We start from the raw sequence: 54957 nt of genomic DNA on the forward strand, positions 1-54957 counted from the left end.
CATACTTGAGTTGACCATCGTGTTCCTCCAATCAGGTTGGTAGAGCTTCCTGAAAGGATGACGCGGTGGTCATCGCCTTTTCAAGGGACTACGCGCGCCCTCGTACACCACGTGCCCGGACACTAACCACGCCAGCTGCTGGCTTCCCAGTTGGCGAGGCCCGCGTCGAGTACGAAGGCGAGGGCTACGCGGCGATCATGGGTTGGGTCCAAATCATTACGAGCAGTGCAGCTCCCGATGACGCCCGCGGTGACTACCTGTCGACCAGCCGCCTATGTTCTCTGGCTCAGGCATTCCTTTCGCCTACTTTGGGCCCCGACCAGCTTTCTTCGATGCGCCGTCCATGTCGTCGAGAGACGGTCACGTCCAGTGGCAGGCTGACTGCTTCCTTTGCTTTTGTCCAGGTGCCGTGATCCGCCCCATTGTTGCCGCGGTGCTCGGCTTTGGCTGGGGGTTTGAACTGCACGATGGCGGGATACGGCTTCGTGACCCGGCCCAGCTTGGACCATCGGCCTGGGATCAACATCTAGAGCTGCTCCGACGGGATTGTCCGGCCTGGACGGTGCTGGAAGGCTTCCAGGTCGACGAGCCGCCGAACACAACATGTTGATATGGCGTCTGTTGCAGCGGGACTCAGACTCAACGGTCGGCTTCGAGATGGCCCTGCCCTGCACGGATCAGGAAGTCTCAAGATACGAGCCAGCAGGCAACCCTCCCCGACTTGGCGATGTCAGGTCGAAAGGCCGGGTTCATCCCGGCCGGTACACGACGTGCGGCACCGAAGCCATACGCCGGGTTCACCAGGACCAGTCGGCTCTGCCTCCCTGGAGGTTCAGCAGAAACCTGGTGGGGATCTGGAAGGGGAGGCCCGCCTCCCCTTGCCCGTTAGAGCGGGATGTTGCCGTGGCGGCGAGGTGAGCGGGGGCGCTCCTTCCGCAGCGCCAGGCGCAGCGCCCGGATCAGCTCGGGGCGCGTCTGGCGGGGCTCGATGACTGCATCGACGTAGCCGCGCTCGGCAGCGACGTAGGGGTTGGCGAACTGCTCTGAGTAATCGCTGACCAGCTGCGCCCGGCGGGCCGCCGGATCAGCCGCCGACTCCAACTGGCGGCGGAAGATGACGTTCACAGCTCCCTCCGGTCCCATCACCGCCACCTCGGCGGTGGGCCAGGCGACATTGTAGTCGGCCCTGATGTGCTTGGAGCACATGACGCAGTAGGCGCCGCCGTACGCCTTGCGCGTGATCACCGTGAGCTTGGGGACCGTCGCCTCGCTGAAGGCATAGAGCAGCTTGGCGCCGTGGCGGATGATGCCGCCGTGTTCCTGGCGCACGCCGGGCAGAAAGCCCGGCACGTCTTCGAAGACGACCAGCGGCAGGTTGAAGGCGTCGCAGAAGCGGACAAAGCGCGCCGCCTTGACCGAGCCGTCGATGTCCAGCGCCCCGGCCATGACCTTCGACTGGTTGGCCACGACGCCGACCGGATAGCCGTCCAGGCGGCCGAAGCCGACAACCATGTTCATGGCGTGGAAGGGCTGCACCTCGAGAAAGTCGCCCTGGTCCACGACCCGGGTGATCACCTCCTTGCAGTCGTAGGCCTCTTTCGGGTTGTCAGGGATAAGGGTTCGCAGGGCGGGATCAGCACGGTCCCAGGGATCGTCAGCCGCCGCCCGGGGCGGCGCCTCGTCGCAGTTCTGGGGCAGGAAGGAGAGCAGCCGGCGCACCTGGCTCAGGCACTCGTCCTCGCTCTGGGCCAGGAAGTGCGCCACGCCTGAGATGGCGTTGTGGACCTCGGCACCGCCCAGCTCGTCGAAGTCGACCACCTCGCCGGTCGTGACCCGGATCACCTCTGGCCCGGTGATGAACATGTAGCCGACGCCGTGGACCATGAAGTTGAAGTCGGTCATGGCTGGCGAGTACACGGCGCCGCCGGTGCAGGGCCCGAGGATCAGGCTCAGCTGCGGGATGACGCCGCTCGATTGCACGTTGCGCCAGAAGATCTCGGCGTAGCCGGCGAGCGAGACGACGCCCTCCTGGATGCGCGCGCCGCCCGAGTCGTTGATACCGATGATCGGCACCCGGTTCCGGTAGGCGAGGTCCATCACCTTGCAGACCTTCTCGGCGAACACCTCGCCCAGCGAACCGCCGAACACAGCCGCATCGTGGCTGAAGAGCAGCACCTCACGGCCGCCGACGCTGGCGAGCCCGGTGACGACACCGTCGCCCGGCGGTCGCCGCTCGCCCAGACCCAGGCTCTGCGAGCGGTGACGAGCAAAGAGATCGAGTTCCTCGAACGAGTTCCGATCGACCAGGCGCTGAATGCGCTCGCGGGCTGTCAGCTTGCCCTTGGCGTGCTGCCGCCGAAAGGCGTCGGCGTCCCCGTGCCCTGCCTCGTACTTTCGCTGCCGGAGGAGGTTGATGCGATCAACCGGCGGTTTGGACTCCCGGGCCATCAGCTGACGTCCGGCGGCTGGTACTCGCCGAAGACGTGGCGGAGGCGGTCGCAGCACTCGCCGACGGTGGCGTAAACGGCCAGCGCCTCCTTCAGCGGATAGAGGAGATTCTCGCTGCCCCTGGCGGCCGCTTCCAAGCGGGCCAAGCAGCGCTCCACCTGCGCCGAGTCGCGTTCAGAGCGAACGCAGCGGAGCGATTCGATCTGGTCGGCCTGGTGCTGCGGGCCTATCTTCGTGATCTCCGTCGCGTCCAGCTCGTCGCCGCTCTTGGCAAACCGATTGACTCCCACCACAACGCGTTCACCGCTCTCGATGCGCTGTTGGAAGCGGTAGGCGGATTCGGCGATCCGGCGCTGTACCCAGCCGCTCTCGATTGCCGCCACCGAGCCCCCCCTCTCATCGATGTCGGCCAGCAGCGAATGCGCCTCGGCCTCGATCTGGTCGGTCAGTGACTCCACGTAGTAGGAGCCGCCCAACGGATCCACCACCTTCGGCACGCCCGTCTCGTGGGCGATCACCTGCTGAGTGCGCAGCGCCAGCTCGGCGGCGGCCTGAGAGGGCAGCCCCAGGGCCTCGTCGTAGCTGTTGGTGTGCAGCGACTGGGTCCCCCCCAACACGGCGCTCAGCGCCTCGAGCGAAGTCCGAACGACATTGTTGAGAGGCTGCTGGGCGGTCAGCGTGACACCGCCCGTCTGAGTGTGAAAGCGCAGCGCCCAGGAGCGCGGATCCCGGGCCCCGAAGCGATCCTTCATGATCCGGGCCCACATGCGGCGGGCCGCCCTGAACTTGGCTGCCTCCTCGAAGAAGTCCATGTGGCAGGCGAAGAAGAACGACAGCCGAGGGGCGAAGCTGTCCACGTCAAGTCCAGCCGCGACGGCTGCCTCGGCATAGGCGATGCCATCCGCCAGCGTGAAGGCCACCTCCTCGGCGGCTGTCGCCCCCGCTTCCCGCATGTGATAGCCCGAGATCGAGATGGTGTTCCAGTTGGGCAGCTCCCGCCGGCAGTAGGCGAAGAGGTCGGTGGTCAGCCGCATCGATGCCTGCGGTGGATAGATGTAGGTGCCGCGGGCGGCGTACTCCTTCAGGATGTCGTTTTGCACTGTGCCGGTGATCCGCTCCGGCGGGCAGCCCTGGCTCTCCGCCACCAGCTGATAGAGCAGCAGCAGCAGGGCGGCGGTGGCGTTGATGGTCATGGAGGTGGAGATCCGCTCCAGCGGCAGTCCCTCCAGCAGCACCTCCATGTCGCGCAGGCTGTCGATGGCGACTCCGACCTTGCCCACCTCGCCGTGCGCCATGACGTGGTCGGAGTCGTAGCCGATCTGCGTGGGTAGATCAAAGGCGACCGAAAGGCCTGTCTGGCCCTGCTCGAGCAGGAAGCGGTAGCGCCGGTTCGATTCAGCTGCCGAGCCGAAGCCGGCGTATTGACGCATCGTCCAATGGCGGCCGCGATACATGTCTTGCCGGATGCCGCGGGTGAACGGATAGTCGCCTGGCGGCGGCAGCTGTGCTGTCCAGTCGCTGGCGTCGTACACGGGCTGGAGCGGCAGCCCGCTATCGTTCAGCAGCTGTCGCTGGTCTGAATCAGCCGGCATCCTGCTCGAGCTCCGTCAGCACGCCATGCGTGCTGCGGGGGTGGAGAAAGCCGATCTTCGTCTTGCCATCACCACCTCGGCGCGGTCCCTGGTCGATGGTTTCCAGGCCGTTGGCCCTGGCCTCCCTCAACGCCTTATCGACATCCGCGACCTTGTAGGCGATGTGATGCATGCCCTCACCATGCTTGTCGATGAACCTGGCCACCGGGGAATCTTCGCCCAGCGGCTGCATCAGCTCGATCTCCACCTCGCCGATCTTGAATGCGGCAGCTTCCATCCTGTCCTGCTCCGCCACCCAGCGGTGGGTCACCTTGACTCCGAAGACCTGCTCGTAGAGCTGGATGGCCTCGTCCAGGTCCCTGACCGCCAGCCCGAGATGAGAGATCGACTTGATCATCGCTTTACCTTGCTTGGATAGGAGTACCAGCCTTGATTGGTCTTGCGGCCCAGCTCGCCCGCCGCGACCTTGGCGGCCAGCTGCTCAGAGGGCTTGTAGCGGGGATCGCCAGTTGTCTCGTACATGTGCTGGCGCGCGCAGTAGGTGACGTCGAGGCCTGTCAGATCGCCCAGCCGGAAGGGCCCGAGCGGCCACCTCAAGCCCATCTCGACGGCTGTGTCGATGTCCTCAACGCTGGCCACGCCCAGGTCCAGCAGGCGGTAGGCCTCCTGGGTCGCCATGTGCAGGATGCGGTTCACCACGAAGCCGGCGATCTCCCTTCTGACCAGCACCGGCGTGCGGCCGATGTCGCGCACGAACCGCGTGGCGCGCTGAATGGTTTCGTCCGAGGTTTGCGGCCCCTTGACCACCTCGACCAGGTCCATGACCAACGGCGGATAGAAGAAATGCAGGTTGCAGCAGCGCTCGGGCCGGCAGGCCGGCGAGATCAGCTGGGAGATGCCCATGGTGGATGAGTTGCTGGCCAGGATGGCCTCAGGTTTGCTGAAGGCGGCCAGCCGGCCGAAGATCTCCCGCTTGGCCCCCAGCTTCTCGGTCACAGCCTCCAGCACGATGTCAGCCCCTGATGCAGCCTGAGCCAGGTCAGTGGTTGTGCTGACGCGCTCCCAGGCAGCCGCCATGGCGGCCGGGTCCAGCCGGCCCTTGGCCACCCGCCGCTCGAGGAGCTGACGGTTGGAGCGCCGGGCGCGCTCGAGCTGGTCCTCTGAGATGTCCTGCAGGGCGACCGAAAGCCCGAAAAGTGCCGCCTGCTGCGCGATCTGCGCGCCCATCGAGCCCGCCCCGACGACGGCGAGGCGCGGCCCCCCTCGCTGGCTCATTGTGGGCGGCTCAGCTGCCGTCCGGCCACACGACGTCGACTCGGGTGGTGGCCTCGGTCAGCTGTTGGGAAGCCTTCGTGTAACGAACGATGGTGGCCAGATCCCCCTTTAGCTTGATCTTGCCCGAGAGCATGCCGCGCGTGGCGTCGAGCTTCTTCTGGGCGACTTCCTTCCAGCGCGAATAGCTGGAGGTGAGGACGAAGTCGCAGGCGCGAGCGTCGTCAGCGGTCCCGATCCGGACCTCCCGCGCCTCACCGTCAAAGAGGTCCATGACTATGCCGCGAGCCTCGGGAAAGTTCTTCTGTGGCTCCGCCTCGACCACCAGTCCGACAGTCCACTTCCAACCTTTGGCCGCCTTTCGGTAGCCCTCGCTGCCGTTCACCTCGGCCTTGAATTGAGCCGCCCAGTCGGGCGAGAAAACCTCCACCGCCATCTAAACGCTGCCTCCTTCTTGGATTCGTGAATCCGACCTTAGCCTCTCAGCGGCAGCGTAACGCCGTACCGGCGTCTGCAAGTGTCCCTGGAACCAGCCGGTGATGCGGCGCAACCGCTCAACTCTGCGATCCGGCCGACCGGCACGGGAGAGGTCATGCGACTCCCCCGGGAATCGGACCAGCTCCACCCGCTTGCCCAGCAAGCGCAGGGCGCCGAACATCTCGTCAGCCTGGGAGATTGGGCAGCGCAGGTCCATCTCGCCGTGCAGCAGGAGCAGCGGCGTTTGAATGTCATTCACGCTCCGGATGGGCGAGCGCTGCCAGAGCGGTTCCGGATCCGGCCAGGGCGGAGACCCCACCTCCTGTTGGTGCCAAGCGACAATCTCACTCTGAGCGTAGTCACTGACCAGATTGCAGATGGACCGCATGGCGACGGCCGCCCCAAAACGGGGCGTCTGGCCGATCAGCCAGTTGGTCATGTAGCCCCCGTACGAGCCGCCCGCGACCCCCAGCCGATTGCTATCCAAGTCCGGCTCGGATTCCAGCGCTAGGTCCACGGCCGCCATGAGATCCAGCGCGTCGCGGCCGGCCCAGTCCCCGACCACCGCCCGCTTGAAAGCCTCGCCGTAGCCGTCCGAGCCGCGCGGGTTGAGGTAAAGAACCGCCAGCCCGGCTCCGGCCAGGACTTGGAACTCTTGGAAGAACGACCAGCCGTACTGGGCGTGCGGTCCGCCGTGGATCTGGAGAACGAGCGGACAGGGCTGAGCGGTACCTTCCGGTGGCTGAAGCAGCCAACCCTCGAGGTCCCAGCCGTCCTGGGCTTCGAAGGCCAGCTGCTTCGGCTCGGCGAGCCAGCGTTCCCTGAGCCACGGGTTGCAATCGGTCAAGCGCCGCTCCGCGCCGCCTCTGGCCAGGCTCAGCTCGCCAGGTGACAGGGGATCCATGGCGCACAGCGCTAGCAGGTCTTCGCCGCTGCTGTCGAACTCGTAAACCGCTCGCTCGGAGCCGGCGGCCTCCCGCTGCACCTGGCCGTTCAGATCGACCGACCAGATCTCTGCGCAGCCGGGGCCGCTGGCAATGAAGCGCAGCCGGTCGGCCGCCAAAGACCAGATCAGGCGCGCGTCGTGGCCGGCGCGCATGTCGCTCAGCACGCCGCCGTCGCAGGCCCTGTCGAACTCGGCGGTGAGACAGCGCGGCTCGCCCCCCTCTGCCGGCGCCACCCAGACCCTCTCATGGCGGCCGGCGCCCTCGCCGAGCGGGGCGAGAAAGGCGATCAGGGCGCCGTCAGGCGACCAGGCGCAGGTGGAGGCCTTCATGCCTCCCACCAGCTGTCGCCGGCTGCCGTCGAGCCCCACCCGATAGAGGTGCGCCTCCCGCCCCAGATCGGCCTCCGGCTCAGCGTTGCCCGTGCAGGCCAGAGCCCGTCCGTCCGGCGACCAGTCGAAGCTCTCCACCGACCAGTGGCCGCCGGTCAGCTGTTCCGGCGCGGCCTCCGGCTTCGCCGCGATGACGAAGAGATGGACGTAGCGGCCGTCGTTGAACCCGTGGCCGTCGTGCTTGTCGTCCAGCCTCCGGATCACCCTGGCCACCGGCGGCCGCGGCTCCTCCGGCGCTGGCCGCGAGTCGGGCACCACAGCGCCGGGATCCTCAAGGACAGGCGCCAGAAACGCCAGCCGGCTGCCGTCGGGTGACCAGCGTGCCTGCCGCACACCAAAGGGAAGATCCGTCAGCCGCTGCGAAGGGCCGCCGGTCAGGTCCGCGAGATAGAGCTGGTCAAGCCTGTCGCGCCGGCCCGAAAAGCACAGCCGGGAGCCGTCAGGACTCCACTCGGGAAAGCGGTCGCGCCCGCCGGAGCCGGCGAGTGTCAGCTCCGAGCCGCTGTCAAGATTGCGAACGAGTACGGAGCCTTGATAGTCCTGCTGGTCCGCGTCCGCCCAGCTGAGCTGATAGGCGACCCGGCTGCCCACAGCGTCCAGGCGGGGATGATCGATCCAGCGAAAGTGATAGAGGTCTTCGGGCCAGAGAGGTTCTGCAGGCATGTAGCCACTAGCGTGCGGTAAACGGGGGCAGGGCCGTTCTTTTCGTCGACCGTCGGAGGGGCCAGCCGACCTGCGGCTGGGCGGTTGCGGCGCTGGTCGCCTAGATTCTTGCTCCATGAGGTCCGGCCGGACAATTGTCTTCTGGCGAGGCGCCGCGGCCGGCGCGCTGGCCGGTCTGGCGGCCGTGGCCCTGATGGAGCTGCTCGCCTTGGGCGTGGGCCTGAAGACGGTGCCGGACCTCCTCCAAGGCCCGCTGCTGGGCCTGCTGCCCGGCGCTGTATTCGGTTTTCTCATCGACACCCTGCAGCACCTGGGCAAGGTGCTGGAAGAGGCCGGGCTGCTTGTGGCGATGGTGCTGGCGCTGGCGGCGCTGGGGGCGGCGGCTGCGTCAGCGGAGGCGCACCTACCGCGGTGGCGGCCGGGTCTTGTGGCGGCGGCGGCAGGCTGGCTGGCGCTCACCGCGCTCAGTTTGGCCGACGCGAACGGCGGCGGTTTGACTGTCTTGGCGGCCATCAACTCGGCCGCCTGGGCGCTGGTCATGGCAGCTTGGTACTGGCTCTGGCACCGGCTGCTGCAGCCCCGTGAAGGCCTCGACGAAGTGGACCTGGGGCGACGCCGAGTGGCCCTGCTTTTCCCCGCCGGATTGGCAGTGCTCAGTCTCGCCGTGATCTGCGGCCTGCGAGTGCCCGAGTGGCTGCACGCGCTTGCCGGGGGCGACGCTCCGCCGGGGCCGGTTCCCGCCCTCACCCCTGTAACTGACTTCTACCGGGTCTCGAAGAATCTGCGGGACCCGGTTGTCGTCGAGTCAGGCTGGTCTCTGCGCCTGTTCGGCCAGGTCGGTCGGGAGCTGAAGCTTGATCTGGCCCACCTGAGAGCCGTGCCGCAGAGCCCAGAGGTGGTGACCATGGAGTGCGTCAGCAACCTGGTGGGCGGCAACCTGATGAGCACCGGCCGCTTCACAGGCATCCCGCTGCGCGACCTGCTGACCATGGCCGAACCCAAGGCAGGCGCCCGCTCTGTCACCTACCGAGCTGAGGACGGCTTCAGCGAGAGTCTGCCGCTCAACCTGGTGCTGGCCGACCCCAGGATTCTGATCGCCCTGCAGCTCAACGACCAGCCTCTGCCGGTCGAGCACGGCTTTCCGGCCCGGGTCCTGATCCCCGGCCGCTACGGCATGAAGGGGCCCAAATGGCTCAAGGAGATCGAGCTCACCAGCACGCCCCAGGGCGGCTACTGGGAGGAGCAGGGCTGGGACCGCGAGGCCATAGTCAAGACCACCGCCCGCTTCGACGTGCCCCTGCTCGGCTCCTCCCTGCTCAGCCCTGTGCAGCTGGCTGGAGTCGCCTTCGCCGGGGTGCGGGGCGTGCACGCGGTGGAGTGGAGTGCGGATGGGGGCCGCAGCTGGCATCCGGCCGAGCTGGAAGCGCCGCTCTCCGAGCTGACCTGGACCCGCTGGCGGGCCACCTGGCGGCCGGCCCAAGAAGGGGCCTACACGCTGGTGGTGCGGGCGCGGGACGGTTCCGGAGAGGTGCAGACCAGCCAGGAGGCTCCCAGCTTCCCCAATGGCGCCTCCGGCTACCACCGCCTCCAGGTGCGCGCCCGCCCAGTCGGCTGAGGTCGGTTACCTTAGCGGCGGAAGGGCCGGTAGAGGGTGAGGCCCGCCTTCACGCTGTCGCGGATCAGGCGCAGGCCCCCCTCTTTGCGGACCATCTTGCTGATGCGGCGCTGCTTCTCCCACTTGGAGACGCCGTCGACCCGGAAGAACTCATCCAGCGCACTGTCCATGATGCCTGGGTACCTGCCGAGCAGACGCGGGTTGTGCTCGAGCAAAGGCACCGCCTTGTCGTACTTGCGCATGTCGGCCATGATCCAGCTCTGGTCGAGCTTGCCCTTGTACTCGCGCAGCGAGGACGCGCTGAACTCGCCCTTCTCCTTGGCGTGAATGATTGTCTCGCCGGCCAGCCGGCCTGACTCCATCGCCAGGTTCGAGCCCTCTCGGTGCACTGGATTTGAGAGCATGGCGGCATCCCCGCAGACGACGTAACCGTCACCGTAGAGCTTGGGAATGGCGCGATGGCCGCCCTCCGGGATCATTTTGGCCAGGAACTCGACAGTCTCGCCTCCGGCCAGGAGAGGTCGGATCGCCGGGTGCGACTTGAAGTGCTCCAGGACCGCATTTGGCGCGCGCTCGGCCAGTTCCGCCCGGCTCAGCCGGGTGTCGCTCATCTCGCTCAGGAGGGCTCCCCCGCCGACGCTCAGGGTGTCCCGGTTGGTGTAGATGAACATGAAGCCGGAGAGGCCGCGGGTGGCGTCGCCGTAGCACTCGATGGAAGCTCCTTCGCCGGGTTCGCAGTTGAAGCGCGATTCGATCAACCCGGGATCGAGGCTGATCACCTCCTTCACAGCCATGGCCACCTGATTCGCCCGCAGCGGCTTCTTCAGGCCGGCGCGCTCCAGCAGCTTGCTGCCCAGCCCGACGCCCTCGCAAACCACTGTCACGTCGGCCCGCAGCTCCTCCGTCGCGGTCTTCACCCCGACCACGCGGCCGTTCTCGACCACCAGCTGTTCAACCACCGTCTCGGGCAACAGGAAAGCGCCGGCCTCCTCCGCCTGGGCGGCGAACCAGGCGTCGAAGCGGGCCCTCAAGACCGAGAAGGAGTGCGGGTGGGCGCGGTTGCGAAGGTTCTTGTAGCCGACCAGTCGGATGGCGGCCTCCTCGGTCATCAGCCAGCGCTGCTCTTCGATGATGGGCCGCTCCAGCGGTGCTTGTTGCCACCTCTCGCCGACCACTGCCTCCAGGAAGTGCGTGTAGAGAATGCCGCCCATGACGTTCTTAGAACCCGGTTTGGCGCCCTTCTCGATCAGAGCCACCTGGAGACCGGCTTTGGCCATGGTGATCGCTGCCGCGATACCGGCGGGGCCGGCGCCCACCACTATGGCGTCAAGCTTCTCCTCCTCACTCATCGAGCCACATCGTAGGGAACCGATCACCACTCACAGTTGCCCAGGGCGGGCTAGAGTCGCGGTGGCATGAAGCTGGTGGGACTGACCGGCGGAATCGGCACGGGCAAGAGCGCAGCCGCCGAGCTGCTGGTTCGTCGGGGTCTGCCCGTCATCGACGCCGATGAGGCCGCCCGCGCCGTCCAGGCAGCCGGCAGCGAGGGGTTGGCGGAGCTCGTCAAAGAGTTCGGCAGCGAGATCTTGACAGAGACTGGAGACTTGGACCGCCAGCGGCTGGCTGCCTTGGCTTTTGGCGATCCCGACCGGCTGGCGCGGCTCAATGCCATAGTCCACCCTCGGGTCCGGGCCTGGATGGCTGAGCGGCAGCGCGAGCTGGCCGACCGTGGCGAGCCGATGGTTGTGCAGTCCATCCCCTTGCTCTACGAGGCGCGAGGAGCCGAGGGGTTCAGCGCCGTCATGGTGGTCTACGCGCCGCGTGCCGCTCAACTCCAGCGCCTGGTCGAGCAGCGCGGCATGGCTCCGGCCGACGCTGAGGCGCGCATAGCTGCCCAGCTGCCGATCGAGGAGAAGCGACGGTTGACGCCCTACGTCATCGACAACTCGGGCCCGCTGGACCGGCTGCCGGCCGAGGTCGACAGGGTCTGGTCGCAGGTCGCTGCCGGCCTGGCCTAGCCGAGCCCAGGGCCCCCGACACCGCCTGTCGCGCCGCTGCCGAGCCCTACCTCTGCCAGCACCTCAGCGGTGTGCTCCCCCAATCGGGGCGCCGGCCGCCGAGGCGACCGGGCAGGCCACTGGACGCCTGACCTGACTTGAGACAGCTCCAGCACCGGCTCGCAGCAGACGTCCTCACCGGCCAGCCGTTGGGCCCACTCATCGCGTCCTCTGGCTCCGAAGATGGCCTGCAGCTCCTGCCGCAGTGCCGCCTGGTCGGGCTGGAACTGCCGCCGTGTCAAATCAGGGCGGCCGAGCGCCCGGCAGAGGTTGGCCCAGAACTTCGGCTCCAGCGCCGCCAGGGAGAGAAAGCCACCGTCGCGGCAGGCGTAGACGTCATAACAGGCATAGCGGCCGCTCAGCTGAGGCGCCAGCTCGCTGGGCGCCGCGGCCTGCTCGGCCGCCGTCAGCTCCAGCCAGCGGTGCGCCGTCCGGGCCAGGCTCACGTCCAGGTGCCTACCGGCGCCGCCCCGGGCAACGTCGTAGAGGGCGACCGCGATGTGGAAGGCGGCCATCTGCGCGCCGCCCAGATCCGCCACCTGCACACTGAGCGGATGAGGTTCTCCGCCCCGCGGCCGGTTCAGGGCCAGGACCCCGGCCAGGGCCACGTAGTTGAGGTCGTGCCCGGCCCGGGCCGCCAACTTGCCGGTTTGCCCGTAACCCGTGAGCGAGCATAGGATCAGCCGAGGATTGGCTGCCCTCAGTACCGGCCAGCCCAACCCCAGGCGCTCGAGGGTTCCTGGCCGGTTCCCCTCCAGCAACACGTCGCTGTGAGCGGCCAGACGCAGCAGGGCCTCGCGCCCGGCTTCCGCTTTCAGGTCCAGCACGGCGCTGCGCTTGCCGGCAGAGATCGCGTCGAAGAGCACGCTCTGGCCGTCGACGACCGGCGGATAGCGGCGGAGAGGGTCACCTTCTGGGGCCTCCAGCTTCGTCACCTCGGCGCCCTGCTCAGCGAGGAGCAGGCTGCAGAAGCCGCCGGGCAGGAGGCGGGTCAGATCCAGCACGCGCACCCCGGCCAGGCTCACAGCGACATTGTCAGCCTCCTGTGTACTTGGCAGCTTCACGCCATTCATGCATTAATCAGCCATGGCCACCCACTTTCCGTTGCCTTCGCTGACGCTGCGGGTGCCGGCGCCGTTCTCGGGCGTCGAGGAGTTGGGCTTCTCCGCCCGCTATCCCGAGCAGGGACTGTTCTCTCCGCTGCGGGATGTCCCGCTCTGGATCGAAGGGCCTGCCCGGCCCATGGCGAGGTTGATGCACAGACTGCACATGCTGGCGGCGACATCGGCGGCGGATCATGGCTGGCGGGACCCGGTCGCCCTCAGCGACGAGGTGGTGATCATCGCCTTCCACGGGAGCGCCCCTGCCGCCGAGGACGGAGCGCTGGTCAGGCCGGAGCCAGACTACCTGCTCAACCTGGTGCGGCCTGTGGTCTTCCCCTTCCTCCGGGACTGCGCGGAGGTGGCCCACCTGCGCCTCAGCGAGTCGATCGAGGTTGGCGTGCTCCACTCCGACGCCACGCTCGCGGAGCTCACGCTGCGGCTGGCAGACATCACCAGCAGCAACGGTGAGGACCTCCTGGTGGCCTGAAACGACGCTGCAGTGGATCCCAAGAGCTCGCGAGCTGCCTAGTCCGGAGCCGCCGGACCGTTCAATAGGCTGACCGCGGCCTGCCACCACCTGTCATCGCCGTCCTCTTTTCGCAGCAGCCAGTGTTCGGCACCCCAGAGCACCACTGTCTCAAATCGCAGCTGCGCCAAGCGGCGGGCCAAGACAGGCAGGCGCCCCGGGTCGTGGCCGGCCTCACCCCAGGGCTCGGCCTGCGCCTCGATCACCCACGCCCGGCGGCCGGCCCGCTGGACGCGCCGCCGAAGCCAGGCCGCCTCCCAGGGCCAGGTGGGTCGGGCCCGGCTGCCCGGCATATCTGTGTAAACGTCGAGCCCCAGCACGTCACCAGGCAGCAGCAGCGGCAGCAGCTGCGCTTGGGCACTCCGCCAGCGTGATGGCCGGGACGCCCACTCGCTGCGCAGAGTGAAGTGGCGAAAGCAGTTCAGCACGACCGGCCGGGAGTCTAGCTCGCGCACGATCGCCAGCTCAGCTCTGAGCAGCCCGAGCTCGACCAGGGCGTTCTCCGGCCCTGAGCGGTTGCGCGGCTCGTTCTCGACCTGCCACGCCGCCACCGCCGGATGAGTGCGATGACGGCGCACCGACTGCGCCACGAATTCGAGCACCGCTTCCTGCTCGCGCCCGTCTGGGACATAGAACTCGGGCCAGCGCATGCCCTTCATGCCGACCGTGAGCAGCACCCGGGCCCCGGCGGCGGCTGCCGCATCCAGGTACACCTCCAGCTCTGAGCGGCCGCCTGCCACCTCATCCCAGAAGCAGCTCAGTCGGAAGCCACGAAAGCCTGCTGTCAGGAGGGCTTGGAAAGCGGCCGGCGCGTCAAGCCCCACGTGGGCGGCGTGGCGCGGGCTGAAGTTGACGCCCCACTGCGGTAACAGCCCGGCGTCGGGCGGCCGGCCGCTCAGCGGGGCGAATCCTGGCTGCTGGGCGGCTCATCCGCGACGGCGTCAGCTGCGGGAGCGTTCAGGCCCCGGTGGCGCGCCAGCTCGGCCGCCGCTTCGAACTCCGCCGAACTCAGTTGAAGCTCGCGCAGGAACGGGTCCTCGGCGCCGATCCGGCCTCCGGGCGAGCGGCCTGCGAGGAGCCTCTCCAGACCGTCGGCATGCGTCTGGACCGCCGCCAGCTCAGCTCGAGCTCTCACCAGTTCCACCTGCACGGCTCCTTCGTCCCCGGCCAGGGCTGCGCCTGCCTGTCCCGCCCGAGCCCGCGCCTGGGCCGAGCCGAGCCGAGCGCGGAGTAGGTGCAGGTCGGTCCGGAATCGATCGATCTCAGCATCGAGGCGCCGGCCGGCCTGGCGGAGGCGCTCTTCGTCGTCCGCCAGCTGTCCAGCTTCGGCCCGCACGCGAGCAGCCTGCTGAGCGATGGTCACTCGCCGCGAGGCGGCCTCTCCCAAGTGGTCGGCATCCGGGTCGGCAACGAGGTGGGAGCGGGGCCGCGTCCCCTCCCGGGCCACCTCGGCGTCCAGGTGGCGGCCGTGCATCTCGAGTCGAGTCCGGGCAGCGACCACCTCGGCCACCGCCTGGCGGATCTGCTGGCGCAGCTCCAGCTGCGCCTCGCAGATACTGTCGAGCGCTGCCAGCGGATCGGGCGCCTTGCCTTCAGGCTCGCCGGCGAAGAGGGAGCGGAGGAAGCCGCCGGCCATCAGTTGAACCTCAACCAGTGTCGCGGGACACTAACGGCGGGGCGGCTCTTCGGGTGGCGGTTGGACACCCTGGCCGTTGCTCGGCGACGATTCGCCGCCAGGTTCAGACCTGCCCCCGCTGAGCAGGTTGCGCGCCAGCTTCAGGCCGGTGGCGCCCTGGCTCAACGCCTGCGCCAGCGTGTCTGAGATGCCCTGCGCGCCGTTCAGCACGATCAGCTGGTCGATGTCCCCGAACGGCTTCGCCGCCGCTTCCACGATGGCAGGCCATTTCTCGGCCAGCTGCTGGCCGATGACCGCATCCTGGTTGCTGGCCAGAGCGTCCGCCCGGGCCTTGATCGCGTCGGCCTCAGCCATGCCTCGGGCCTTGATCGCATCGCCTTCGGCCAAGCCCTTGGCCCGCGTCGCATCCGCCTCGGCGATGCCCAGCATCCGGGTCTGCTCCGAATTGGCACCCGCCTGCAGCTTCACCCGCTCAGCCTCCGCGCCTGCCTGGAGCTTGACCTTGCTGGCATCGGCCGCGGCCTGCAGCTCCACTTCGCGGGCTCGGCCCTGGGCCTGGGCGATGTGCGACTCTCGTTCCGCTCCCGCCAGCGTCACCTGCTCGTAGGCCCTGGCGTCGGCCGGCTTGCGTACCTGCACCTGGAGCTGCTGCTCGACCCGCTGCGCCTCCAGCTCGGCGACCTTCGTCTCCTCGACCACCACCTTCTGCCGGGCAGTCGCATCGGAGAGCGGGCCCGCCTGACGGGCCTGGGCGGAAACCTGGTCCACCTCGGCCTGGTAGCCTGCCTGCTTCATCTGTGCGTCGCGCCGAGCCTGGGCTTTGATCGCCTCCGCCTCCTGCTCCTTTTCGGTCGCGTCTCGGTCGGCCTGGGCTTTGGCGATGCGAGCTTCTCGGGCCACCGCCCACGCGTGCGGCTGGGCAAGGTTCTCGATGTAGCCGGTGGGGTCGATGATCTCCTGCACCTGCGTCGAATCGACAATCAGACCCAGCTTTTCCATCTCCGTCCCGACATGCTCGCGGGCGAGGCCGGTCAGCTTCTCCCGGTCCCGGATCATGTCTTCGACTGTCATGTTGCCCACGATCGCGCGCAGGTGGCCGGCGAACAGGTTGTGAACCTTCTGGTCCATCTGGTTCTGCTGGTCCAGGAAGCGCCGCGCCGCGTTCGCGATTGAAACCATGTCGTCGCCGACCTTGTAGATGACCACACCGCGGATCTTGAGCGGGATGCCCTGGTGCGTCACACAGTCGATCTGCAGCTCGGTCTCATGCAGATCGAGCGAGAGCCGGCGCACTGCCTGCACGCCCGGCACCACCAGCGTGCCCTTGCCCGTGACTATCTTGAAACCAAGGTTCTGTTCCGATCCGCCTCCGTGGCGGAGACCTGAGATGATCAGTGCCTCATTCGGCTCGGCCACCCGCCACATGAGCCGGAACAGGATGAAGAGCAGGATCAGGGCCACTACTACTGCGCCGACGACGAGACCGACGACCGAACCGATGAAAAACTGCACTAGCTTCCTCCTTGCCCCTCTAGACCGGGCTGACGATCACCGTGCGTGGGGGCAGATGCTCAACTATGACCACGCGGCTGCCCCGGGCGATGATCTGGTCCGGCTCAGCCGGGTACGCGTTGAACGCTTCGCTGCCACCGCGAACTTCGATCATGACCTCGCCCAGGCGGCCGGGCCCGACGGTGCCGGTCACCCGACCGACCTTCCCGATCACCCGCTGATCCGCCATTCTCGCCATCATCATCCTGTAAAGACAACGCCGGAGAAGGAGCTTCGGGTCTAGGGAGTTGGCGAGGCGCTGGGTCGAGCCGAGGCTGCCGGTGAGGCAGCCACCGGTGGCGAAGCCGAGGCCGTGACGCTTGGCGTGGGCGCCGGAGCCGAGCCGGCGCCTGATTGATTGCCGAAGTAGAGCGCCAGCGGCACCACTATGAGGCCGATCAGAACTGTCACCACAAAAGTGACAGCGCCCCATTCGCGAATGAGGAAAGAGCGGTTCAAAGCACGCCGACTCTAGGCAACCAGAGTCTGCGCCAGGCTAGTCGTCGTCGCGCGCTTCCTCTTCCTCGCGGCCCTTGCGCTGGTTCAGCAAGCGCAGGAAGTCCTGAGCTCGGGCCAGCGCCTTCCAGCGCTCGGGAAAGAAGTCCTGGGCCAGAACATTCCGCTCAGGGAGCTGATAGACAGAGACGCACCACTTGTTGAGCGTGCGCTCGACCTCCACTTCGAAATCCTTCTCAGCCGTCTCGAAGCGCACGGTCCGGTCGTCGTCGGGTCGTCTTCGTCCTGAAACTGCCATGTCATCGATCCAGCGAGCGGCCCCCACGGAGCCCGGGCGTAAGCCGGAGTATACGAGCGGCCCTCGCCGGCTAGGCTCGGACTTCGGCGCTGCTGACCAGCTCCCGGATGACTGCCAGCATCTCCTCGCGAAGGTCGTCGCGCTGGAGCGCCAGGGCGAGGTTGGACTTCAGATATCCGGCGATGGTCCCGGTGTCGTAGTACTCACCTTCAAACTCCACAGCGACGACGCGGCCGCCGGCGATTGTGCTCTTGATCGCGTCGGTGAGCTGAATCTCCCTGCCGGCGCCCGGATCGGTCGAGTCGAGCGCGGTCAGGACCTCAGGTGTCAGCACATAGCGGCCGAAAATCGCGAGGTCGCTCGGCGCCTCCTTCAGCGGCGGCTTCTCGACAGTGTCGAGCACCTCGTGGAGCCGGCCGTTCCTGGCGCCGGTGGCGACGATGCCATAGCGGCTGACTTCGTCAGGAGCGACCCGGCGGACCGCCAAAACCGTGGCGCCGGTCTCGACGTGCGCGTCGATGAGCTGCTTCAGAACTGGCACCGTGCCCAAGATGACGTCATCGGCCAAAAGCACAGCGCACGCCTCGCCCTCGACGAGGCGGCGAGCAGTCCACACGGCATGACCAAGGCCCAACGGCTGCCGCTGCTGCACGTAGTTGAGGTCCACCCGGTCGCTCAGCGCGTCGACCTCCGCCAGAATCTGGAGCAGATCAGCCCGGTCGCGCTCTCGCAAATAGAACTCGAGATCCAACGAGCGATCGAAGTGATCCACTATCGCCCGCTTGCCACCCCCGGTGACCATGATCACCTGCTCGATGCCTGACGCGATCGCCTCCTCCACGCCGTACTGGATGGTCGGTTTGTCGACCAGCGGCAGCATCTCCTTGGGCTGGGCTTTGGTGATGGGGAGGAAGCGGGTACCAAGCCCGGCGGCCGGGAAGATGGCGCGGCGAACACGTCTTTGCGGCATTCCTGACACGACTGTACGTGCCGGCAGGCTGCAGCCTGCCGGCTCAGCCGCTCTTTGCGGGGCCGCCCCGCCTGCGCTGAGCCAGTCGCAGAGCCTGCGCCTTGAGTCCGGGATTGTCGACCACCACCCGCGGACCGCGCAGCTTGCGCTCCCTGTTCGCCACCCGCGAGCTCTCTCGCTCGACGGCAGCCAGGCTGCGCTCTCGATCGTTCATGATCCCGATGCTAGTCCGCTCGGTAGAACCGGTCGCAGGCGGTCCAAGCGATTAGCTGCTGTTGGAGCGCACGAACTCCAGCGCTTCGCGCGTCAGGGCGTCCCAGTCCTGGCTCGAGGAGTCCCGCAGCGCCAACCACTCCTTCAGCGGCCGGCCGCCTCGAGGATCGAAGCGGTCGCCGTCCCCGGACGCGATCAACTCCTTCACCCGCCGCCCTGGGAGCTTGACCACGAACTGGCCGCTGGAGGAGAGCATCGCAAAGATCCTGCCACCCACCCTGAGTGAGGATGCACCGAAGCCTCTGCCCTCCTGGCTCACTCCAGGTTGAATCAGGTAGGCCTTGACCAGTTCTGCGTATCGCTCATCTGATGTCATGGCTGGCAGCCCCGATGTTAGCCGCCCGTCCCTAGCGCCTACCTAAGATTGGGGCGACATGGAAGTGGGCACGGAGGCTGGAATCCGGCCCGAGTTGGTCGAAGAAGCCGCCCGCTCCCTCAACCCGTACCTTCCAGCCACTCCCCTTCAGCAGTCGCGCGCGCTCACAGTGAAAGCCGGTTGTCAGGTCTTCCTCAAGATCGAGTCGATCCAACCAACCCGCTCCTTCAAGGTGAGGGGAGCCCTCAACAAGCTCATCCGGATGAGCGCCGCCGACCGGCGGGCCGGCGTCATCACGGCTTCCGCGGGCAACCACGGCCAGGGCGTCGCCTACGCCGCCGCCGCGTTCGGGATTGCTGCCACCGTCTTCGTACCCGAGAACGCGAATTTGCTCAAGGTCGAATCGATGAAGAGGCTCGGCGCTCGGGTCGTCCCGGCCGGCCGCAGCTACCAGGAGGCGTACCAGGAGGCGACAAGAGCTCAGGCGGCAAGCGGAGCCACTCTGGTGCACGCCTTCGACGACCCTCAAGTCATCGCTGGTCAGGGGACGGTCGGAGTGGAGATTGGGGAACAGCTGCCGGAGACAGACACAGTGCTGGTGCCGGTGGGTGGTGGTGGCCTGCTGGCCGGCATCGCGCTCTACCTGAAGGCCAGGCGGCCTGCGGTCCGCCTGATAGGTGTGGAACCTCAGGGCGCCGATGGCCTCACCCGCTCTCTGGCCGCGGGCCAGCAGGTGGTCCTGGACCGGGTGCAGACGATGGCCGACGGCCTGGCTGCCAGCGGGCCCGGGCGGCTCAACTTCGAACTCTTGAAGAACCGGGTGGACGAGATGATCCGGGTCGGTGAGGATGAGATGCTTCGCGCCATCCGGCTTCTGTTCGAGTGGGAGCACCTCCTGGCGGAGCCGTCGGGCGCCGCGTCTTTGGCAGCGCTGCTCTATCGCTACACGGCTGAGCCCGACGAGCGGGTGGTCCTGGTGCTCTCCGGCGGCAACGTCACCGAAGAGGTGATGATGCGGGCGCTGCGCAGCCGCTGATGCGCCGCACGCTATACGCTATCGGCTCAGGGTGGATGTGTCCGAATGGAGGTGGTTCAGGTGAAGGCGTATGTGCTGATCAACGCTTCGCCCGGGCGGGCGATAGACGTCGCTGAGCGGATCAAGGGCCAGGAAGGCGTGGTCGGCGCCGATGCGATCACCGGTGAATATGACGTCATAGCCGTCTGCGAGGCGCCTGACGTCAATCAGGTGGGCCGGGTCATAGTGGAGAAGATCCAGAAGGTCGAGGGCGTCTTCAAGACGATCACGTGCCTCGTGGTCAAGTAAGCCAGCCCGAGGACGCCTGAGCCTGGCCGACGGTTAGAACCGCAGCAGTTGCTGCCGTCAGATTGAAGGCTCTTGTCCTCGGCTCCAGCGCGGGCGCCACCAGCGACGGCGGGGCTTTCGCTCGCGGCGGCGGCCGAACCGCCCCAGGATGCCACCCCTCACCCGGTCCAGCACATCGCTCACCCGGCGGTTCAGGCTCCACCAGCGGGGCGGATCCGGCCAGATGGGCGGTCCGATCGAGACTGTCACGCGCCGAAAGGGCCGCAGCCTCTCCAGCCCGCTTACCGCCACCGGGCAGATCGGAACACCGGCCTGAAGAGAGAAGTGGGCGATGCCCGACTTGAGCGGCCTGAGATCGGACCCCCGCGAGTAGCCGCCCTCTGGGAACATGAGAACTGGACCGCGCCGATCCAGGATCTGATAGACGGTCTCCAGGCCTCGCTGATCGAGTTCGCCGTTCTGTGGCTGGATTGGGAAGACGCCGATCCGAGTCACTAACCAGCGCTTCCAGCCGCGGTTGAAGACGGTGTCGCGTCGGGCCATTGTGTAGACCATCGGCACCGGTCTCAGGCTGGCGATGATGAAGGCCGAGTCGTACCAAGCCTGGTGGTTGGCGGCGATCAGGTAGGGCGGCGCCGGCAGGTTCTTCAGCCCCTCCACGCGAAGCCGGAAGAAGAGGCGGATCACGAGCCTGACCAGCCAGAACAGCATCACATAGAACCGGGCGGGGCGCAGCGGGTCTGGATGCACTGAAGGGTCGAGCCAGAGCAGCGCCGCCGCCCGCGCCTGCGGTCCCCGATAGATCTCGGGGAGCCGGGCGTCAGCCACGCAAGAGTTCGATCAGCGCCTGGTTGAACTCCGCCGGCCGCTCTGCCTGCGGCGTGTGGCCGGCACCCACGATCACCCGCAAAGACGAGCCCGGAAGCAGGCTGTGCGCCCGCCTCGCCAACTGGACCGGGAAGAGCGGGTCGAGCTCACCCCAGAGCAGACCGACCGACACTGCCGACTTCGCCAGCCGCTCAGTCTGGTCGGTCCCCAGGAAGGCTTGGGGCCGGGCCAGAGAGCGGACGGTTGCCAAATACGCGCGGTGGTATCCCTGGGCGGCGTGCAGCTCCCGGAGGTCAGCGAAGTAATCCTCCTCGAATCGTTCTCCCTCCGCCGCCAGGGAGCGCCCCGCGTAGCGGCCGGAGAAGCTGCGCAGCGTGCCTGGAGGCAGCCGGTGCAGGCCCAGCCGGATGGCGCCCAGCACCGCCTCACCCAGCCGCGGCACAGCCACCAGCGGGTAGTACGGCTTGGGCGCCGCGCGGCCCACACCGAGTGCGTTGACCAGCACCAGGCGGCGGATTCGTTCAGGCTGCCGCAGCGCCAGCTCGATGGCGACGCGACCCCCCAAAGACGCGCCCACCAGATCCACCCGGCTAAGCCGCAGGGCGTCCAGGTAGGCCTCCAGCGCGTCGGCAAAGAGAGGCACTCCATAGACGATGTCCGGTTTGGCAGAACGGCCGAACCCAGGCAGGTCGGGCGCCAGGACGCGCCGTCGCCGGGCCAGTTCCGTCAGATTGTGACGCCACTCGATGTAACCGGCCGAGCCGAGGCCGTGAACGAGGACCAGGGGTGCGCCCGAACCAGCGCTGGTGTGGTGGAGCCGGTATTCCCCCGCCTCCACGAAGCCAGAGCGCAGGGGAGGCTGCGGCGGGCTCGTGGGTGCCTCGTCGGCGCCCGGGTTGGGCAATTCGTCTTGCGAGCGGCGGGCACGCGGCATCGGTTTGAGCTTAGGCGGTCAACATCGCGGCGAGGGCTGCTCGGGATCTGGCGGCGGCAGCCCGACGATCTCCTGACCGGCTGTGAAGCGCCGGCCGCGGAAGCTGACCTCGCCGGCGCCGAGCGCACGCCAGAGACCCGCGTGATGAACGGCGGCAGTCCGGCTGTCGAGCCGCAGCAGCTCCAGCTCTGACGCGCCACCCAGCACCTGCCAGCGGTGGCCGAACTGATCGTGGTGCGGAATGACGGCGAGCCCCCGCAGGAGACCGAGTGCCGGGATGGCTTTGCGCTCCAGGTGCCGCGGCCAGCGGGCCATCACCAGCGTGCTGGCGCCGAAGGCCATCGCGCCGGCTGAGGAGCCCGCCAGCCCCGCTCCCCCTCGCCAGGCCGTCAGGATCGCCGCCCAGACGGGCGAGCCGGCCAGCGCCTTGACGGCGTAGCCTGGGTCGCCCCCAAGCAGATAGATGGCGCCGGCGGCAGCGGCCATGGCGGCCAGCTCCGCGGATCTGGCGTCCGCCGGCCGCCGCACGGGCAGCTCCCTGGCCTCCGCGCCCAGGCCGGCAAACCAGCTTCGGCCCAGCGTCAGCAGGGCCGGCAGGTCCTGGCGCACGGCAGCTGTGGGCACCAGGAAGATAGGCCGACCGGCGGCCGCGGCGACCAGGCTGCGGTCCTGAGCTTCGTTGCCTGGCTGCAGCTCATCGCCGCCGTTGACGAGCAGCGGGCCACACATCAGCACTTACTATGGACGGGTGTCTGCGCCGCCCCTGCGGGTGCGGATCGCGCCCAGCCCCACCGGTTACGTCCACCTGGGTACCGCGCGCACCGCTCTCTTCAACCTCCTTTTCGCGCGTCAGCGCGGCGGTTCCCTCGTGCTGCGCCTGGATGACACCGACCTGGAGCGCAACCGGCCTGAGTACGAGGCGGCGGTCTATGAAGGTCTCCACTGGCTGAACCTCAGCTGGGACGAGGGACCGGACCTGGGCGGCGCCCGCGGGCCCTACCGGCAGAGCGAAAGGCTCGATACCTACAAGCAGGCTGCCGCTCAGCTGCTGGAGGCAAAGAGCGCCTACCGCTGCTACTGCACCCGTGAGGAGCTGCAGGCCGAGCGGAAGGTAGCGGAGCGGCAGAAGGTGCCCTATCGCTACTCCCGCCGCTGCCTCCAGGACCCGCCCGCCGACTACCGCAGCCGTGATTTCACAGTCCGGCTCCAGGTGCCGGACATCGGCTTCACCAGCTTCAGCGACCTGATCCGGGGCGAGGTGCAGTTCGAGAACGCTCTTCTGGGTGACCCGGTGATAGTCAAGTCGAACGGCTACCCGACCTACAACTTCGCCAGCCCTGTGGATGACGCGCTGATGGAGGTGACACACATCCTGCGCGGTGACGAGCATCTCTCCAACACCCCCATCCAGCTACTGGTTGCTGACGCCCTGGGCAGGCCCCGCCCGCAGGCGTTCGCGCACCTGCCCGTCATAACCGGCAAGGATCGCAAGAAGCTGAGCAAGCGCCTTCACCCGGAAACGCGGCTCAGCTATTTCCAGCAGCGCGGCTACCTGCCCGAGGCGATGCTGAACTACCTGGCACTGCTGGGCTGGAATCCCGGCACCGAGCAGGAGGTGTTCTCGCTGGCCGAGCTGACCGGGGTGTTCGACCTCAGCCGCGTTCAACATGCGGCCGCCATGTTCGACTGGGAGAAGCTGGACTGGCTGAACGGCCACTACATCCGCTCGCTCAGCGATGCGGAGCTCGCCCAACGGCTGCGCGCCTATCTGCCCAACCTGTCCGAGACAGTGGTCCGGCAGGCGGCGCCCGCGCTGAAGGATAGGCTGGCCCGGTTGGGGCAGGCCGAGGAGCTCCTCGGCTATCTGACTCAGCCCCCCGCTCGGACGGAGCTGACAGCTGACCAGGAGCGCATGGTCGCGAAGGCGGCATCGGCGCTGAGCGAGCTCAACGACTGGACGCCAGCGAGCATCGAGCTGGCCCTCGAGGCAGTGCGGCAGGCGCACGAGTGGAGCCGCGGCAGGTTCTTTTCACCCATCCGCTGGTGCGTCGCCGGCAAGGTTTCGCCGCCGCTTCACCACACGCTGGCGCTGCTGGGCAAGGAGGAGGCGCTGCGCCGCCTGCGGGGAGTGCCGGCATGACGCCGAGCGCCTACTTCGCCACGATTGTGATCGACCTCAACCCCAACGTGGCCCGCCTCGGGCCGCTGCTCATCACCTGGCACGGCGTGTTCAGCGTCATAGGCATCATCGCGGCGGCGCGCGTCGGCCAGTACCTGCTGGCCGGCGAAGGCATCAGCGGCGAGCAGGTCTACGACATGGCTGTCTGGATGGTCGTGGCCGGCATCATCGGCGCCCGCCTCCTCTACGTCTGGGAGAACTACCAGTTGTTCGTCGGCGCCTGGCAGAAGGTCGTCTTCCTGAACGAGGGCGGCATCAGCCAGTGGGGCGGCATCTTTGGCGGCCTCCTGGGCGGCCTGGCCTGGTCGCTCCGGCACGGAATCGACTACCGCCAGATCCTGGACGCTGTGGGTCCCGCCAACGCGCTCGGCTTTGCCATCGGCAGGATCGGCGACGTGATCAACGGCGAGCACCACGCCATCTCATCAAACCTGCCCTTCGCAGTCGAGTACGTAAACCCCGAGACACTCGGTCAGCCCGGCCGCTCGGTCCACCTGGAGGTCGGCTACGAGCTGCTTTGGAACCTGCTCGTATTCGCTGGCGCTCTCCTGACTTACCGGCGGCTCAAGCTGCGCCTGCCGACCGGGGTGGTCGGGCTGCTCTGGCTGGCCCTCTACTCGTTCGGCCGCTTCTGTCTGAGCTTCCTGCGCGAGGACTCTCTGCTCTACGGCCTGCGCCAGGCGCAGTGGGCGTCACTGGCGATGATCCTGGCGGCCGCAGTCCTGAGCGCTGTCTGGCTGGCCTGGGAGAAACGCAGTCGCTCGGACACCGAGCTGCCGACGGCGCCGACCGCCCCTCAGGGCTAGTGCACCACTAGCGCCTCCCGCCGGCGGCAGCCCGAGCCCGAGCCTGGCGGAGCACTGGCGGCGGCTTCAGGAAGCGACCGGCGAACCAGGCCCCGCCGCCCACCAGGGGTCGAACGGCCGCGGCAGCCAGCCGCGGCCGGCGCATGCCGTAGAGCTGCAGGGCGCCCTCCGGCAGGATCGAGATGGCCGCCTGGCCGGCGACCGCCCAGACGGGACGCAGAAAGACGGGCAGCGGCGGATGCAGCACCGTGTCCACGGCCTCGCGCGCCGGCCGGGTGACCTGCAGAAGGTGCGCGGAGGAGTCGAGGAAGGCCAGGTTGGCCGCTTCACTGGCAGGCACCGCACCGGCTTTCAGGCCCACCAGTTCCGCCTGTCTGACCATCTCAGCCACATAGCCATCGGCCTCGCCTGCTGACAGGGGGCGGACGAACCGCCGGTAGGCGGCCAGGAAGCTTGCCACCAGCGTCCCGTGAATCCAGAGCAGAAGCGTTGGGTCGTCCGCCGCGTAGGGCAGACCTGTCACCTTGTCCACACCGTGGATGGGCACGTGCACTGCCCGCACCCGGGCGCCCAACGCCTGGGCCTGTTTGGTGGTGCCAAAGATGGTGGTCATGACGTAGTTGCTGGTTCGGTCGTAGCGGCCCCAGACGTCCTTCCGGTAGTCACTGTGATCGGCCACGGCCGCTATCGCCAGCGGGTGCAGAGCCTGCCACATGAGTGCCGAGAGGCCGCCGACCAGCAGGGCCGGCTCAGAGTGCAGCCGCCAGGCTGCCGAGCCGGGGCCGAACAGACCCAGGTCGGGACCTGGGCTGGTGCGAGAGGGCGGCGGGTTGCTCATCTACTCCAGCATGAACCCGGCCCGCTCCGGACCCTCGGGATCGTGTTTGAAGTAAACGTGGACGACGCTGCCGCCGGCCGCCAGAGCCCGCAGCTCGCGTCGCCAGCGCTCCAGGGCGGGGCGCTCGTAGGAGCGCCGGAGACGGACATAGGCGAATTGCCCGGTCTCGGTCATCGGCGCCAGCGGCCACTCCTCGGCGTCAGTTCGGCAGAGGGCAGCACCGTGCCGCCGAAGGCAGTCGTAGACCGGCGCACAGAACCAGGACTCGTGCCGGAACTCCACAGCCGCCGGCCGGGCGAAGGCGGTAAGCAGTCGTTCCAGCAGCTGCTCGTCACGCTGGCGCCCCGGGGGCCACTGGACGAGCGTGGGGCCGAGCCTGTCGCCGAGTGCGCCCAACCGCTCGCCCAGCGTCGCCGCCAGTCCCGCCTTGTCGAAGGCTGCCGCCGAGTAGGTCAGGCCGCGGCTTGCCTTGCAGCAGAAGCGGAAGTCTTGATGCACCTGGCCCGCCCAGCCGGCCAGGGTGGTCACCGGGGGCAGCTGATAGAAGGTGCCGTTCAGCTCCACGCCGTTCAGCCGCTCGGCGTAGTAGGCGAGCATGCGCCGGGCGGCGAGCTTGGTCGGATAAAAACCGCCCTTCCAGCTCGGATACGCGAAGCCGGAGGTGCCGGCGTAGAGCGAGGTCAGACTTCCTTCGGCTGCAGCAGCTCACGCTCGACCCGGGCTCTGAGCTGGCCGCAGGCGGCGTCCCCCTCCCGCCCGCGCGTGTCGCGCAGCGTTACGTTCAGGCCCTGGGCGCGGATCTGAGCTGCGAACCGGCGGAGCGCCGGTGGCTCCGGCTCCTTGTAGGGCGTGTCGTCGACGGGGTTGAAGGGGATGAGGTTGACGTGCGCAAGGCGGCCCCGAAGCAGGTTGCCCAGCTCCAGCGCATCGCGCTCCGAGTCGTTCACGCCGGCCAGCACCACCCACTCGTAGCTCACGCGACGACCTGTTTTTTGACCGAAGCGGTCAGCCGCAGCCACGACAGCGGCCAGCGGGTACTTGCGGTTGATGGGTACCAGGTCATCGCGCAGGTCGTCGCGAGCCGCATGGAGCGAGATCGCCAGCGTCACGGGCAGCCCCTCGTCCGCCAAGCGCTCGATCCGCGGCACGAGCCCGGCGGTTGAGACTGTGATCCGGCGAGGGCTGATGCCGAGACCGCCCGGCTCGACCAGGCGGCGCACCGCGGCCAGCACAGCTTCATAGTTCGCCATGGGCTCTCCCATGCCCATGAAAACTATGTGGGAGAGTCGCCTGTCCTCTTCACGCAGGAGCCTGGCGGCGTCCACGCCCTGATCGACGATCTCATGGCTGCGCAGGTTGCGGCCGAAGGGACCCTGCCCGGTGGCGCAGAACGGACAGCCGATGGGACAGCCAACCTGCGAGGAGATGCAGAGGGTGCTCCGGCGCTCGTAGCGCATCACCACCGCCTCCACCGTGTACCCGTCCTCCAATCGATAGAGCAGCTTGGTGGTGGAGGCTTGATCGGCCTCAGTGCGCCGGATCTCCTCCAAGGAGTGGCTGCGGAAGTCCTCCGCCAGTTGCCGACGAAGCTCGCTCGGCAGCTCGCTCATGGCCTCGATCGCCACTCCGCGCCAAAGGTCCTGCCGGATCTGCCGAGCGCGATAGAACGGCTGGTCCCGGGCAGCCAGCCATTTGCTGAGCTCGTCGTCGGTCAGTCCGCTGAGAGCCGGCTTCGCCGCCAGTGAGATCACGCCGCTACGATACTGGCCGGTGCGCCGCCTCTTTCTGATCCTTGCGCCCCTGCTCCTGCTGGCCGCCGCCACGCCCGGCCAACGTCCCGCGGAGCGGCAGCCGCTGCCGGCGCCCAGCCCGGCCCCCGACGTGGACCACGGCGATGACATTCCCGAGTGGCTGCCCTATCTGGCAGCGCCGGCGAGTGGTCCGCGCCCCGCCTTCAACTGGCCTGTGCGGGGATCCATCTCGCAACCCTTTGGCTGCACTGGATTGGCTGCCGAGCGGGGCACTGCTGATTGCCCGACCGGCTTTCACCAGGGCATTGACATAGCGCAGCCTCAGGGCACGCCCGTCGCGGCCGCAGCCGACGGTATCGCCTACGCCTTCCCCAACCGGGGCCGGTACGGCATCCACATCATCATTCAGCACCCTGGCGGCTATGCCACCGCCTACGGCCACCTATCGCAGGCGGCCGTCGGCTGGGGAGCGCCGGTCCGGGCAGGCCAGCAGATCGGGCTGGTCGGCACCACCGGCAACTCGACTGGTCCCCACCTCCACTTCGAGATCCGCTTCGCGGGCAGAGCGTTGGACCCGGCGCCCCTCCTCGCCGGCCCCCAGCCGGACCCGGCGGTCCTACCTGCCGGCTGGCCGGGCGCCCCGGTCGACGACTGGCGCGGAATTCGCTGACCGCGCAGTTCCCGCTCGGGTCAGACCTGGACGTCGTTTTCGGCGGGTTTCGGCGGCTGATACCTGCGCGCCTGTTCGGGCCGGCCGCGCCAGCGCCATTCCTCCGGCAGCATGGCCTCGAGGAGGTCGTCATAGCTGACCACACCTAGGATGCCGCCCTGCTCATCGACCACCGGCAGTGAAGACAGGTTGTAGTCGGCCATCTGGACAGCCACCGAGGGCAGGTCGGCATCGGCGTAGACGGCAATCGGGTCGGAGGGAGAGAGATCGAGAAGAGTCGCTGACACTTCAGCGCAGAGCAGCTCCGCCAGACCAACAGCTCCTGACAAACGACCGTCGACCAGGGTGTAGAGCGTGGTCAGGGTGGCGGGCACGTCCTCCAACTCACGGAGCCGGCGGATGCTTTGCTCCACCGTCAGTGCAGAGGGCAGAGCAATGAATTCGTTGCTCATCAGGCCGCCCGCGGTTTCCGGGTTGTAGCCGAGCAGCTTGCGAACCTTGGCCTGCTGCTCGGGAGGCAGCAGCTCGAGCACAGGTCGGCGCTGCTCCTGGTCCAGCTCCATCAGCATGTCGGTCGCGGCGTCGGGGTCCATGTTGGCGAGGATGGTTGCCACCTCCTCCCGGCTCCGGCCCTTGATGAACTCCAGCTGATGCTCCTCGTCCAGCTCCTCGAAAACGTCAGCTTCGAGCTCGTGGTCGTGCTGGACCGCGTCCAGGATCTCCTCGCCCTCATCATGCGAGGCCTCTTCCACGATGTCAGCGATATCAGCCGGCCTGAGTTTGGCCAGGCGGGAGGAGGGGCCCACCTGAGCCGACGGCACGTGACTCACCAGCGGCTCCACGCGTGCCCAGTCGATCTCGCTCTGCTGGACCCTGCCCAGCCCGAACGCGGCCAGGAGTCGGGAGGGAGGTGAGGGCACTATGCCGACCACCCGCCAGGAACCCTGCTCACCTTCCAGCACAAGGTCCTTGACCCGCACCAGGCGAGCCGCATCGACATCGATGACCGAGTGACCCTGGACATCGCCCTCCAGCAGGACTTCTCCGGGCCGCCGTTCGAAGGGACGGCTGTCGACGCTCTCGGTGCGCAGCCTGCAGCCGTTGGCGGAGAGCTCGCTCAGATCCCGCGCGGAAACGAAGACGTCCTTGCCGTCCCGGTGGACGAGCACGCCAGTAACCGTGGGCAGGCCGCCATCGACCAGCTTCACCACACCGTCGACAATCTTGCCCACCTCGCTCCCTGACGCGGTCAGCAGGGGCTGATCGTTCAGCTTCGAGAAGTGCAGCCGGGCCAAAGTGATTTACCTCCTAGTGTCCCACTAGCCTAACTATGAGCGCCAGCCGCCAGCTGGATGCTTTTCACCACCAACAACAGCGCGGCGATGACCAGGTACGCACGCAGAGCGGACATGCCGAACCGCCGCATCGGCGACCAGGTCGGCCGATCCAGCAGCGCCAGGGGCGGCATGGTCCAGCCCTGCTGCCTCTGACGCCGAGCTGCGGTCCGGTCAGTCCTGGGTCCTCTGCCCCTCACCGCCAGGAAGGCGCCGAGGCTGAGCAATGCAGCCAGCACCAGTGCCGCCATCACCTCGGCCAGGCTCTTGACGTCAACCCCGGGGAACAGCGTGGTCACAGTCAGGATCCCAGACAGCGTCAGCAGCACTGTGATGATGACCGCCGCGATCGCGTTCAGCCAGGCCGGGTTCACCCACGGCCCGAGCACGGCCCGGTCGTTGCAGAGGAGGAGCAGAAAAACGCTGGCGCTCGGCAAGAGAAGCCCGGCCAGGGCCTGTACAGCCGTGGTGATCAGCCCGAGCGGCGCGTGGGGTATCAGCACGATGGCGGCGGCGCCAACGACAAGAGCCGCGAAGCTGGCGTAGAAGCCCCGCGCCTCTCGAAAATTCCAGTGCAGCGAGTGTCGCACGCCGAAGGTATCCCCGGCGGCGTAGGAGGTGGCCAGCGCCACAGCCGACGCACCGATCAGTGACGCGTTGAGGAGCACAATGGCAAACATTGCGCCCGCGGGTTTGCCCAAGACCCGGCTGAGACTGTGCCCGGTCTGACCGGCGTCAGTGAAGTGGCCGAAGTCACCTGAGCCCCCGAACGCTGCCGCGCAAGTCACGACGAGCGCTGCCGCACCGATGACCGTGATGACTGAGCCCAGGACTGTGTCCGCCCGCTCGTAGGAGATCCAGCGCGGTGTGATGCGCTTGTCGACAATGTTCGACTGCTGGAAGAACAGCTGCCAGGGGGCCACCGTCGTGCCGACAATGGCGATCACCAGCAGGACGGAGTCGCCGGTCAGTCCGCCCTGAATCCCCGGCACCACGAAGTCGTGCAGGACCGGACCGATCTGCGGGTGGCTGATCACTACCAGCGGGATCACCAGGAAATTGGCAGCGACGAAGACGAAGAGCACTCGCTCCCACCTGCGGAAGCTGCCGGATGCGGTCACGACGATGAGCGCCAGGCCGGCGAGTGGAACCGATATATAAGGGCTCAGGCCGAAGTGCTCCAGTGCCAGGCTGACACCTATGAACTCGGTTACCAGGGTCAGAAAGTTGAGCAGAAAGAGATCTCCGACTGCGAAAATCCCCCACCACCTGCCGAAGCGCTCAAAAATCATCTTGCCGTGACCCATTCCGGTCACGGCGCCCAGCCGCACCACCATCTCCTGGTTCACAATCAGGACCGGGATCAGCAGCAGCAGCTCCCACAAAAGGCTGGTGCCGTAGTTTTGGCCGGCCTGAGCGTAGGTGGCGACCCCCCCGGCGTCGTTGTCACCGACCATGACTATGATGCCGGGACCGATGACCGCCAGGAGGACGAGCAATCGCTGGCGCAGCGAGCGAGGCGGCCCTGAACCGAGCCTGATAGTCCCCAGCGCACCTGTGATGTCGCCGACGTGAGCCGGATCCAGGACGGCCCGCGAAGTACTTATCGGATCAATGCCGCCGCGGGGCTCGACCGAAGATCCGCGCTGGTTGCTCATCTAACACCTCCTTTTGGTTGAGTGCGTTTTCCTCTGCCCCGCACTCCGACCGGAGATGAGCTAGCTGCTGCGAGCGCTTCCCAGACGGGGCACAGGGACGTCTTTCAAGTTCCGTTGGTCGGGACTCATACGCCTCCTGTCAACGCCCCTCATTGCTGAACCTCCGAGCGGGATGGCGCCTTGGGCAGGCTCAGGGCGGCGAGGCCGCCGTATGCACCCCACTCGTTTTAGCTCTTGGCGCCGCACGGCTTAGATTCGTCAGCCCGGCCCCCCTTGGCCGGAGCACCTGGCCTGATCTGGCGCGTCCCTCGACGTTTTAGATCAGGTGCCTTTTTTCCGTGTGGTTGCCTCGCCTAACGAGGTGCAGCAAACTGCTGAATCAGGATATCACTGGCCCCGGGTTCACTCGGCGACCCTGTGCCTCAACCCGTCCGGCTGTAGAGGCCGTTGGCCTCGCTCGCCCGGCCTTCCTGGATCAGCTTCCGCAGGTGTGCCTGCAGCGTCATCTCGGCTGCCGGCCGCAGTGCTGAGCCGGCCTCCAGCTCGGCATAGACGCGGTCGGCCAGCCCGCCCAGATCGGTGGGACCGGCGGCCAGGGCGCTGAGCACCTGGAACTCGCGTTGCAGGCGATGCTGCCTGTATTCGGCGATCTTGGCGGCCGGATCCTCGATCGGATCCCAATGACCCGGAAAGATGAGGCGCGGTTTCAGCTCGGCGACCAGGTCCAGCGAGCGAAGGGACTGGGCGACGTCGCCTTCCGGATAGGTGACCATCGAGCTGCCGCGACCCAGGATGAGATCGCCGCTGAACAGCACTCTGTCCTCAGCCAGCCAGAAGGCGAGGTGGTCAGCGGCGTGGCCGGGCGTATGCAGCGCGATCACGCTCAGCCGACCGCTGCGCACCACCTCCCCGTGCTGCAGTTCGGGGAAGCGCAAGACGCGGGCATGGTGGGCCGCGGCGAGCCGCTCGGCACCCTCCAGGTGATCCGCGTGTGAGTGCGTCACCAGCACGGCTCCCAGCGCCTGCTGGCCCAGCGCCGCAACTATGCGCCGGCGGTGCGCAGATGAGTCCGGGCCGGGGTCTATCACCAGCTTGACGGGCTCGTCGCCCACCACCCAGGTGTTGGTGCCGGGACCGGTGTAGGGGCCGGCGTTGCCGGCCAGGACCCGGCGCACTGTGGTCATCAGGCGTGCCCGCGCAGGAAGAGCTCTAAGGCTGCGGTCGGCTGCGCGAGATGGCGACGACTATGAGGATCGCCAGCACGATGGCGAGGCCGAGCGGCAGGAGCGGCACGCCGATGGGCACTTTCTCATCCCCTCCGCTCGGCGCTGACGTCCTGGCGCAGCAGCGAGTAGATGACCATGTCATGCCAGCCGCCCGCTCGGAACTGGGCTCCGCGGAGAACGCCCTCCCGGCTGAAGCCGGCTTTATCCAGCGCTCGCTGCTCCGCGAGGTTTTCCACATCAGTCGACGCTTCGAGCCGATTCACCTGCGTGGTGGCCAAGAGCCGTCTGGCCAGCAGCTGCTGCGCCTCCACCCCGTAACCGTGGCCGCGCGCCTCCGGGACCAGGGCGATGCCGATGTTCCAGGCCCGGGATTCCGGATTGGGTCCATGGCTCACAGCGTGCCACGTCACGGTGCCCAGCGGCGCAGCGTCGGCACTTCGCTCGACGATGAGCAGGCCGCGCTCGTCGCTGATCAGCCCTTGTCTCGCCAGCACCCGGGAGAGCGAGGCCGCCGGCGCCGAACCGAAGTCGTTGAAGAAGCCGCGATAGAGCGGCGAGCTGTTCCAGCGATCGAGCAGAGGGCCGTCTCTCGAGGTCGCCTCGCGGAGCCGGACGCGGGTCGCGATCTCCCCGCTCAGCTCAGGCGGCCGGCAAGTAGATGCTCGCCAGATCGCCCTCCTCGGGATCGAACCAGCCGCCCAGCCGCGTCTCCACTAGGAGGCGGATCAAAGGCTCACCCAGCTCGGGGACAGGTAGAGGCACCCGTTCGCCGGCCGGTTCCAGGCGCAGTCGCCACCAGTCTCCTGAGGCCGTAGCGCTGAAGCAGGAGCCGGCGCCCCCAAGCCAGTCATACGCGCGGCTCAGCGCCTGCAGCAGCGATGGCTCGGAGGCAGTGACACGCGCCTGGGTGGGCACGCTGCGCTGCGCCCCCGGCGCCGCCAGGTTGAGGACGGCGCCCAGAACCACCGCGCGCTGCTCATCCCTCGGTTCGACCGCCAGCAGCTCCAGACCCTCAGCACGCCGGCCGACCTCGAGGGCCAGGTCATGAATGTCTTCGACGGAAACCGGGCGGCCGTAGGCCGACTGCCGGGTCAGCTCGCGCAGCGCAAGCAGCGAGGAACGCAGCTTGTGGCCGAGACGTTCGATGAGCCGGGTGCGGCTTTCGTCCGCCAGCTGTTGGGCCAGCAGTTCCGCCTGGCGGGCGGCTGCGCGGCCGTGTGCCGGATCACGCGCCCAGCCGCAGAGACGGCCGCCGATGCGCAACTCGGTCCAAGGGCCGCCCGGCGGCGGTTGGTTAGCGGGTCCGTGCCGGCGGCCGCCAGGTACCTCCTGTAGAACTCCGCCGATGCGAACCCACATCGGCGTGGAGTCGCTCCCTGGGCCGGTCAATCTGGCAGCCTCCGTCATCAGTGAGGAAGATAACCGCTTTCGACCCTTCCGCCAGCGCTGAGTGCTGCATCGGCACTCGCGCTCTTATACGATCCTCACAGAGTGCCGATACCCCGGAATCGACCCCGGCCCCCCCTGCCCCAAGGTCTGGACGTCTTCCGACCCGACGAGGTGATCGCCTCGACAGTGCTCGTCGTGGAGGACGAGGCTCCCATGCTTGCTCAGCTGGAGCTTGACCTCAAGCTGCTTGGTTACCAGCCCCGGACCGCCGCCGATGCCGAGACGGCGCGCCGCGTGCTGGGCGAGGAACGGATCGCCGGCATTCTCCTGGACCTCATCCTCGATGAGCGCGAGGAAACCGGGTTCGAGCTGCTCCGCTGGATCCGCCAGCACCATCCCGGACTGCCGGTGGTGGTACTCTCGGCAGCCAACGCGAGTTCCGCCTCCATCCGTCGAGCGTTCGAGCTCGGCGCAAGCAGCTATTTCGTCAAGGGAGCCGCCGGGCTGGGCCACATCTACTCCGACCTGGGCGCCCGCTTGGCCGAGGGTGGCGGCAGCCGCGGCGGCAGCTATATGTTTGGCCGGCTCGAATTCGACCCGGTCCGCCGCACGGTTAGCCTCGGCAGCAAGCAAATCCGGCTCACCTCACAGCAGACCTCGCTGCTCGTCCACCTCTCCCACGGGTCGAAGGCGGCCACGGCGGGCGACCTCATTGAGGCCGGGCTCTTCCGCCCTGACGCTGCGCGCTCAACCGTGCACTCGGCACTGCTGACCCTGCGCCGAAAGTTGGACGAGCTGGAGCCGGGACTGGGCGGCCGGTTTCTCTCCTCGACGGCCCGCGGCTATTCCCTCAGCAGCACTATCTAACATTCGTGACGCTGCGGGGGCGGACATCGGCGCGCTGCCGCGATCCAGAAGGCCACGGGTGGGCTTAGCAACCCCACCAGGACGGCCCCTGAACGGTCCGTAGTGAACACAGCGTCCACCCGTATAGTCGGCATGGTTTTGCTGCCTGCCCGCCGCCTGCCGCTGCTCTTGCTCCTACCGGTCCTCATCGCTGCGCTGCCAGCCACGGCCAGGAGCCTGGCAGTTGCTCGCCCGGCAGCCAATGAGCTACCCCGGCAGCTGCTCGGCGCCCAGGATCGGGTCCAGGCTGCCCGCGCCAAAGCCGACAGCCTGCGCGCCCAGCCGGCCGGCACCACACCCCTCGACCAGATGCGACACGACGCCCAAGTGGAGCGGAGTGAATACGACTATCGGCAGGCGCTGCGCGATGAGCAGGCGGCGATCTACCGCGTCGCCGGGACGCCGGGGGCCGAAGCCACGAACCTGGCCTCGCTGCCGGCCGAGCGCCGGCCTGCCGTCAGCGCCGCCGCCAGAGCGCTGCGGGGCGTTTGGCGTCTGGCCGGCTACCAGGACTTGAGCCAGGTTCAGCCTCGCCACAACCGTCACTTCCCGGATTCGGAGCCCGTCGCCACCCTGCTCAGCTACTACCAGGAGGCGCAGGCTCGCTACGGCGTGAATTGGAGCTACCTGGCCGCGATCAATTACGTGGAATCGGACTTCGGTCGCACCAACGGCCCCTCGAGCGCCGGCGCGCTGGGGCCCATGCAGTTCCTGCCTTCCACCTGGCAGGAGGTCGGCCAGGGTGGGGACATCATGAGCTCCCGCGACAGCATCGCAGCCGCCGCCCGCTATCTGCTGAGGGCCGGCGCACCGGCCAACATGGACCGCTCGGTCCTCGCCTACAACCACGACAACGATTACCTGGCAGCCATCAGCGGCTACGCCGAGGCGCTTCGCAGCGACCCGGCCTGGTTGGAAAAGCTGTACTACTGGAACACTTACGGATGATGCGTCAGCCCCGCCCGCTCGCTGCCATCCTCGCGCTGCTGGCGTTGGCCGCCTTCTTTGCCTCTGCCTGCGCGCCACCGGTGCCGCACCTGGTCAACCGCAGCGCTCGGGCGACTTCACCCAGCCCGTCCGGTTCCCGAAGCACCCCGCTCCCGTCTCTGGCGCCTCCGTCAGCCAGCTCGCAGGGCTCGGCTTTCGACGCGACTCACGCGGCAGCTGTGCTGGCCCCGGCGGTGGGCCTCGTCATAGTCAACCTGGCCGGCGGACACGTCGCCGAGGGCAGCGGTTTCGTGATCGATGTGAACGGCGGCCAGAGCTATCTGGCCACCAACAATCACGTGATCGACAAGGCGCAGAAGGTGCAGGTGCTGATGCCCGACGGCCGCCACTTCGTAGCGGCTCTGCAGGGCACCGATCCCCTGGAGGACGTGGCCGTGCTCAAGGTTCCTGACACACTTCCCAAGTCGGAGTTCGCGGACTCCACGCAGTTGAAGCCCGGCCAGCCGGTGGTTGCGATCGGCAGCGCGCTGGGTGGTCAGGGCTTCGGCTCGGTCACCGTCGGGGTGATCTCCGCTCTGCACCGGACGCTCACCAACGTCGGCACTTCGGGCCAGGCGAGCGAGAGCCTGCCTGACGTACTGCAAACCGACGCTCCCATCAATCCGGGCAACTCTGGTGGCCCGCTGGCCGACGGGGCGGGCCGGGTGGTGGGAATGAACACCGCCGGCGACACGAACGCCAACAGCGTCGGCTTCGCAATTCCCAGCCGGGTGGTGCAGCGGATCGCCGGCAACCTGATAGCAGGCAGGACCCCGGGGCACCCCTATGCAGGCGTCAGTTACCTGCCGGTCGAGGACGCTCTCGTCACCCAGGACGTGCAGGGCTACGGCGTGGTGGTGAGCTGTGTGGTGCCAGGCAGCCCGGCCGAGCAAGGCGGCGTCAAGGCCCACGACGTGATCGAGAACCTGGATGGGCGACCGCTCAACAACGGCATCACCTTCGCCGGCGTGCTGCAGCTGCACAACCCGGGCGACAGCGTGGCCATGAGCCTTGTCCGAGGTGGCCAGAAGGTCGACCTTCAAGTCACGCTGGGGGAGCGTCCTGCCACACCCGCCAGCTGCAGCGGCTGAACCGAACGCCGGCTGACCTCCCGGCCGCTCGGCGGGAGACGACCATTAGAGTATTCACTCGTGGAGTATCGGATCGAACAGTTGGGGCAGGTCGCGGGGGTGGCTGTCGACACGATCCGCTTCTACCAGGGCAAGGGACTGTTGGAACCTCCCCGCCGCGAGGGCAGGGTCACCTGGTACGGAGCCGAGCATGTGGAACGCCTGGGGCGGATCAAGGCTCTGCAGCAGCGGGGCTTCACGCTGGGCGTCATTCGGCGTTTCCTGGCGGGCGAATTGGAATCGTCAGACGAATCGCTGGTTCAGGCGGTGACCACCGAGGTGGCGCCGGAGACACTGACGCTGGACGAGATGGCCAATCGCAGCGGCGTACCCGCCGCGCTCTTGCGGAACCTCGAGCAAGCCGGGCTGCTGGTTGCCGTCGGGGAGGGCGATGAGGCCCGCTACCCGGCGCGAGACCTGGAGGCGGTTGGCGCCGGACTGAAGCTGGTCGAGGCGGGCGTCCCGCTGGGCCCGCTATTGGAGCTGGCGGCGGAGCACTCGGTCTCGATCGAGCGGACGGCGGCACGCGCAGTCGATCTCTTCGACCATAATGTCCGCGAGCGGATCCAGGCGGAGGGATTGCCGGCGGAGGAAGCTGAGCGGCGGCTGCTGCTGGTCTTCCAAGAACTCCTCGAAGCGAGCAGCGCACTTGTCCGCCGTCATTTCGAACGCGCTCTGCTCCGCGCCGCGCGAGAGCGCATCGAGCGCCCCCTCTGAGTAAGGCGCCGGTCGGGCCGCCTTTAGTCCGCGAGCTGGAGAGCAGCCCTGATCTGATCAGCCTCATGAGCGCAGCCCGAGACGCTGGCTTGGAGACCATGCTGCTGGAACGACCGCTGCCCGACGCCGTCTCAATTCTGGGCTTGGGCCGCAGCTACGACCTGGTCGCCACTGTCGAGGGCGTGGCGCTGGCGACGGCTGCTGGCACCCGGCTGGATGAGGAGCCGGGCCACCGCAGGCTGGCGGCGGCCGGCCGGCTCTGGCGCCGCTTCACCTCGGATCAGGCCGTCGAGGAGGAAGCGCTGCCGGGCACCGGCCGGGTGGCGCTGGGCGGCTTCGCCTTCGATCCCGACCGCGAGCCAGAGGCGCCCTGGCTGGGCTTCCCCTCCCTGCTCTTCCGGGTGCCTCAGCTCGCCGTGACCAGAGTGCGCGGCAGGACCTTCCTCTCCGGCGACGAGTCGCTCTTGGACTGCCGCCCCTTCGCCCAGGCGCCCGCAGCCCGCCGTCTCAGCGTCGAAAGCGAGCGCAGCCCCGAAAGCTGGTCAGCTGCTGTGGCCGAAGCCAGCCGGCGATTACGCGCGGGAGCGGCGGCGAAGGTGGTCCTGGCTCGGCAGGTCTTCGCCCATGCCGACGGGGTGCTGGCCGCAGGGGCGGTGCTTCGCTCGTTGCGGGCTTCCTATCCGGCCTGCTATATCTACTTGGTCAGCGGCGCCGACGGCACAGCGCTGGCCGGCGCCTCACCCGAGCTGCTGCTCCGCCGGGCGGGCTCCCGCGCAGTCTCCCAGCCCATGGCCGGCAGCATCGCGCGTGGCCGCAACGAAGCGGAGGACGAGCAGCTCGCCGAGGAACTGCGCGCGAGCGCGAAGGACTCCGAGGAGCACCGGATCACCGCCCGCCACGTGCGTCAGGCGTTGGCCCGCTTCGGCGCCGTGGTCGAGCAGCGCCCACCAGAGGTAGTGCGGCTGACCAACATCCAGCATCTCGCAACCGAGGTACGAGCGCGGCTGACGCCGCCGGTTCCCAACCTGCTGGAGGTGGCCGCCGAGCTCCATCCCACGCCGGCGGTCAACGGCTCTCCCGCCGCCAACGCCCGGGAGATGCTGGCCGAGCTGGAAGAGATGGAGCGCGGCTGGTATGCGGGGGCCGTGGGCTGGCTTGACTCCCGGGGCGACGGTGAGCTGGCTGTCGCCATCCGCTGCGGCCTGCTGGACGGCGACGGCGCGCGCCTCTACGCCGGCGTGGGGATCATGCCTGACTCCGACCCAGCCGCCGAGCTGGCGGAGACTGAGCTGAAGCTGAAAGCTCTGCTGGGCGCGATCTCCACCTAACAGGGTGTCGAGTCAGCCTGCGCGTGCGCATGTGTGCGGGGCCGACCCTAACCGGCCGTGACGAAACAGGGCCGGCCGGCCGCCGCTACGCGTGAGCTCTGCTGACGATCCGCCCGACCTGCTTCACGTGCGGCCGTTCATGGAGAGCCAGCCACTGCGCATAGGAGTGAACTGTCCGCTCGAGCACCGTGCCCGCTCCGGTCACCGTCGCCGACCGTGACCAGCCGTCCTGCGGCAACGGTTTCAGGACGGCCATCAGATCGGCACGCTGCGCGGCAAATGAGCCCAGCGAGGACTGGAAATCCAGTTCGAGATAGTCAGTCTTCCGGATCCAGGTGCGGGGATTGACAGCCCGCAGCGTCGGATGGTTCTCAGCGATCATCCTCGCAATGCAGCAGCCCCAGACGTCAGCACACGCACGGAGGTGGGCAAGCACATCGTTTGCCGACCACTCGCTGTGTTGGGGGGCCGCATGCAGTTGAGCTGTGGTCAGACCGGCTGTGAGCGCGGCGAGGCGCGGCGGTGTCTGCGCCAGCAGCGCCAGGACCTTGTCGATCGAGAGTGCGGTCCGGGCCAACCGCCGCCGGACGGTACCAGAAACCAGCAGGTGTCTTTCGAGTTTTCGCGCGCGCGCCCGCAGCGCATGCGCAAGCTGTAAACATCCGGCAGCCTGGCTAGGCGCGGACTTTAGCGTCTGTCAGCGGAGCGCCCCTGCCACCGCCGCCCAGCAGGCCTGGTGGCCGGCCAGGCTCTGCTCTCGTGAGAAGCGGGCGCAGACGAGCGTGGAACGGTCGGCAAGCAGCGCGCGCTCCAGCGCATAGGGCAGGTCCCCGGGATCGGTCACCGCGCAGAAGTAGAGGTCGTAGAGCAGCGCCACGTCCTCCAGGCGAAGACCCAGCGGCGTCGTGAACAGCTCCTCGAACACGTCTGGGTGCTGCGCCGCCGGAAGGTAGTCGAAGATGCCGCCGCCGTTGTTGTCGAGCACGACTATCACTGCTCGGATGCCGTGCCGCTTGGCCGCCCAGAGCCCATTCATGTCGTGGTAGAGGCTCAAATCGCCCAGGAGGAGAACCGTGGGGTTGCCGGCGTCGGCGGCGGCGGCCCCCAGCCCGGTGGACACGAGGCCATCGATGCCGCTGGCACCGCGGTTGGCGAGGAAGCGAACTCCCGGCGCCGACCCGGGCCAGAACACATCGACGTCCCGGATGGCCAGCGAAGAGCCGGCAAAGACAGTGGCCGGCTCGGGCAGCTCGGAAGCGAGGGCCCTGACCACGTGGCCTTCGTGCAATGGCGACTGATACAGCTTGCGGTCGAGCGCCGCCATGGCGGTCGCCGAGGCGTCCCGCCAGACGTGCTGCCAGATGCCATCGCCCTCCCGCAGCTTCCCCTCCAGCTGCTCCAGGAGCGGCAGCGGATCGCAGCGCACTATCTCGGCCGCCAGCAGGTCGGGATCACGCCAGCCGCCCGCCTCATCGATGAGGATGGTGCGGGGGTGATAGCGAAGAAGGAACTGGTTCAGCGCCTTGGAGGTTGGCGGTGCGCCCAGCCGGAGCACCAGGTCGGGAACGTGGGCTCGGGCCCAACTGGGGTCGCGCAGGAGAGCGTCGTAGGACTCCACCACTCCCAGACCGGCCCTCCGCCGCAGCTGCGAGGTGGGCTCCGCCAGAAGCGGCGCGTCCAATCGCGTCAGGAGCGCGTCGAGTGCGTGGCGCAGCCGAGCGCCATCCCGCATCTCCCCCGCCACCAGCAGCGGCCGGTCCGCCCGGGCCAGCGCAGTCGCGATCCTGTCCACCAGCTCCTCCGACGGCTGACTCGGGCCACGCCAGAGCCAGAGGGGATCGGCGTCGACCGGCACAGCTCTCGGCACGCGGCCCGGTTTGGGGCTGAGCGGCTCCCGAAACGGCAGGTTGAGGTGGACCGGCCCTGGCAGCTCCCCTCGAGTCTCGACCAGCGCTCGTGCGGCCAGCCGCCGCCAACGCCTGGGCGCGGCGGGGTCTTCGTCGGGCAGGCCGGGATCGAAGAACCAACGAGTGGCGCCGCCATAGAGGCGGCTCTGCTCGACTGCCTGGTTGGCCCCGACATCGCGGAGCTCAGGCGGACGGTCGGCGGTGAGCACGAGCAGGGGAGTTCGCGAGTAGGAAGCCTCCAGCACGGCGGGGTGGAACTCCGCGGCCGCCGTACCGGAGGTGCACAGCAGCGCCACCGGCCACTCCTGCGCCTTGGCCAGACCCAGGGCGAAGAAAGCTGCGCTGCGCTCGTCTATGTGAACCCAGACCTTGACGCTTGGGTGGCGGGCGAAAGCCATGGCCAGCGGCGCTGAGCGGGAGCCGGGTGCCACACAGGCATGGCGCAGCCCGCTCCGGGCCAGCTCATCGACGAAAGTCGCCGCGAAGGCCTGTGTAACCTCGCCTTCAGACATGGTGCTAGCCCTGCCCGGGTTCAGCCAGGGACCCGAGAGCTGGGCCGAGCAGGCTCGCCTGACTGGCAGCTCCCAGCCCTGGCTTTGCCCTGAGCTGGCTGCGACCACACTGTCGGCGGCCTCGGCCGAGCTGGAAGCGTCCTCCAGCGGAGCCGGGCCGCTGGATCTGATCGGCTACAGCCAGGGCGGCCGCCTGGCCCTCTACGCGGCGGCCAGGGGCGTGTTGAAGCTGCGCACGCTGACTGTCATCAGCGCGCAGGCAGGCTTTGAGGGCCAAACCCGAGCGGCCCGCCTGCGCGCCGACGAGGAACTGGCCGGCAAGATCGAGGTCGAGGGTAGCGAATGGTTCGCCGAGCACTGGGCGCTGCTGCAGCCATTTGCGGGCCTGCGCCAGCGTCGCCCGGACCTCGCCGAGGCGCTCGCGGCGGCGCGGCGCCGGCACGACCCGACGCATCTGGCCGCGCAGCTCCGCGGCATGGGCGCGGCCGCTGAGCCACCTTTCTGGTCGCGGCTCGCCGCCATCGAGGCGCCCACGCTGGTCATCGCGGGCGGCGAGGACGAGCGCTATGTCGCTTACGCCCGGCGACTGGCTCTGATACTGCCTCACTGTTCTCTTGAGATCGTGCCCGATGCGGGCCATGTGGTGCATTTGGAGCAGCCGGGTAGGGTGGCGCGTATTCTCGCGCGGCACCTTCACGGCCGGTAGCGCTCGAGCGCAGCTCGATCCAGTTCGACCCCCAGCCCAGAGCGGCTTGGCAGCAGAAGATGAGGGCCTTCCCAGTCGAGCCCAGCTGCCAGCTCCGATCCTCCCAGCCAATCCGTGGCCAGCCCGCAGGCCAGCGGCTCACGCTCCAAGGCGCAGGCGACATGCAGCGCCGCCGCGAGGCCGATCGAGGACTCGAAACTCGAACCTAGTGTGGCGCCGCACCGGGAGCCGGCGGCCAGTGCCAAGGCCCGCTGGGGTCCACCGACGGTGGCGAGCTTGACCGCCGGCAGCACTCCCAGCGACAGCAGGGCTGCCGCGAAGTCTGGATCGGCCAGCGACTCGTCGGCCGCCAGCGGCAGGTGAGACTGGGAGCGGAGGTGCGCCCAATCGGACGGCGGGGCGGCCGCCCCCAGCGGCTGCTCGATCAGCTCCAATTGGAAGCCGGCCAGCGCCCGCAACCGCTCGGACGCTTCCAGCCAACTCAGCGAACCGTTGAAGTCCAGGCGCAGACGGGCGCTTGCGCCGGCGGCGAAGCGAGCCGCGCCCAGTCTCTCCAAGTCGGTCTCCAGCGCCCGGCCGGCCGACTTCAGCTTGAAAGCTGCGAAGCCGAGAGAGGCCCAACTCTCCACCTCCGCCACCACCCTGTCAGGAGCTTCAGCAGTGACGAGCGCTGTGCACTCGACGCGATTTCGGCGGGGACCGCCCAGCAGCTCTGTGAGCGGGACGCCTCGACGCCGCGCCGCCAAGTCCAATTCCGCGGTCTGCAAGCCGCAGCGGGCGGCCGGCCCAGGAGTGCTCTCGCCTTCCAGCTCAGCCAGCAGCTCCGCCAGGGACCCGCTCCGGCCGGCCGTCACGGGCGCCTCCCCCAGGCCTTGGAGCCGGCCCTCAGAGCGGATCACCAGCACCGATTCCCGGAACGCTCCGGCCGCCGGCCTTCGGATCGGGATCAGCTCCAGGCCGCTCACAGGAGCAGGCCGGCAGCCCATAGCAGCGCCCACCAGACCTCGATGATGCCTGTGCGCTTCAGGGCGCTGATGAGGACGGCAGGCTCCCGCGAACCGGAATCTCGGATGACGCCGGCGACCATGGTGACTGTCAGCGCCGGCAGCGCCGCCAGCCGCGGCACCCAGCCGGCTACTGCCGCGAGGAAGGGGATCCCGAGCGAACCTGCCAGCAGCAGGGTGATCAGGGTACGGGTGGCACCCCGCCCTATTCGCACGGCCAGAGTTCGCTTGCCGGCGGCCGAGTCCGTCGCCAGGTCCCGCAGGTTGTTCAGCGCCAGGATCGCACAGGCCAGAAAGCCGGTTGCGCAGCCCGCCGCCCAGGCCGCAGCGGGGATGTGGTGCTCGTGCACGTAGACTGTGCCGGCGGTGGCGAAGAGGCCGAAGAAGATGAACACGAACAGTTCGCCCAGCCCGAGATAGCCATACGGTCGAGGACCGCCGGTGTAGAGCCAGCCGGCCACCACCGCCAGCGCACCAACAGCTATGAGCCGCCAGTCGCTGGCCAACGCAACAGCCAGCCCGGCGCCGGAGGCGAGGGCAAAGGCGGCCAGGGCGGCGTACTTCACCTGGCGCGGCGGAATCACTCCCGACGCTGCCGCCCGGATCGGGCCCACCCTGAGCGGGGTGTCGGTGCCTCGGGCGAAATCCGAGTAGTCGTTGGCGTAGTTGACTCCGATCTGCATCGCGATCGCCACCAGCAGGGCACCGAAGCCAGGGAGTGGACGGATCGAGTGGTCATGGGCGGCGATGGCAGTCCCCGCCAGAACGGGCGCCACGCTTGCCGCCAATGTCGCCGGCCGAGCGGCCAGCCACCAGATCAGCGGCTTGCTCAGCGGGGGGCGGACTTCCGGTCTCAGGACGCTATGGACGCTTGGGGAAGCGGGCGAAATCAGCCTTGCGCTTCTGGACGTAGGCGTCCCGGCCTTCCTGCGCCTCTTCGTTCATGTAGTAGAGCAGCGTCGCATCGCCGGCCAGCTGCTGGATGCCCGCCAGGCCGTCGTCGGCTGCGTTGAGGGAAGCCTTGAGCAGGCGCAGGGCGAGGGGGCTGTGCTCGAGCATTCTCTGGCAGACCTGCAAAGTCTCCGCTTCCAGATCGCGGAGCGGCACCACCCGGTTCACCAGGCCCATCTCCAGCGCCTGCTGGGCGTCGTACTGCTCGCAGAGAAACCAGATCTCCCGAGCCTTCTTCTGACCCACTATGCGGGCCAGCAGCCCTGAGCCATAGCCGCCATCGAAGCTGCCGACCCGGGGCCCTGTCTGCCCGAAGCGGGCATTGTCAGCGGCGATCGTGAGGTCGCAGACGACGTGGAGGACGTGACCGCCGCCCACCGCGAAGCCGGCCACCATGGCCACGACCGGCTTGGGGGTTCGACGGATCTGGATCTGGAGGTCGAGGACGTTCAGGCGGCCGATGCCCTGAGCGTCGCGGTAGCCGTCATCCCCGCGGATGCGCTGGTCGCCGCCGGAACAGAACGCCTCGGTTCCGGCGCCGGTCAGGATGATGACGCCGATGGTCGGATCGTCGCGGGCCACGTTGAAAGCGTTGCTGAGCTCGAACAGCGTGGTCGGCCGGAACGCATTGCGCACTTCAGGCCGGTTGATGGTGATCTTGGCGACCCCGCCCTGGGTGTCGTAGTGGATGTCCTCGTAGGCCCCGGATGGCTGCCAATTGTTCAAGTCAGCACTCATGGAGCAGATGCTCGCATGGTGTAATGGTAGTGAACTTCAACGAACCGATGGATCCCTTGCGACAACTGGCCGCCCGGCACGGTCCCCGCCGGGCCCTGAGTGACAGGGGCGCCGGTTATTGGGTGACGTGGTTCGATCTGGATCAGCTCGCTCACGCCTGGGCCGGCAGATTTGAGGCGGCAGGGCTGAGACCTAGCGAGCGGGTGGCCGTGCAGGAGCCTGCCGGCGTCCGCTTCTCGGCTCTGCTGCACGCGTCTCTGCGCTCTGGCGCAGCACTGGTCCCCATCCCGCTCCGGGCGCCGGCCGCCGAGGTGGAGCGGATTCTGGCGGATTCGCGGCCGCGCTTCCTCGTCCGGGAGGGGCTGCTGGAGCCGACGGCTTTGGAACCTGCAACAGGCGCTGCGGAGGACGTCTGCGTGCTCTACACCTCAGGTACCACGGGGCAGCCCAAGGGCGTGCGACTGACGTTGGCGAACCACGCGGCCTCAGCTCAGGGCTGCGCTTCGGCACTGAGCGCGGGCCCTGAGGATCGCTGGCTGCAAGTGCTGTCGCCTCATCACGCTGGCGGCCTGGCCATCCTTTTCCGCTCGGTCTTCTTGAACCAGCCGGTGGTTGCGCTGCCCGAGTTCGAGCCGGCGCTGGTGCTGGACGCCATGGAATCCGAACGGCCGACCCTGGCCGCCCTGGTGCCGACAATGCTGACCAGGCTGCTCGATGCAGGCGGCCTGGAGGGGCTGCGCAGGTTGCGCGCGATCCTGATCGGCGGCGCACCCGCTCCGGCGGATCAGGTGAGGGCCTGGGCAGATCTGGGGCTGAACGTCTGTCCCAGCTACGGCCTCACGGAGAGCGCCTCCCAGGTGGCGGTGGTGCCGCCCGGCCGAGCCAGGGAGCTGGCCGGGACCGCCGGACTCGTCGGCGCCCACGCACAGGTGGACCTGGAGGACGGACAGATCATCGTCAGCGGCGCCTGCCTCTCGCCCGGTTACGTCACCCCTGAGCTGAAGCCCTCGCGTGCGGGCGGCCGTTTTGCCACTGGTGATCTGGGGCTCCTGCGAGACGGCGTGCTGACGGTCCTGGGACGCAGCGACGACACCATCATCACGGGCGGCGAGAGCGTCAGGCCGGAGGAGGTGGAAGCTGTTCTGCGAGCGCACCCGGGCGTGCGGGACGCCGCCGTCGCCGGCCGCCCCGATCCGCTTTGGGGCCAGGTGGTGGGCGCCTGGCTGATCGGCGAAGCCTCGGTGGAGGACCTGGAGGGTTGGTGCCGGGCGCGACTGCCTTCCTTCAAGGTGCCTCGGCGCTGGCACCGAGTCAGTGAGCTGCCGCGCAACTCGGGCGGCAAGGTGGCCCGCCGCTCTCTGCCTGACTAAGCTCAGGCAGATTCAGTTGATGCGGCGCTGGCCGGGACCCCATTCCCGGTCGCGGAGCAGGAACTTCTGGATCTTGCCTGTCGACGTCTTCGGCAGCTCGCCGAAGTCGACTGCCTTGGGCACCTTGAACCCGGCCAACCGACCCCGGCAGTGAGCGATGATCTCCTCGGCGGTGGCCTGCCCGCCCGGTTTCAGGGTCACAAAGGCTTTGGGCACCTCACCCCACTTCTCGTCGGGGATGGCGATGACAGCCACCTCCATCACCGCGGGGTGACTGACCACCGCCTGCTCCACCTCGATGGTGGAGATGTTCTCACCGCCCGAGATGATGATGTCCTTCTTCCGATCGCGCAGCTCGATGCCCCCGTCGGGATGCATCACCCCGATGTCCCCCGAGTGAAACCAGCCGCCGGCAAAGGCCGCCTCGGTGGCCTCCTCGTTGGCGAAGTAGCCCTTCATCACGACGTTCCCACGCATCACCACCTCGCCCAGGGTCTCGCCATCGCGGGGGACGTCATTCAGCTCGGCATCGACGACCCGCACCTCACCGGCCAGCAGGTTCGGGTGGCCCTGCCTGGCGCGGCGGGTCGCCTGCTCGACCGGCGGCAGCTGCTCACTGCCGGGCGGTGGCACGTTGATCGTGTAGGGCCCGTAGGTTTCGGTCAAACCGTAGACGTGCTGGAGGTCGAAGTTGAGCTGCTGCATCTCGGAGATGATCGTGGGCGATGGCGGGGCGCCGGCGGTGAGGACCCGTACAGGCCCTGCCAGGCGCTCCGCCGCCTGGTCGTTGACGAGCATGATGAGCACAGTCGGAGCGCCGCAGAAAGCTGTCGCCTGGCCCGACTTGAGCAGCCGCCAGACAAGAGGCGGGTCGACCTTGGGAATGCACACGCTGGTGGCGCCCGCGGCGACTGTGGCCCAGGTGAAGCACCAGCCGTTGCAGTGGAACATGGGCAGCGTCCAGAGGTAGCGGGAATCGCAGTCGAGCCGGAGGTCCATCGCCATCGCCACTGCGTTCAGATAGGCCCCGCGATGGTGGTACATCACTCCCTTAGGCCGGCCTGTCGTGCCTGAGGTGTAGTCGATGGCGATCACCTCGTACTCGTCCTGCGGCACCGGTTCGCTGGGCTCTTCGGAGCCAGCGGCGACGAACTCCTCGAAGTGGGCGCCGAGCGAGACTTTGCGCACTCCCTTGGGCGCCTGGGCCAGCTGCTCCAAGAGGTCGGGTGAGTGGAAGACGAGCTGCGAACCCGAGTGCTCCAGGATGTAGCCGATCTCATCCGGGCTGAGCCGGGTGTTGATGGCGACGACTATCGCACCGACCATTGGCACCGCGAAGTGGGCCAGCTGGAGCGGCTCCGAGTTATAGGCCAGGAAGGCCACGCGGTCGCCCTTCCCCACCCCGGCGGCCGCCAGCGCGCCGGCGAAGCGGCGAGCTCGCACCAGCCATTCGGAGTAGGTGAAGCGCGATTCGCCGTCGATGACAGCTGTCCGGCTGGCGTGGACCGCGGCCGAGCGCTCGAGGAAGCTGAGCGGGGTCAGCTCCTGCCGGTAGACCGGCCGCGTGGCTGACTGCGAGGTCGTCTGCTCAGATACGGTCATTGGCGCCTCTCCTGACCATGGCTTCGCGGCACTCTACGCTGTCTATCATGCCGCTGATTGGCGCCCATGTCGACTCGACCGGCGGACTTCATCACGCCTATGAGCGCGCCGCGGCGATGGGCGCCGCCGCGATCCAGGTCCATCCCACACCGCCCGGATTCTGGGGCTCGCCCAAGCTGGATCCAGAGCGCATCGAGAAGTTCCGCGCCGCCGCCGACGCGGCCGGGCGACCTCCGTTCTACTTTCACGCCGTCTACCTGATCAACCTGGCAGGGCCTGATCCGAAGCTTCGGCAGCGCTCCGAGAGCACGCTGGCAGGCTACCTCCGGGCAGCTGACGAGCTGGGCATCGACGGCGTGATCTTCCACACGGGCAGCCACAAGGGCGCCGGCTTTGAAGCCGTGCTGCCCATCATCACCGAGCATCTGAAGAGCGTCATGGAGCGCGCCGATCCCCAGCGAGCTCGCCTGCTGATCGAGAACAATGCCGGCGCGGGAGGCTGCGTCGGAGCGCGCTTCGAGGAGCTGCGGGCGATGCTCGACGCTGTCGACGACAGCCGCGTCAACACCTGCTTCGACACCTGTCACGCGTTCGCCTCCGGCTACGAGATGCGGACACCCGAGGCGGTGGAGGAGACGCTGGCCGAGTGGCAGCGAGTGGTCGGCCTGGAGCGGCTGGAAGTTGTCCATTGCAACGACTCCCAGTTCGGCCTCGGCTCCAACCGGGACCGCCACGCCAATATTGGACTTGGCCTGATCGGCGAGGATTGCTTCCACGCCCTGCTTCACCAAACCTGCCTGGAAAAGATCCCGTTCATCTTGGAGGTGCCCGGTTTCGAACAGAATGGGCCCGACGCCGCCAACGTGGAGATCCTGCTCCGGCTGGCCGGTTAGTGTCCGTGTCTGCAGGTGCCGGAGCAGTGGACTCGGAGCTGGAGGGGCGGCGGCTCAACGAGCGGCTGATCGCCTCGCTGATCGACTCGGGCACTATCAGTCAGCCGGCGGTTGCAGCAGCCTTTCGGGCCACGCCGCGGCATCATTTCCTGCCGGGCCTGAGCCTGGCCGAGGCCTATGCCGACGAGGCAGTGCGCACGAAGACCGGCGACGACGGAGTCGCGCTCAGCTCGGCCTCCCAACCGGCGATGGTCGCCATCATGCTGCAGCAGCTGCAGGTGGAGCCGGGCAACAGCGCTCTCGAGGTCGGCACGGGCACGGGCTACAACGCCGCGCTTTTGGCCCATCTAGTGGGGCCGACGGGATACGTGGTCAGCCTGGACGTGGACGAGGACCTCTGCGCTCGGGCGCAGGAGAACCTGGCTCGAGCCGGCGTCAGCGGCGCGGAGGTGAGGCGGCAGGACGGAGCCCAGGGGTGGCCGGAGCGGGCTCCGTTCGATCGCATTGTGGTGACCGCGTCAGCTGCCGACCTCTCGCCTCAGTGGCTGTGGCAGCTCCACCAAGGAGGGCGGCTCGTGGTGCCGATGGCGCTCCTGGAGGGTGGTGAGCGCCCTTGCCCTCATCTCTGCGCGACCTTCGTCCGGGAAGCTGACCGGCTCCGGGGAGAGTTCCTGCAAGGCTGCGGATTTCTTCCCTTACGCGGAGAACTGGTACCGAAGTCGGGTCTGAGCGGCGAGGGGATGGAGGGCGAGGCGGATGAGAGCGTGCTGCGGACAATCTCGTCGTACGTGCTCGATGCGTCGCCGGCCGTGACTGAGGCTCTCGTCGGCTGCCGGATCTTCTGGCGCCGGCCGAACTTCAGCTTCTGCTTGCGCAGAGCGACCAGCCGCCACCCGAGGTGAGACAGCGCCTTCTTTTGCTCTCGCCGGACCGGCCGGCAATGGCTCAGGTCTCCACTCGACAACCCACCAGCCCTTTTTCCAGATGTCGAATGTCGCAGGCCTTGTTCGACGTCCTGGTTGGAGCTTGTCCGGCGCCCCTGAACCCGCCCGGAGACTTAGCTTCACTCAGTCCAGAAGGAGACATTGACCATGCGATTCATGCTGCTGCTCAAGGCAAACCAGGACACCGAGGCCGGGGTCGTGCCCGGTCCAGAGGTCTTTGCCGCGATGGCCAGATTCAACGAGGAGGTGGCCGAGGCTGGCGTGCTGCTGGCGGCCGAAGGGCTCCAGCCCAGCTCGAAAGGGGCCCGGATCAAGTTTTCGGGTGAGAACCGGACTGTCACCGACGGCCCCTTCACGGAGACCAAGGAGCTGATCGCCGGCTACTGGCTGCTCCAGGTGCGGTCAAAGGAAGAGGCGATCGAATGGGCCAAGCGCAGTCCTCTGCAGGAAGGTGAGGTCGAGGTCCGACAGGTTTTCGAAGCTTCGGACTTTCCACCCGAGGTCTTTCCGGCTGAAGAGGCGGAGCGCGAGCAGGCGCTGCGCGAGGAGCTGCAGCGGAAGGCCTCCAAGCAGTAGCGGCCGCGCGCTGGATCCTGTGCCGCCGACCTAGCGCTGATGAACCCTCATGACGGATCGCGAGACGCAGAGTGCCATCGAGGCGGTCTGGGGGATTGAGTCGGCGAGGCTGATCGCCAGTCTGACCCGGATCGTGGGCAGCCTCGATCTGGCGGAGGAGCTGGCCCAAGATGCGCTGGTCGCAGCGCTCGAACGGTGGCCGGAGTCGGGCGTACCGCGCAACGCGGGCGCCTGGCTCATGGCCATAGCGAAGCGTCGCGCGATCGACCACTGGCGCCGGAGGGAGCGGCTGGCGAACAAGCTGGATGAGCTCGGTCGCGATTTGGAGGTCGACTCTGGCAATATCTCGCCCGATCTCGACGCCGCGTTCGAGGGCGAAATTGGTGACGACCTCCTCCGCCTGGTGTTCGTTGCCTGCCATCCTGTCCTCTCCCCCGAGTCGCGGGTGGCGCTCACGCTGCGCGTGCTTGGTGGTCTCAAGACGGACGAGATAGCGCACGCTTTTCTGGTCTCGGCGGCGACCATCGGCCAGCGAATTGTCAGGGCGAAGCGAACTCTCGCCGAAGCTCAGGTTCCCTTCGAGGTGCCCCAGGGGCCCGAGCTCGCCGAGCGTCTGTCCTCGGTGCTGGAAGTCATTTACCTGATCTTCAATGAGGGCTACTCGGCAACCGCCGGTGACGACTGGACGCGACCTCAGCCGTGCCAGGAGGCGCTCCGCCTGGGCCGGATTCTCGCCGGGCTTCTGCCCCAGGAAGCCGAGGTTCACGGGCTCGTCGCGCTCCTAGAGATCCAGGCTTCGCGCCTGGCAGCACGGGTCGGCCCCGCTGGGGAGCCGGTTCTGCTGCTGGACCAGGACCGCGGGCGCTGGGATCACATCCTCATCCAGCGGGGGCTCGGGGCCCTGCAGCGGGCCGAGCGGTTGGGCGGGGGGCTTGGCCCCTACGGCCTCCAGGCAGCGATCGCCGCCTGCCACGCTCGCGCGCCCACGCCCGGTGAGACGGACTGGGCGCGGATAGTCGCGCTCTACGATGCGCTCGCCCAACTGGCGCCGTCGCCCGTCGTCGAGTTGAACCGGGCGGTCGCGGTGGCGATGGCCTTCGGCCCAGCGGCCGGTCTCGAGCTGGCGGATCAGCTGGTCGCTGAGGCTTCGCTGCAGGGGTACTACCTCTTGCCCAGCGTGCGGGGCGACCTCCTCGCCAAGCTCGGCCGTTTGGCGGAGGCCCAGGCGGAGTTCGAGCGCGCCGCCTCCCTGACGCGAAACGAAAGAGAGCGCGCCCTGCTGCTGCGACGCGCGGCAGTCTGCTCCTGAGTGTGTCCTGTCAATGATCGAGCTGCGGTTCCCGGTCTGCCGGCGGCCGCATATATCCACTACCGTGTCCGTCGCTGAGCAGTCGACCAGGGGCGTCTTGGTTGTGTTGCGCTTACTGGAAGTGTTTGGACACGACGCGGTCAGAGGTGATATACTACGAACATGGGTTCGGTTCCTGAGTCAGCAGACCGGGCGCCGCTGGTCGACCGTCTTCATGGCGTGATCAGCGACCTGGCGCAGAATGTCAGGGCGTATCCGTGCTCAGTCCAAACGGATGAGCTGACCCAGCTCAACCGGGCCATCAACCGCCTGCAGGCAGAATTTACCCGGCGGACCAGAATTCTTGATCAGAACCAAGGTTGGGTGGCGACAGGCGCCTTGAGCACTCAGGCCTGGCTTCGCCGCGAATGCCACCTTTCCGCCGCCGCAGCGGCAGATCGGGTCAGGCTGGGGCGCCGGTTGGAAGACCTGCCGAAAACCGCGTCAGCCTTTGGCGAGGGTGCGATCAGCCTGCAGCATGCCTCGTTGCTGTGCCGAACTTGCGAACAGGTGGGCGTCGAGCCGACGCGAGAGGCAGAACCCATCCTCGTCGGGGCTGCGCGTGAGCTGGATCCGCGGCAGCTCCGCATCGTCACCGAGCGTTTCCGCTACTGCACCGATCCTGACGGCGTCGCTCGCGAAGTCGACGCCACCTTTGAACGGCGATACTTCGACTTGAGTCAGACCTGGGACGGCATCTACTTCCTGAACGGCATGTTCGACGCCGAGAGCGGAGAGGTTCTCAAGACCGCGCTCAATGCGCTACTGCCGCCCCCCGCCGGCGACGATCACCGCTCGGCCGGCCAGCGACGGGCAGATGCCTTGCTGGAGCTCTGCCGGCAGAACCTCGATTCCGGCTCGCTTCCTCAGCGTGGCGGCCAGAAGCCGCACCTGCACCTGCTCGCCGGGCTAGGCGCCCTGCAAAAGCTGATGGGTGCCGCCGCGCCGGAGCTGAACGGCCAGCAGATGGTGCCGGCCGAGACGGCTCACCTCCTCGCCTGTGATGCCGGCCTCAGCACGGACACCAGCGGCCAGAACGGCGAGGGCTGCGCTGACGCCCTGAGCCACATGTCACGCGTCGTTTCGGGAGCGACGCGAAGGGCACTCTGGCAGCGGGACGGAGGCTGCCGGTTTCCCGGCTGTGACCGGCCTCCCGGGTGGACTGACGCCCATCACATCGTCCATTGGGCGGACGGCGGCGAGACGAAGCTCGGCAATTTGGTCCTGCTCTGCCGCCGCCATCATCGGCAAGTACACGAGCAAGGCTGGCGCCTGATGCGTGAAATGGGTGGATCCCTGCAGGCCCTGCCGCCCTAAGTGTTAGCTGCCGTGCCGGCAGCGGCGCCACCGAAGCGGACAGCTGTGATTTCCGCCAATATGGCGAGCGCGGTCTCCTCGGCGCCGCGGCCGCCCAGATCCAGTCCGATTGGTCCATGGATGCGCGCCAGCTGCTCCTCGTTGAAGCCCTCCGAGCGCAGCTGCTCCAAACGGTTCTGGCTCGTCTTGCGGGAGCCGATCGCGCCTATGTAACCGGCGGCGGTCTTGAGAACACTCCGCAGTGCCGGCAGGTCGAACTTGGGATCGTGGGTGAGGATGACCACAGCCGTGGAACGATCCACCTCCATGCCCTTCAGCGCATCGTCGGGCCAGGCGATGACAATCTCGTCAGCCTCAGGAAAGCGCTCTTCGGTGGCGAACTGCGAGCGAGCATCCACCACAGTGACGCGGTAACCGATGACGCGCGCCAGGCGGTGCAGAGGAATCGCAATGTGGATGGCGCCTACGATGATCAGGTGGGGCGGACGCCCGAAGGGCTCCTCGAAGCGGTCCCCGTCCCTTCGCGGCAGCTCTGAAGTCGGCGGACCCGGCAGCAGCTCCACCTCACCGCTCGTCAGATCGGTCAGGAGGGTGAAAGGCCGCTCGGCCGTCACCAGCTCAACGGCCCGGTCGTGCTGCTCGGTCGCTTTCTGGAGGAACAGCTGGATGTGCCCGCCGCAGGCCAGGCCCACCTCGAAGGCGAGGTCGTCGGCCACGCCGAAATCGACCAGGCGAGCCTCACCGTTCTTCAGCGTCTTCTGTAGCTCTTCGAACACCGCCCCTTCGATGCAGCCATTCGAGACAGAGCCGGCCATGCGCCCGGTACCGCTGACCAGCAAACGAGAGCCCAGTGGTCGCGGGCTGGAGCCCCAGGTGGACACAACTGTGGCCAGCGCCAGCCGCTCCCCCTCCTGCCGCCAGGCGCTGTACTCGGCGGCAATCTCACGCATGGGCTATCTCACCGTACGCCGGCGGCCCAGGCCCGCCAGCAGGGACCCCAGCTCGTCAAGCGCCTTCAGGTTGTGCGCGGCCAGGAAGTCGTCAGTGTGCGGCAGCGCAGCCGCCATCCCCCGCGTCACCGGCTCGTATCCGGCCGAGCCCAGCAACGGGTTGAGCCAGATCAGCCTGTGCGACATGCGCCGCAGCCGGCTCACCTCGCGCGCCAACAGTTCTGGGTCTCCCCGATCCCAGCCATCGCTGACCAGGACCACCACCGCCCCGTGCCCCAGCACTCGCCGGGCCCAGCGCCGGTTGAACTCCGCCAGCGCCTCTCCTATGCGCGTCCCACCGCTGAAGTCGTGCACCCGCTTGCTCACTTCTGACAGGGCTGGCTCAATCTCCCGCTTTCGCAAGAGGCGCGTGATCCGGGTCAGCCGGGTGGAGAAGACAAACGTCTCCAGCCGCTCCCGCCTTGCCGTCGCGTGGGCAAAGATCAGCAGCAGGCGTGAATAGCGCTCCATCGAGCCGCTGACATCACAGATCAGCACCAGCGGCCGCCGACGCAGCTGCGGCTGACGGTGCAGGAGCCGGATCAGCTCGCCGCTAGAGCTGATCGACTGCCGCGCTGTGCGGGCGAGGTCGACTTCGCCGCGGCGCGCTGGGCGAGAGCGGCGGGTCCGGCGCTCGGCGATGCGCCACGGCGATTGCTGGAGCAAGCGCTTCACCTGCTCCGTCTCCTCCCATGACATCTCGTCGAAGTCCTTGTGCCGCAGCAGCTCGTCGGCGGAGTAGCCGGAACTCTCGTTGACCACCTCCTGCAGGTCGCCAGGTCGCTGTGCGCCCTGGTTCAGACCCAGCGCCTGCATCCAGCTCCTGGCCCGATCCGGCGCCAGCGGCAGCGGACGCGACTTGCCGGGCAGGAAACCGGCTCTGACCCGGGGGTCGGGAGGCGCCCAGAAGATGTCGAAAGCGGCCTCAAAGACAGGCAGCTCCTCGCGGCGGCCCACGAAGCAGGCGCGCAGGGTATCCCGAAAGCCGGCTCGATCCCGCAGGTCGATGAAACCGAGCGCCTTGGTGGCTGTGGTCAGCCGGCCCGGACCGCCGTCCAACCCGGCGTCGTGCAAGAGGCGGGCGAACGCGGCCAGCCGGGGCAGGAGATCAGGGGCCTGGACTGCCATGACCTGCCGAACTTCGCGTCAGGCGGCCCGGCGCTCGCCCGCAGGCAGCGCTTGTCGGCCGGGCCAGCGCAGCCTACCCTGCGTGAGCGCCAGCCCCACCAGGACGACAGCCCCGCCGATCGGCTCCCACCAGCCGACCCGCTCGCCCAGGAACAGAAGCCCGGCGACGGTGGCGAAGACAGGCACCACATACGTCACAGTGCTGGCGGCGGTCGGCCCGGCAGCGCGCACGATGCCCATGTTCAGCATGTAGGCCAGGCCGGTGCCGAGGGCGCCCAGCCCGACCAGCGCCAGCACGGCTGGCAGCGGAAACTGGTGTGGCAGCGGCCCCAGGAACGGCGTGAGCACGGCTAGGAACAGCGTGCCTGTAAGCAGCTG

General features: G+C 68.0%; 57 protein-coding genes and 1 riboswitch (1 of these 58 only partly in view). Of the genes, 20 read left to right on the forward strand and 37 right to left on the reverse strand.

Annotated features, from left to right (window positions below):
- Positions 1-885: 885 nt before the first annotated feature.
- From ACR2MZ_RS13065 to ACR2MZ_RS13090, 6 genes are read right to left on the reverse strand one after another with little or no spacing between them, the layout of a single operon-like run.
- A complete protein-coding gene (locus ACR2MZ_RS13065; RefSeq protein WP_434005479.1) occupies positions 886-2448 on the reverse strand; it encodes an acyl-CoA carboxylase subunit beta in 1563 nt (520 codons plus the stop codon).
- The gene (locus ACR2MZ_RS13070) at positions 2448-4040 is read right to left on the reverse strand and encodes an acyl-CoA mutase large subunit family protein (RefSeq protein ID WP_434005480.1); all 1593 of its coding nucleotides are present in this window, start codon (positions 4038-4040) and stop codon (positions 2448-2450) included. Before ACR2MZ_RS13070 ends, ACR2MZ_RS13065 begins: the two co-directional genes overlap by 1 nt.
- Positions 4030-4437, reverse strand: coding sequence for a methylmalonyl-CoA epimerase (mce, locus tag ACR2MZ_RS13075; RefSeq protein WP_434005481.1), 408 nt, complete (start codon positions 4435-4437; stop codon positions 4030-4032). The genes ACR2MZ_RS13070 and mce overlap by 11 nt, the downstream gene beginning before the upstream one ends.
- Positions 4434-5315: a 3-hydroxyacyl-CoA dehydrogenase family protein gene (locus tag ACR2MZ_RS13080; protein WP_434005482.1), complete on the reverse strand. Its 882-nt coding sequence runs from the start codon at positions 5313-5315 to the stop codon at positions 4434-4436. Before ACR2MZ_RS13080 ends, mce begins: the two co-directional genes overlap by 4 nt.
- Before the next feature lie 10 nt (positions 5316-5325).
- Complete coding sequence (locus ACR2MZ_RS13085; RefSeq protein WP_434005483.1) at positions 5326-5748, reverse strand: SCP2 sterol-binding domain-containing protein; 423 nt, start codon at positions 5746-5748, stop codon at positions 5326-5328.
- Positions 5749-7788 (reverse strand): S9 family peptidase, encoded by a 2040-nt coding sequence (locus tag ACR2MZ_RS13090; protein WP_434005484.1) that lies wholly within the window; start codon positions 7786-7788, stop codon positions 5749-5751.
- 115 nt (positions 7789-7903) lie between these two features.
- Here ACR2MZ_RS13090 and ACR2MZ_RS13095 point away from each other — a divergent pair, with 115 nt between their 5' ends.
- A complete protein-coding gene (locus ACR2MZ_RS13095; RefSeq protein WP_434005485.1) occupies positions 7904-9403 on the forward strand; it encodes a molybdopterin-dependent oxidoreductase in 1500 nt (499 codons plus the stop codon).
- An 11-nt stretch (positions 9404-9414) separates the two neighbouring features.
- On the opposite strand, the gene ACR2MZ_RS13100 is transcribed toward ACR2MZ_RS13095, so the two are convergent.
- Complete coding sequence (locus tag ACR2MZ_RS13100) at positions 9415-10752, reverse strand: FAD-dependent oxidoreductase (protein ID WP_434005486.1); 1338 nt, start codon at positions 10750-10752, stop codon at positions 9415-9417.
- 66 nt (positions 10753-10818) lie between these two features.
- On the opposite strand from ACR2MZ_RS13100, the gene coaE reads away from it, so the two are divergent.
- Positions 10819-11421, forward strand: a complete 603-nt coding sequence (coaE, locus tag ACR2MZ_RS13105; protein ID WP_434005487.1) for a dephospho-CoA kinase — start codon at positions 10819-10821, stop codon at positions 11419-11421.
- Here the strand turns inward: coaE and ACR2MZ_RS13110 are convergent.
- Positions 11418-12533, reverse strand: coding sequence for a CaiB/BaiF CoA transferase family protein (locus tag ACR2MZ_RS13110; protein WP_434005488.1), 1116 nt, complete (start codon positions 12531-12533; stop codon positions 11418-11420). The genes coaE and ACR2MZ_RS13110 overlap by 4 nt on opposite strands.
- 13 nt (positions 12534-12546) lie before the next feature.
- Here ACR2MZ_RS13110 and ACR2MZ_RS13115 point away from each other — a divergent pair, with 13 nt between their 5' ends.
- Positions 12547-13050 carry a hypothetical protein gene (locus ACR2MZ_RS13115; protein WP_434005489.1) on the forward strand — a complete coding sequence of 168 codons (504 nt, stop codon included), beginning with the start codon at positions 12547-12549 and terminating at the stop codon, positions 13048-13050.
- A 38-nt stretch (positions 13051-13088) separates the two neighbouring features.
- Here the strand turns inward: ACR2MZ_RS13115 and ACR2MZ_RS13120 are convergent, their stop codons facing one another.
- The 9 genes from ACR2MZ_RS13120 to ACR2MZ_RS13160 all read right to left on the reverse strand — a co-directional run bounded on the left by ACR2MZ_RS13120 (position 13089) and on the right by ACR2MZ_RS13160 (position 18589).
- Positions 13089-13913: a hypothetical protein gene (locus tag ACR2MZ_RS13120; protein WP_434005490.1), complete on the reverse strand. Its 825-nt coding sequence runs from the start codon at positions 13911-13913 to the stop codon at positions 13089-13091.
- A 71-nt stretch (positions 13914-13984) separates the two neighbouring features.
- Positions 13985-14725 (reverse strand): PspA/IM30 family protein, encoded by a 741-nt coding sequence (locus tag ACR2MZ_RS13125; RefSeq protein WP_434005491.1) that lies wholly within the window; start codon positions 14723-14725, stop codon positions 13985-13987.
- 30 nt (positions 14726-14755) lie between these two features.
- Positions 14756-16150, reverse strand: coding sequence for an SPFH domain-containing protein (locus tag ACR2MZ_RS13130; RefSeq protein WP_434005563.1), 1395 nt, complete (start codon positions 16148-16150; stop codon positions 14756-14758).
- Positions 16151-16256: 106 nt separating this feature from the next.
- Positions 16257-16466 (reverse strand): hypothetical protein, encoded by a 210-nt coding sequence (locus tag ACR2MZ_RS13135; protein WP_434005492.1) that lies wholly within the window; start codon positions 16464-16466, stop codon positions 16257-16259.
- Positions 16467-16516: 50 nt separating this feature from the next.
- On the reverse strand, positions 16517-16735 hold the full coding sequence (locus tag ACR2MZ_RS13140; protein ID WP_434005493.1) for a hypothetical protein: 219 nt from the start codon (positions 16733-16735) through the stop codon (positions 16517-16519).
- A gap of 37 nt (positions 16736-16772) precedes the next feature.
- A complete protein-coding gene (locus ACR2MZ_RS13145; RefSeq protein WP_434005494.1) occupies positions 16773-17030 on the reverse strand; it encodes a hypothetical protein in 258 nt (85 codons plus the stop codon).
- A 70-nt stretch (positions 17031-17100) separates the two neighbouring features.
- Positions 17101-18000 (reverse strand): UTP--glucose-1-phosphate uridylyltransferase, encoded by a 900-nt coding sequence (locus ACR2MZ_RS13150; RefSeq protein ID WP_434005495.1) that lies wholly within the window; start codon positions 17998-18000, stop codon positions 17101-17103.
- A 43-nt stretch (positions 18001-18043) separates the two neighbouring features.
- Positions 18044-18214 (reverse strand): hypothetical protein, encoded by a 171-nt coding sequence (locus ACR2MZ_RS13155; RefSeq protein ID WP_434005496.1) that lies wholly within the window; start codon positions 18212-18214, stop codon positions 18044-18046.
- A gap of 51 nt (positions 18215-18265) precedes the next feature.
- The gene (locus ACR2MZ_RS13160; protein WP_434005497.1) at positions 18266-18589 is read right to left on the reverse strand and encodes a hypothetical protein; all 324 of its coding nucleotides are present in this window, start codon (positions 18587-18589) and stop codon (positions 18266-18268) included.
- Positions 18590-18647: 58 nt separating this feature from the next.
- Between ACR2MZ_RS13160 and ACR2MZ_RS13165 the strand changes: the two genes are divergently transcribed.
- Together ACR2MZ_RS13165 and ACR2MZ_RS13170 are read left to right on the forward strand one after the other, a co-directional pair.
- The gene (locus tag ACR2MZ_RS13165; RefSeq protein WP_434005498.1) at positions 18648-19625 is read left to right on the forward strand and encodes a threonine ammonia-lyase; all 978 of its coding nucleotides are present in this window, start codon (positions 18648-18650) and stop codon (positions 19623-19625) included.
- A 45-nt stretch (positions 19626-19670) separates the two neighbouring features.
- Entirely contained in the window at positions 19671-19913 is a 243-nt protein-coding gene (locus ACR2MZ_RS13170) for an Lrp/AsnC family transcriptional regulator (protein WP_434005499.1), read from the forward strand.
- A 57-nt stretch (positions 19914-19970) separates the two neighbouring features.
- Here the strand turns inward: ACR2MZ_RS13170 and ACR2MZ_RS13175 are convergent, their stop codons facing one another.
- From ACR2MZ_RS13175 to ACR2MZ_RS13185, 3 genes are read right to left on the reverse strand one after another with little or no spacing between them, the layout of a single operon-like run.
- Positions 19971-20741, reverse strand: a complete 771-nt coding sequence (locus ACR2MZ_RS13175; RefSeq protein ID WP_434005500.1) for a lysophospholipid acyltransferase family protein — start codon at positions 20739-20741, stop codon at positions 19971-19973.
- Positions 20734-21675, reverse strand: a complete 942-nt coding sequence (locus ACR2MZ_RS13180) for an alpha/beta fold hydrolase (protein WP_434005501.1) — start codon at positions 21673-21675, stop codon at positions 20734-20736. Before ACR2MZ_RS13180 ends, ACR2MZ_RS13175 begins: the two co-directional genes overlap by 8 nt.
- Positions 21676-21693: 18 nt before the next feature.
- A complete protein-coding gene (locus ACR2MZ_RS13185; protein WP_434005502.1) occupies positions 21694-22404 on the reverse strand; it encodes a Type 1 glutamine amidotransferase-like domain-containing protein in 711 nt (236 codons plus the stop codon).
- 19 nt (positions 22405-22423) lie between these two features.
- Here ACR2MZ_RS13185 and gltX point away from each other — a divergent pair, with 19 nt between their 5' ends.
- Positions 22424-23815: a glutamate--tRNA ligase gene (gene gltX, locus ACR2MZ_RS13190; protein ID WP_434005503.1), complete on the forward strand. Its 1392-nt coding sequence runs from the start codon at positions 22424-22426 to the stop codon at positions 23813-23815.
- Positions 23812-24660: a prolipoprotein diacylglyceryl transferase gene (locus ACR2MZ_RS13195; protein WP_434005504.1), complete on the forward strand. Its 849-nt coding sequence runs from the start codon at positions 23812-23814 to the stop codon at positions 24658-24660. The genes gltX and ACR2MZ_RS13195 overlap by 4 nt, the downstream gene beginning before the upstream one ends.
- Positions 24661-24667: 7 nt before the next feature.
- Here the strand turns inward: ACR2MZ_RS13195 and ACR2MZ_RS13200 are convergent, their stop codons facing one another.
- The 3 genes from ACR2MZ_RS13200 to rlmN are packed head-to-tail and all read right to left on the reverse strand — an operon-like array spanning position 24668 to position 27249.
- Positions 24668-25498, reverse strand: coding sequence for an oxygenase MpaB family protein (locus ACR2MZ_RS13200; RefSeq protein ID WP_434005505.1), 831 nt, complete (start codon positions 25496-25498; stop codon positions 24668-24670).
- On the reverse strand, positions 25499-26182 hold the full coding sequence (locus ACR2MZ_RS13205) for a DUF72 domain-containing protein (protein ID WP_434005564.1): 684 nt from the start codon (positions 26180-26182) through the stop codon (positions 25499-25501).
- On the reverse strand, positions 26179-27249 hold the full coding sequence (gene rlmN / locus ACR2MZ_RS13210) for a dual-specificity RNA methyltransferase RlmN (RefSeq protein ID WP_434005506.1): 1071 nt from the start codon (positions 27247-27249) through the stop codon (positions 26179-26181). Before rlmN ends, ACR2MZ_RS13205 begins: the two co-directional genes overlap by 4 nt.
- Before the next feature lie 19 nt (positions 27250-27268).
- On the opposite strand from rlmN, the gene ACR2MZ_RS13215 reads away from it, so the two are divergent.
- The gene (locus ACR2MZ_RS13215) at positions 27269-27919 is read left to right on the forward strand and encodes a M23 family metallopeptidase (RefSeq protein WP_434005507.1); all 651 of its coding nucleotides are present in this window, start codon (positions 27269-27271) and stop codon (positions 27917-27919) included.
- 20 nt (positions 27920-27939) lie between these two features.
- On the opposite strand, the gene ACR2MZ_RS13220 is transcribed toward ACR2MZ_RS13215, so the two are convergent.
- The 5 genes from ACR2MZ_RS13220 to ACR2MZ_RS13240 form a co-directional block, all read right to left on the reverse strand.
- Positions 27940-29214, reverse strand: a complete 1275-nt coding sequence (locus ACR2MZ_RS13220) for a magnesium transporter MgtE N-terminal domain-containing protein (RefSeq protein ID WP_434005508.1) — start codon at positions 29212-29214, stop codon at positions 27940-27942.
- A 29-nt stretch (positions 29215-29243) separates the two neighbouring features.
- Positions 29244-30911 carry an NRAMP family divalent metal transporter gene (locus ACR2MZ_RS13225; RefSeq protein ID WP_434005509.1) on the reverse strand — a complete coding sequence of 556 codons (1668 nt, stop codon included), beginning with the start codon at positions 30909-30911 and terminating at the stop codon, positions 29244-29246.
- A gap of 210 nt (positions 30912-31121) precedes the next feature.
- Positions 31122-31279, reverse strand: a riboswitch (M-box (ykoK) riboswitch).
- A gap of 54 nt (positions 31280-31333) precedes the next feature.
- Complete coding sequence (locus ACR2MZ_RS13230; protein WP_434005510.1) at positions 31334-32095, reverse strand: MBL fold metallo-hydrolase; 762 nt, start codon at positions 32093-32095, stop codon at positions 31334-31336.
- A gap of 125 nt (positions 32096-32220) precedes the next feature.
- Positions 32221-32823, reverse strand: coding sequence for a GNAT family N-acetyltransferase (locus ACR2MZ_RS13235; RefSeq protein ID WP_434005565.1), 603 nt, complete (start codon positions 32821-32823; stop codon positions 32221-32223).
- On the reverse strand, positions 32777-33544 hold the full coding sequence (locus ACR2MZ_RS13240; RefSeq protein WP_434005511.1) for a hypothetical protein: 768 nt from the start codon (positions 33542-33544) through the stop codon (positions 32777-32779). Before ACR2MZ_RS13240 ends, ACR2MZ_RS13235 begins: the two co-directional genes overlap by 47 nt.
- Before the next feature lie 84 nt (positions 33545-33628).
- Here ACR2MZ_RS13240 and ACR2MZ_RS13245 point away from each other — a divergent pair, with 84 nt between their 5' ends.
- The 5 genes from ACR2MZ_RS13245 to ACR2MZ_RS13265 all read left to right on the forward strand — a co-directional run bounded on the left by ACR2MZ_RS13245 (position 33629) and on the right by ACR2MZ_RS13265 (position 38594).
- A complete protein-coding gene (locus tag ACR2MZ_RS13245) occupies positions 33629-34393 on the forward strand; it encodes a response regulator transcription factor (protein ID WP_434005512.1) in 765 nt (254 codons plus the stop codon).
- A 102-nt stretch (positions 34394-34495) separates the two neighbouring features.
- Positions 34496-35380: a lytic transglycosylase domain-containing protein gene (locus tag ACR2MZ_RS13250; RefSeq protein WP_434005513.1), complete on the forward strand. Its 885-nt coding sequence runs from the start codon at positions 34496-34498 to the stop codon at positions 35378-35380.
- The gene (locus ACR2MZ_RS13255) at positions 35380-36510 is read left to right on the forward strand and encodes a S1C family serine protease (protein WP_434005514.1); all 1131 of its coding nucleotides are present in this window, start codon (positions 35380-35382) and stop codon (positions 36508-36510) included. Before ACR2MZ_RS13250 ends, ACR2MZ_RS13255 begins: the two co-directional genes overlap by 1 nt.
- A 60-nt stretch (positions 36511-36570) precedes the next feature.
- On the forward strand, positions 36571-37266 hold the full coding sequence (locus tag ACR2MZ_RS13260) for a MerR family transcriptional regulator (protein ID WP_434005515.1): 696 nt from the start codon (positions 36571-36573) through the stop codon (positions 37264-37266).
- 65 nt (positions 37267-37331) lie between these two features.
- Complete coding sequence (locus ACR2MZ_RS13265; protein ID WP_434005516.1) at positions 37332-38594, forward strand: isochorismate synthase; 1263 nt, start codon at positions 37332-37334, stop codon at positions 38592-38594.
- 85 nt (positions 38595-38679) lie between these two features.
- On the opposite strand, the gene ACR2MZ_RS13270 is transcribed toward ACR2MZ_RS13265, so the two are convergent.
- The gene (locus tag ACR2MZ_RS13270; protein ID WP_434005517.1) at positions 38680-39171 is read right to left on the reverse strand and encodes a DinB family protein; all 492 of its coding nucleotides are present in this window, start codon (positions 39169-39171) and stop codon (positions 38680-38682) included.
- Positions 39172-39291: 120 nt separating this feature from the next.
- On the reverse strand, positions 39292-41013 hold the full coding sequence (gene menD, locus ACR2MZ_RS13275; protein ID WP_434005518.1) for a 2-succinyl-5-enolpyruvyl-6-hydroxy-3-cyclohexene-1-carboxylic-acid synthase: 1722 nt from the start codon (positions 41011-41013) through the stop codon (positions 39292-39294).
- On the opposite strand from menD, the gene ACR2MZ_RS13280 reads away from it, so the two are divergent.
- Entirely contained in the window at positions 41012-41719 is a 708-nt protein-coding gene (locus tag ACR2MZ_RS13280; RefSeq protein ID WP_434005519.1) for an alpha/beta fold hydrolase, read from the forward strand. The genes menD and ACR2MZ_RS13280 overlap by 2 nt on opposite strands.
- Here the strand turns inward: ACR2MZ_RS13280 and ACR2MZ_RS13285 are convergent.
- The 3 genes from ACR2MZ_RS13285 to menB form a co-directional block, all read right to left on the reverse strand.
- Positions 41707-42684: a mandelate racemase/muconate lactonizing enzyme family protein gene (locus ACR2MZ_RS13285; RefSeq protein ID WP_434005520.1), complete on the reverse strand. Its 978-nt coding sequence runs from the start codon at positions 42682-42684 to the stop codon at positions 41707-41709. The genes ACR2MZ_RS13280 and ACR2MZ_RS13285 overlap by 13 nt on opposite strands.
- Positions 42681-43511, reverse strand: a complete 831-nt coding sequence (locus ACR2MZ_RS13290) for a 1,4-dihydroxy-2-naphthoate polyprenyltransferase (RefSeq protein WP_434005521.1) — start codon at positions 43509-43511, stop codon at positions 42681-42683. Before ACR2MZ_RS13290 ends, ACR2MZ_RS13285 begins: the two co-directional genes overlap by 4 nt.
- Before the next feature lie 73 nt (positions 43512-43584).
- Complete coding sequence (menB, locus tag ACR2MZ_RS13295; RefSeq protein ID WP_434005522.1) at positions 43585-44412, reverse strand: 1,4-dihydroxy-2-naphthoyl-CoA synthase; 828 nt, start codon at positions 44410-44412, stop codon at positions 43585-43587.
- 23 nt (positions 44413-44435) lie between these two features.
- Here menB and ACR2MZ_RS13300 point away from each other — a divergent pair, with 23 nt between their 5' ends.
- Positions 44436-45782: a class I adenylate-forming enzyme family protein gene (locus tag ACR2MZ_RS13300; RefSeq protein WP_434005523.1), complete on the forward strand. Its 1347-nt coding sequence runs from the start codon at positions 44436-44438 to the stop codon at positions 45780-45782.
- A gap of 12 nt (positions 45783-45794) precedes the next feature.
- Here ACR2MZ_RS13300 and ACR2MZ_RS13305 read toward each other — a convergent pair whose 3' ends face one another.
- Entirely contained in the window at positions 45795-47384 is a 1590-nt protein-coding gene (locus tag ACR2MZ_RS13305; protein ID WP_434005524.1) for an acyl--CoA ligase family protein, read from the reverse strand.
- 47 nt (positions 47385-47431) lie between these two features.
- Between ACR2MZ_RS13305 and ACR2MZ_RS13310 the strand changes: the two genes are divergently transcribed.
- From ACR2MZ_RS13310 to ACR2MZ_RS13330, 5 genes are all read left to right on the forward strand, one after another.
- The gene (locus ACR2MZ_RS13310) at positions 47432-48277 is read left to right on the forward strand and encodes a deoxyribonuclease IV (RefSeq protein ID WP_434005525.1); all 846 of its coding nucleotides are present in this window, start codon (positions 47432-47434) and stop codon (positions 48275-48277) included.
- 26 nt (positions 48278-48303) lie between these two features.
- Positions 48304-49179, forward strand: a complete 876-nt coding sequence (locus ACR2MZ_RS13315) for a methyltransferase domain-containing protein (protein WP_434005526.1) — start codon at positions 48304-48306, stop codon at positions 49177-49179.
- Positions 49180-49368: 189 nt separating this feature from the next.
- Positions 49369-49797 carry a YciI family protein gene (locus ACR2MZ_RS13320; protein WP_434005527.1) on the forward strand — a complete coding sequence of 143 codons (429 nt, stop codon included), beginning with the start codon at positions 49369-49371 and terminating at the stop codon, positions 49795-49797.
- 49 nt (positions 49798-49846) lie between these two features.
- The gene (locus ACR2MZ_RS13325) at positions 49847-51106 is read left to right on the forward strand and encodes an RNA polymerase sigma factor (protein ID WP_434005528.1); all 1260 of its coding nucleotides are present in this window, start codon (positions 49847-49849) and stop codon (positions 51104-51106) included.
- Between the two features lie 162 nt (positions 51107-51268).
- Entirely contained in the window at positions 51269-52462 is a 1194-nt protein-coding gene (locus ACR2MZ_RS13330; RefSeq protein ID WP_434005529.1) for an HNH endonuclease signature motif containing protein, read from the forward strand.
- On the opposite strand, the gene ACR2MZ_RS13335 is transcribed toward ACR2MZ_RS13330, so the two are convergent.
- The 3 genes in view from ACR2MZ_RS13335 to ACR2MZ_RS13345 are tightly spaced (at most 18 nt apart) and all read right to left on the reverse strand, a layout consistent with a single transcriptional unit that may run on beyond the window.
- Positions 52459-53412 (reverse strand): XdhC family protein, encoded by a 954-nt coding sequence (locus ACR2MZ_RS13335; RefSeq protein WP_434005530.1) that lies wholly within the window; start codon positions 53410-53412, stop codon positions 52459-52461. The two genes, ACR2MZ_RS13330 and ACR2MZ_RS13335, sit on opposite strands and share 4 nt — an antisense overlap.
- Positions 53413-53415: 3 nt before the next feature.
- Positions 53416-54579, reverse strand: coding sequence for a vWA domain-containing protein (locus tag ACR2MZ_RS13340; RefSeq protein ID WP_434005531.1), 1164 nt, complete (start codon positions 54577-54579; stop codon positions 53416-53418).
- An 18-nt stretch (positions 54580-54597) separates the two neighbouring features.
- Positions 54598-54957, reverse strand: partial view of a DMT family transporter gene (locus ACR2MZ_RS13345; RefSeq protein WP_434005532.1) — the 3' end only. Its footprint extends 582 nt past the window's final position; the window shows 360 of its 942 coding nt (coding positions 583-942); its start codon lies off the right edge, out of view; it ends in the stop codon at positions 54598-54600.

This window comes from Candidatus Dormiibacter sp., from assembly GCF_050999135.1.
GTDB classification, from domain to species: Bacteria; Chloroflexota; Dormibacteria; order Dormibacterales; family Dormibacteraceae; genus Dormiibacter; species Dormiibacter spiritus.

Bases quoted from the DNA above. Each gene is read 5' to 3' on its own strand.
- ACR2MZ_RS13125 (WP_434005491.1), bottom strand. From the start codon at position 14,725: ATGGCCGGCGGCTTCCTCCGCTCCCTCTTCGCCGGCGAGCCTGAAGGC.
- ACR2MZ_RS13225 (WP_434005509.1), bottom strand. From the start codon at position 30,911: ATGAGCAACCAGCGCGGATCTTCGGTCGAGCCCCGCGGCGGCATTGAT.
- ACR2MZ_RS13195 (WP_434005504.1), top strand. From the start codon at position 23,812: ATGACGCCGAGCGCCTACTTCGCCACGATTGTGATCGACCTCAACCCC.
- ACR2MZ_RS13145 (WP_434005494.1), bottom strand. From the start codon at position 17,030: ATGGCAGTTTCAGGACGAAGACGACCCGACGACGACCGGACCGTGCGC.
- ACR2MZ_RS13135 (WP_434005492.1), bottom strand. From the start codon at position 16,466: ATGGCGGATCAGCGGGTGATCGGGAAGGTCGGTCGGGTGACCGGCACC.
- ACR2MZ_RS13185 (WP_434005502.1), bottom strand. From the start codon at position 22,404: ATGTGTGGCCCGCTGCTCGTCAACGGCGGCGATGAGCTGCAGCCAGGC.
- ACR2MZ_RS13325 (WP_434005528.1), top strand. From the start codon at position 49,847: ATGACGGATCGCGAGACGCAGAGTGCCATCGAGGCGGTCTGGGGGATT.
- ACR2MZ_RS13155 (WP_434005496.1), bottom strand. From the start codon at position 18,214: ATGAACGATCGAGAGCGCAGCCTGGCTGCCGTCGAGCGAGAGAGCTCG.
- ACR2MZ_RS13130 (WP_434005563.1), bottom strand. From the start codon at position 16,150: ATGTGGCGGGTGGCCGAGCCGAATGAGGCACTGATCATCTCAGGTCTC.
- menB (WP_434005522.1), bottom strand. From the start codon at position 44,412: ATGAGTGCTGACTTGAACAATTGGCAGCCATCCGGGGCCTACGAGGAC.
- ACR2MZ_RS13170 (WP_434005499.1), top strand. From the start codon at position 19,671: ATGGAGGTGGTTCAGGTGAAGGCGTATGTGCTGATCAACGCTTCGCCC.
- ACR2MZ_RS13115 (WP_434005489.1), top strand. From the start codon at position 12,547: ATGGCCACCCACTTTCCGTTGCCTTCGCTGACGCTGCGGGTGCCGGCG.
- ACR2MZ_RS13090 (WP_434005484.1), bottom strand. From the start codon at position 7,788: ATGCCTGCAGAACCTCTCTGGCCCGAAGACCTCTATCACTTTCGCTGG.
- ACR2MZ_RS13070 (WP_434005480.1), bottom strand. From the start codon at position 4,040: ATGCCGGCTGATTCAGACCAGCGACAGCTGCTGAACGATAGCGGGCTG.
- ACR2MZ_RS13255 (WP_434005514.1), top strand. From the start codon at position 35,380: ATGCGTCAGCCCCGCCCGCTCGCTGCCATCCTCGCGCTGCTGGCGTTG.
- coaE (WP_434005487.1), top strand. From the start codon at position 10,819: ATGAAGCTGGTGGGACTGACCGGCGGAATCGGCACGGGCAAGAGCGCA.
- ACR2MZ_RS13320 (WP_434005527.1), top strand. From the start codon at position 49,369: ATGCGATTCATGCTGCTGCTCAAGGCAAACCAGGACACCGAGGCCGGG.
- ACR2MZ_RS13080 (WP_434005482.1), bottom strand. From the start codon at position 5,315: ATGAGCCAGCGAGGGGGGCCGCGCCTCGCCGTCGTCGGGGCGGGCTCG.
- ACR2MZ_RS13280 (WP_434005519.1), top strand. From the start codon at position 41,012: ATGGTGCTAGCCCTGCCCGGGTTCAGCCAGGGACCCGAGAGCTGGGCC.
- ACR2MZ_RS13100 (WP_434005486.1), bottom strand. From the start codon at position 10,752: ATGAGTGAGGAGGAGAAGCTTGACGCCATAGTGGTGGGCGCCGGCCCC.
- ACR2MZ_RS13085 (WP_434005483.1), bottom strand. From the start codon at position 5,748: ATGGCGGTGGAGGTTTTCTCGCCCGACTGGGCGGCTCAATTCAAGGCC.
- ACR2MZ_RS13095 (WP_434005485.1), top strand. From the start codon at position 7,904: ATGAGGTCCGGCCGGACAATTGTCTTCTGGCGAGGCGCCGCGGCCGGC.
- ACR2MZ_RS13265 (WP_434005516.1), top strand. From the start codon at position 37,332: ATGAGCGCAGCCCGAGACGCTGGCTTGGAGACCATGCTGCTGGAACGA.
- mce (WP_434005481.1), bottom strand. From the start codon at position 4,437: ATGATCAAGTCGATCTCTCATCTCGGGCTGGCGGTCAGGGACCTGGAC.
- ACR2MZ_RS13150 (WP_434005495.1), bottom strand. From the start codon at position 18,000: ATGCCGCAAAGACGTGTTCGCCGCGCCATCTTCCCGGCCGCCGGGCTT.
- ACR2MZ_RS13165 (WP_434005498.1), top strand. From the start codon at position 18,648: ATGGAAGTGGGCACGGAGGCTGGAATCCGGCCCGAGTTGGTCGAAGAA.
- ACR2MZ_RS13160 (WP_434005497.1), bottom strand. From the start codon at position 18,589: ATGACATCAGATGAGCGATACGCAGAACTGGTCAAGGCCTACCTGATT.
- ACR2MZ_RS13110 (WP_434005488.1), bottom strand. From the start codon at position 12,533: ATGAATGGCGTGAAGCTGCCAAGTACACAGGAGGCTGACAATGTCGCT.
- ACR2MZ_RS13180 (WP_434005501.1), bottom strand. From the start codon at position 21,675: ATGCCGCGTGCCCGCCGCTCGCAAGACGAATTGCCCAACCCGGGCGCC.
- ACR2MZ_RS13330 (WP_434005529.1), top strand. From the start codon at position 51,269: ATGGGTTCGGTTCCTGAGTCAGCAGACCGGGCGCCGCTGGTCGACCGT.
- ACR2MZ_RS13200 (WP_434005505.1), bottom strand. From the start codon at position 25,498: ATGAGCAACCCGCCGCCCTCTCGCACCAGCCCAGGTCCCGACCTGGGT.
- ACR2MZ_RS13065 (WP_434005479.1), bottom strand. From the start codon at position 2,448: ATGGCCCGGGAGTCCAAACCGCCGGTTGATCGCATCAACCTCCTCCGG.
- menD (WP_434005518.1), bottom strand. From the start codon at position 41,013: ATGTCTGAAGGCGAGGTTACACAGGCCTTCGCGGCGACTTTCGTCGAT.
- ACR2MZ_RS13305 (WP_434005524.1), bottom strand. From the start codon at position 47,384: ATGACCGTATCTGAGCAGACGACCTCGCAGTCAGCCACGCGGCCGGTC.
- ACR2MZ_RS13335 (WP_434005530.1), bottom strand. From the start codon at position 53,412: ATGCGTGAGATTGCCGCCGAGTACAGCGCCTGGCGGCAGGAGGGGGAG.
- ACR2MZ_RS13340 (WP_434005531.1), bottom strand. From the start codon at position 54,579: ATGGCAGTCCAGGCCCCTGATCTCCTGCCCCGGCTGGCCGCGTTCGCC.
- ACR2MZ_RS13300 (WP_434005523.1), top strand. From the start codon at position 44,436: ATGGTAGTGAACTTCAACGAACCGATGGATCCCTTGCGACAACTGGCC.
- ACR2MZ_RS13230 (WP_434005510.1), bottom strand. From the start codon at position 32,095: ATGACCACAGTGCGCCGGGTCCTGGCCGGCAACGCCGGCCCCTACACC.
- ACR2MZ_RS13240 (WP_434005511.1), bottom strand. From the start codon at position 33,544: ATGACGGAGGCTGCCAGATTGACCGGCCCAGGGAGCGACTCCACGCCG.
- ACR2MZ_RS13310 (WP_434005525.1), top strand. From the start codon at position 47,432: ATGCCGCTGATTGGCGCCCATGTCGACTCGACCGGCGGACTTCATCAC.